This window comes from Streptomyces sp. NPDC002896 (assembly GCF_040295225.1).
Classification (GTDB): domain Bacteria; phylum Actinomycetota; class Actinomycetes; order Streptomycetales; family Streptomycetaceae; genus Streptomyces.
Map to the genome: position 1 here is coordinate 288010 of NZ_JBEOVA010000011.1, position 55508 is coordinate 343517.

The window sequence follows — 55508 nt, forward strand, 5'->3', positions numbered from 1 at the left end:
GGCGCACGCAAGAGAGCCGCACAGGAGTCGGCCGGCAAGCACCGCATCATGCACGAGGAGAGGCTCGCCGAGGCGAAGGAGCGCCTCGACGAGGCGGTGGAGGCCGTACGGGACGACGACGAGATCCGCATCGACCTGCCGTACACCGCGGTCCCGCCCGGCCGCACCGTGCTGACGCTGCGCGAGCTGGAGCTGAAGTACGGCGCGCGCGTGAGCGGCGCGTTCGAGCTGCGCGGCCCCGAGCGGATCGCGCTCATCGGCCGCAACGGCGCGGGAAAGACGACGCTGCTGCGCACGATCGCCGGAGAGCTGGAACCGGCGGCGGGCGACGCCAGGGCGCATGTGCCGCTGCGCTTTCTGCCCCAGCGGCTCGACGTGCTGGACGAGGAGCTCACCGTCGCCGAGAACGTGGCGCGCTTCGCCCCCGAGGCCACCAACAACCGGATCAGGGCGCGTCTGGCCCGCTTCCTGTTCAAGGGGGCGCGGGCCGACCAGCGGGCGGGGACCCTCTCGGGCGGAGAGCGCTTCCGGGCGGCACTCGCCGCGCTGCTGCTGGCCGAGCCCGCACCGCAGCTGCTCATGCTCGACGAGCCCACGAACAACCTGGACATGGCGAGCGTCCGGCAGCTGACGACGGCCCTGGAGTCGTACGAGGGAGCGCTGATCGTGGCCAGTCACGACCTGCCGTTCCTGGAGTCGATCGGCATTACCCGCGGGCTGCTGCTGGACGGAGAGCTACGGGAGATTACGGCGGAAGAGGCCGCCGGGTATCCCGAGCAGGCCGGGTATCCAGACCATCCCGACAAGAACGAGTGAGGTGCGGGTGCCGGGTTGCCTGCGGTGCGTCACCACGGTGGCATCTCGCCCGCAGGTCACCCTGCCTGCGCCTGCGCGCATGCCGGCGCGTCCGCGTCGATCGAGAGCGGGCTGCCCTCGGGGAGCAGGTAGGTCACGTAGAGGACGACCGGCTCCGTACCGAGATTGCGCCCGATGTGTACGTGGCCGGGGCCGGACGGTTCGATGAAAGCGGTCCCGGCGGGGCTCGACTCGACGGAGCAGTCGTCCATGGTGCGGGTCAGGGTGCCGGACTTGACGACGGCGATGAGCTGGCCGGGGTGGTAGTGCCATCCGGTGGATCCGCCCGGCTCGATCGTGATGGTGCGGACGACCACGTCCGCACGCCCCTTGGGGGGCTTGATCTTGAGCGTGCCCGCCGAGGTCCCGGTGGCCAGGATCGTTCCGGAGACGCCGCTGCCAGGGGTCGCGAGTGCGCTGGACGGCCCGACGGCCAGCGCGGCCACGCAACCCGTCGCGATACATGCCTTGCGGACACCACTACGCGTGCGTCTCATGATGACTCCCAACTCGTCGGCGCTTATGCGGATTTGAGTATCGGGGGTGGAGGCCGAGCTGTCAGGACCGCCTGGTCTTCGGAAGCGCGTTCGATCGGAACGGCGGGTGCGGCCGGTTGGAGGTCGCCACTCCAGCGGCGGATTGGGACTGTCGTCACCTGGGAAGCCGCTGCATGATGTGCCCGGACAGCCCCCGCGTCGGGCCCCGCCCGAGAACCGGCGCGCCCATTCCGATACGGAGAACCGCACGTGCCCAGCCAGAAGGCCCTCGTCCGCCGACCCAGCCCGCGCCTCGCGGAAGGGATCGTCACCCATATCGAGCGCGAGCCGGTCGACGCCGGGCTCGCGGTCGCGCAGTGGGAGGCGTACACGGAGGTGCTGCGGGCGCACGGCTGGGAGACCCTCGAGGTGGAGCCCGCCGACGACTGTCCGGACTCGGTCTTCGTCGAGGACACCGTGGTCGTCTTCCGCAACGTCGCTCTGATCACCCGTCCGGGCGCCGAGTCGCGCCGCGCGGAGACTGCCGGTGTGGAGGAGGCGGTGGCGCGGCTCGGCTGCTCGGTCAACTGGGTGTGGGAGCCGGGCACTCTGGACGGCGGTGACATCCTCAAGATCGGTGACACCGTGTACGTGGGGCGCGGCGGGCGCACCAACGGGGCCGGAGTGCAGCAACTGCGGGCGGTCTTCGAACCGCTCGGAGCGCGCGTCGTGGCCGTACCCGTGAGCAAGGTGCTCCATCTCAAGTCGGCCGTGACGGCGCTGCCCGACGGCACGGTTATCGGGCACGAGCCGCTCGTGGACAACCCGTCGCTGTTTCCGCGTTTCCTGCCGGTCCCGGAGGAGTCGGGGGCGCATGTGGTGCTGCTCGGCCGCGGGAAGCTGCTGATGGCCGCGAGCGCGCCGAAGACCGCGGAGCTGTTCGCGGATCTGGGATACGAACCGGTCCCGGTCGACATCAGCGAGTTCGAGAAACTCGAAGGCTGTGTGACATGTCTCTCGGTACGGCTCCGAGAGCTGTACCGCTGAGGTGTTACGGAAATCGGGGGCCTGTACTCGCTGCTCAAGCGGCACTTGGGGCGCCCATTCGAACCATTTGTGTACCCCCGCTGGCGGACGCTCTTTACGGAGCGCTTAACCTACGGGTTCGTAACCTACGGTTTCGTAGCCTACGACGCCGTAGGTACCGTCCCCCCAGTACCCCCGTCCCCCTGGAGCCCTCGTGACGATCACCGCCCCCCATCTCGGCAGCCCGGACACCTGGACCGACGCCCGGTTGCTGTATGCCCTGGAGGAAGTGGTCGAGAAGGAACTCAACCGCCACCTGACGGTGGCCAAGGACTGGATGCCGCACGAGTACGTGCCCTGGTCGGACGCCCGCAACTTCCCCGGTCTCTTCGAGGACGGCGAGGCCTGGGGCAAGGAGCAGTCGAAGGTCACCGAGATCGGCCGTATCGCCCTGGTCGTCAACCTCCTGACGGAGGACAACCTCCCCAGCTACCACCATGAGATCGCGTCGCTCTTCGGCCGCGACGGCGCCTGGGGCACCTGGGTGCACCGCTGGACCGCCGAGGAGGGCCGGCACGGCATCGTGATGCGCGACTACCTGCTCGCCTCGCGCGCCGTCGACCCGGACAAGCTGGAGCAGTTCCGCATGGCGCACATGAGCGAGGGGTTCGAGTCCGACAACCGGCACTCGATGCTGCACTCCGTCGCGTACGTCGCCTTCCAGGAGCTGGCCACGCGTATCTCGCACCGCAACACCGGCCACCAGTCCGGCGACCCGGTCTGCGACCGGATGCTGGCGCGCATCGCCACCGACGAGAACCTGCACATGGTCTTCTACCGCAACCTGCTGAAGGCCGCCTTCGAGCTCGCCCCCGACCTCACCATGCAGGCCGTGCGCGATGTCGTGGTCAACTTCCGTATGCCGGGCCACGGCATGCCCGGCTTCGAGCGCGCCGCCGCGCAGATGGCGATCGGCGAGGTCTACAACCTCCGCATCCACCACGACGACGTACTGCAGCCCGTCCTGCGCTTCCTGAAGGTCTTGGAGATCGACGGCCTCGGCCCCGAGGGCGTGCGCGCCCAGGAGGAGCTCGGTCTGTACATGGACGGACTCGACGGGGAGGCCCGGAAGTTCGACGAGAAGCTGGCGGCCCGCAAGGTCCGGATGGCGGCACGCGCGGCGGGCTGACGCAGGGGGGTGGCTTGATGCCGCGTGGATTGATGCCACGGATGGGCTGACGCCGCGCGCCCTTGGAGCCCGCGGGTCGCGGTCCCGCAATCGCGCGGGGCCGCGGACCGCCGCCCCGGGACGCCACCGCCTCGCCTTCAGCTGCCGCCTCGTCTTCAGCTGCGGCCTCGTCTTCAGCTGCCGCCTCTGATCCGGCGCAGACGCTGTCGCTCCTTCTCGGAGAGGCCGCCCCAGACGCCGAACCGTTCGTCGTTGTCGAGCGCGTACTCAAGGCACTCGGATCGGATCTCGCACAACCGGCAGATGCTTTTCGCCTCGCGTACGGAACTCCCGGGTTCGGGAAAGAAGAAGTCGCCTCCGGTCTGCGCGCACAGCGCCTGCTCCTGCCAGGCGAGGTCCTGTTGGCTGGTGTCGATCTGCATGCCGGCGATCGTGCCGGACACGGCGAAACAAGCGATCAACGATTCATCAACGCGCCCTGCTCCTGGGCTGTGGCGCAGGGCCGCGAGTCGCGGGGCCCGGTCGACGCGATCCTGGCCCAGCACTGGGTGCCCCCGCACGGCGGCGCGCCGGACCACTTCTGCGAGGCGCCACACGCCCGGCGCCACATGGCCTTCCGGCCCCGCACAGCCCCTCCTGCGCCCCGCTCAGCCGTGCGGGTGCGTGCTCTTGATCACGGCGAAGCGCGCGCCGTACGGATCCGTGAGCTTCGCGAGGCGGCCCACGCTCTCCATGTCCCTCGGCTCCATCCTCACCGTGCCGCCCAGCTCACGGGCCTTGGCGGCGCTCGCGTCAGCGTCGGCCACCTCGAAGTACGGCAGCCAGTACGCCCCGGCCTTGGACTCGATCGGGTCGGATTCCAGCGGCAGTACGCCCCCGAACATCCCCTCCTCGCCCGTATCGGCGGGATGGACCGTCGTGTACGTGCCGCCCGAGAACGGCACGTCGAAGGTCCCCCAGCCGAAGACCGAGCCGTAGAACTCGGTGGCCCCGGCGACATCCGGGGTGTAGAGCTCGGTCCAGCACAGAGTGCCCTGATCGCCGACCAGGTCCAGGCCCTTGTTGACGCCCGGCTGCCAGGACCCGAAGGCGACACCCGCGGGGTCGGCGAACATCGCCATGCGGCCCTGGTCGAAAACGTCCATCGGCTGCATCAGTACGATCCCGCCGCTCTGCTCCACGGCTTTTGCGGTGGCGTCGACATCGGGGCTCTGGAAATACAGGGTCCAGGACGGTGAGCCCTGGTCCTCGGTGATGGCCATGCCGCCCGCGACGGTCTTTCCGTGCAGCTGGAACATCCCGTACCCGCCGGCCTCCGGCCCTGCCGACTGGAACTCCCAGCCGAACAGGCCGCCGTAGAAGGCCTTGGCGCCCTCGATGTCGCGTGTGCCGACATCGAGCCAGTTCGGTGAGCCCGTGACGTAACGGGTGGTGAGCATGTCGCCCTCCTCGTGAGCAGTCCCGTCCCGTTGTCCTGCCTCCATGAGTCTTGCACCGCCCCCTGACAGCCGCCGCCCGGCCGGGCGGGGCCCCGAGGGTGTCACGGAACAGAATCCCGAGAGCGCTCTCAGTCACATGACGCAGGCGCCTACGCAGACGCCCGCCGGACGAGAGCCGTCGGCATGACGATGCTGGACGGTCCGGCCCTCACGCCGATCTCCTGCTCCGCGACACCGCACCGTTCCCGTCGAGGCCGCGCAGCAGGAGCCGCGCCATCAGCCGGCCCATCTCCTCTATCGGCTGACGGACCGTGGTGAGCGGAAGGTCGGACTGCTCCGCGACCAGCTGCATGTCGTCGAAGCCGACCAGGGCGACGTCCGGCACCCGGCGTCCGCGCTCGCGGAGCACCCGCAGGGCGCCCGCGGCCGACAGGTCGTTCGCGGCGAAGACGGCGTCCAGGTCCGGGCAGCGGTCGAGCAGTTCCCGCATCGCGTGCTCTCCGCCCGCGGGCGTGAAGTCGCCTCGGCGATCAGCCGCGGATCGGCGTCGACAAGCACGTCCCGGAAGCCGCCTACGAGGACGCGTCCTCGCGCCTGGCCCGGCTCGGCTGCACCCGCTTCGGCTCGCCCGGCACCTTGGGGTGGTCCGGCGGGTACGGCATGTCGCCGAGGCCCTGTTCGCGCTCCATGCGGTCGGCGAGTTCGAGCAGTGCGTCGAGGCGGTACGCGTGGTCGTCCATGTCCGCGTGCACGTCCCCGACTTCGGCGAAGCGCGCGGGCATCGTGGCCAGGTCGAAGTCCTGCGGCACGGCGTCGTCGATCTCGTCCCAGCGCAGGGGCGCGGAGACGGGTGCATTCGGACGGGGGCGGACCGAGTATGCGCACGCGATGGTCCGGTCGCGCGCCATCTGGTTGTAGTCCAGGAACACCTTCTCGCCGCGTTCCTCCTTCCACCAGGCCGTCGTCACCCGGCCGGGCATGCGCCGCTCGAGCTCGCGACCGCAGGCGATGGCGGCGCGCCGCACCTCGGTGAACGTCCAGCGCGGCTCGATCGGCACGAACACGTGCAGGCCCCTGCCGCCGGACGTCTTGGGCCAGCCGCGCAGACCGGACTCCTCCAGGACGGCGCGCAGTTCGTGGGCCGCGCGCACGGCGTCGGCGTAGTCGGTGCCCGGTTGCGGGTCGAGGTCGAGGCGGAGCTCGTCGGGGCGGTCGGTGTCGTCGCGCCGCACCGGCCAGGGGTGGAACGTGATGGTGCCGAGCTGGGCCGCCCACACGACGGCGGCGGGCTCCGTCGGGCAGATCTCGTCGGCGTACCGTCCGCTCGGGAAGGCGATACGGCTGGTGGGGATCCAGTCGGGGAGGTTCTTGGGAGCGCGTTTCTGGAAGAAGGACTCGCCGGTCACGCCGTCCGGATAGCGCTCCAGGGTGGTGGGGCGGTCGCGCAGCGCGCGCAGGATGCCGTCGGCGACGGCGATGTAGTACCGCGCCAGGTCCAGCTTGGTGAAGCCGCGCTCGGGGAAGAAGATCTTGTCCGGGCTGGACAGGCGTACCGTCCGCTGTCCCACCTCGAGCTCCACCGCATCTCCCATGGGAGCCACGGTAGGCGCCTGGGACATACCCCGCATACGCATGCGCCCGGAACGACACACCCTTATGCCGCGCGTACCGGAAGACACCGGGCACAACGACCCCGAACACAGCAGAATCGAACCATGGACCTGCCGGTGAAGCGTCCCGTCCTGCCGATGCTCGCCAAGCCCGTGGCGAAGATCCCTCCGGGCATGCACTACGAGGCGAAGTGGGACGGGTTCCGTGCGATCGTCTTCCGTGACGGGGACGAGATCGAGCTGGACAGCCGTACCGGCAAGCCGCTGACCCGCTACTTTCCCGAGCTCGTAGAGGCCATGCGGGACCGCCTGCCGGAGCGGTGCGTGATGGACGGCGAGATCGTGATCGCTCTCGGCGACCACCTCGACTTCGACGCGCTCACCGAGCGCATCCACCCGGCGCAGGCACCGGGCTGGTCGAGCGCCGGGACCACCTGGTGAGAGCGCTCTCCGGCGCCACGGCGCCCGTCCACCTCGCCCCGGCGACCACGGACATCGAGATCGCCCAGCGCTGGTTCGAGGAGTACGAGGGCGCGGGCCTCGACGGCGTCATCGCCAAGCCCCTGGACCTGCGCTACCGCCCCAACGAGCGCCTGATGTTCAAGATCAAGCACGAGCGGACCGCCGACTGCGTGGTCGCGGGATACCGCTTCCACAAGAGCGGCCCGGTGGTGGGTTCGCTGCTGCTCGGGCTGTACGACGACCAGGGCGCCCTCCAGCACGTCGGGGTCAGCGCCGCCTTTCCCATGAAGCAGCGCGCGCAGCTCGTCGAGGAGCTGGAACCGCTGCGCATGGAGTCCCCGGAGAGCCACCCATGGGCGGCCTGGGCGGACGAGGCCGCACACGAGACGGCCCGGCTGCCGGGCGCGCCCAGCCGCTGGTCGGGCAAGAAGGACCTGTCCTGGGTACCGGTGCGGCCGGAGCGGGTGTGCGAGGTGGCGTACGACCACATGGAGGCCGGGGCCCGGTTCCGGCACACGGCGCGGTTTCGCCGCTGGCGCCCGGACCGGACCCCCGAGAGCTGCACGTATGCGCAGTTGGAGGAGCCGGTCCGGTACGAGCTGTCGGAGATCCTCAAGCCCCGGAGCTGAGCGAACCCGGCGAGCCGGCGCAGCGGACCTCGAGCATGCCCCGCGCTCCCGGCCTCAGAGCGCGCGCAGCAGCCGGTCCGCGGTGCGCAGCGTCTGCCCGGCCACGTTCCTGCCGAGCGTGACGCCGGCCTCGTCCGCCGAACGCGTGTGGATGCCGGAGTAGATCCGGGCGTCGACGTTCTCGGCGGTGAGCTGGTGCCAGGTCGTGTAGGTGCGGGTCACGCCGGGCGCGGTGGAGCTGGTCAGCTCGAAGGGCGCGGTGCTCGGTCCGGCCAGCCCGTCGAGTACGCCCTCGGCCGCGCCCGAGTAGGTGTTGTGGCCGCTCGGGTAGTCCGGGTGCGCGGGCGTGGTGTGCAGCGGCGTCCAGTCCGGGTCCTGGTCGATCGAGCCGGTGCGTATCGCGGTGACGGGCCGCCAGCGCGTGTACGCGTACTTGCTGTCGGACGTCGCGATCTGGGTGTCGACGAGCGCGACGTGGAACAGTGCGACCAGCTCGGCCCGCGCCGCGTCCGAGCGCGGTGCCCGGTCCACCGCGACCCGCAGGGGTTCGGTGTACAGGGTGAGCGAGGAGCCCAGCCAGAAGTTGGCGGTCTCGGTCTGGTGGGCGGTGCGCTTGGTGCTGTCCAGGGAGCCGTAGGCGCGGACCTCGGCCAGGTCGGCCTTGTAGCGCCGTGAGTCGAGCGACGGCGGCGCGGGCAGCCGGTACTGGTCGGCGCTGGTCAGCACGAACGGCTTGGCGAGCCGGTTGCCGTACTGCGTGGCCGGCGCGTACGCCGGCGGCGTCGGCTGCCATTCGCCAGGCGCGGGGGCCGGCACCGTGTAGGGCGCGTTGACGGAGGCAGAGTCGAGGCCGTCGCCCTCGCGGGACTTCAGGGCCAGTTCGGCCTGGCGGCCTCCGGCGGCCACGCCCTTGTCCTCAGACAGCCCGTCCGGAATCGCGTCCAGCGTCTGCTTCAGCGCGGCGTCCAGCTGTTCGGTGCGGGACGGGGCGAGTGCGGCCAGCGCGTCGTGCACGGCCGAGGCGAGTGCCGCGTCCTGGTAATCGCCGCGGTCCACGCCGGACGGCACGGCACGGGTCGCGCGCGCCGCGGCGAGCCAGCTGATCGCCCAGGTCCGGCTGTTGGTGACCTGGGTCGAAGCGCCCGCCGCCGCGATGGTCTCCGCCGTGGTGTCGTACCAGTCGAGGGCGACGGACCCGGGTGCCGCGGCGGACCGTGTGGGCGTCGCGGCGGCGGACGGGACGGCCGTGGTCACCGCGAGCAGCGCGGTGGCGCCGAGGGCGACCAGGGCCGGGCGGGATCTGAGCGGATTCACGAACTCTCCTTGTCTTGAGGGTTTGTTGTGGTCGGCCTCACGGTGCAGTTCATGCCGGGTCATGCCGCGCTCTCCTCGGCCGCCGGGTCGAGACCCAGGCGGACCAGCAGTTCCTCGCGCAGCGCCGCGTACTCGGGGCTGCCGTGGCGGCGTGCCACGCCAAGCCCGACGGGGACGTCGGCGGCGAGGCGCCCCTCGTCCAGGACCACGACCCGGTCGGCGAGGACGATGGCCTCGTCGACGTCGTGCGTCACGAGCAGCACGGAGGGCCGATGCCGTTCGCACAGCCGCCTGAGCAGGGCGTGCATACGGATGCGGGTGAGCGCGTCGAGGGCGCCGAACGGCTCGTCGGCCAGGAGCAGTTCGGGTTCGCGGACCAGGGAGCGGGCGAGCGATACGCGCTGCTGTTCGCCCCCGGAGAGCTCCACTGGCCAGGCCTGCTCGCGGCCTTCGAGGCCCACCTCGGCCAGTGCGGCGCGTCCGCGGTCGAGGGCGTCGGGGCCGGTCAGTCCCAGCACCACGTTGTCGAGGACGCGTTTCCACGGCAGCAGCCGGGCGTCCTGGAAGACCACGGAGACCTCGGCCGGCGCGATGATCTCGCCGCTGCCGGTGACCTCGTGGTCGAGTCCGGCCAGTGCACGCAGCAGCGTGGACTTCCCCGAGCCGCTGCGGCCCAGCAGGGCCACGAACTCGCCCGCCTTGATGGTCAGTTCGAGATCTTCGAGGACCTTTCGGTCGCCGAAGGCACGTACGAGACCGTCGATGCGTACCACCCCAGGGGCACCCGGGGCCGTGCCGGTGCTCAGCCCGCCAGAGTGCGTCGCCATGACAGGGCCCTCCTCTCCACGAGCCGGACGAGTGCGTCCGAGACGAGACCCAGGAGGCCGTAGACGACGAGGCCGACGATGATGATGTCGGTCTGCCCGTAGGTGCGGGCGAGTTCCATCATGTAGCCGATGCCGCTGGTGGCGTTGACCTGCTCGACGACGACCAGCGCCAGCCAGGCGCCGGTGACGGCGAACCGCATGCCGAGCAGGAAGCCCGGCAGGGCGCCCGGCAGGACGACGTGGCGCAGGAACTGCGGGCGGGTGAGCCGCACCGTCTCGGCGAGCTCGGCGTAGCGGTTGTCGATGGTGCGCAGTCCGTTGTGGGTGTGGATGTAGACGGGTACGAACACGCCGAGCGCGATGGTGATGACCTTCATCGACTCGCCGATGCCGAACCAGAGGATCAGCAGCGGGATGAGGGCCAGCGACGGGATGGCCCGCTTGATCTGTACGGGGCCGTCGATGAGGCCTTCGCCGAGCCTGCTGAGCCCGGAGACGACGGCCAGGGCGAGCCCGGCGGCTACGCCGAACAGCAGTCCGAGCAGGGCGCGTTGGGCGGAGGTGGCGAGGTTCGACTGGAGGCGTCCGTCGGCGATGAGGTCCCCGGCCGTGGAGACCACGGTCCAGGGTGCGGAGAGGTTGCGGGGGTCGATGAGCCCGGCCGCCGAACCCGCCGCCCAGACGGCGAGCAGCAGCACGGGCCCGAGCGCCCAGCCGTAGGGGATGGGCCGGCCGGGGCCGAGACGGCGGCGGCGCGGACTGCCGGGAGCGGCGGCCGTGGACGCTGTCTCCGCGGCTGCCCCGGCGGTCTTCGTCAGTGTGGGTGCGTGCGTGCTCATGAGCCTGCCTCCCCATCGGACTCGATGGCGTCGGCCGCGACGGACTCGTAGCGCCGGTCGAAGAGCGTCTCAGCGTCGAAGCTCTTCTTCCCGGTCTCCTTCGCCAGCAGGTCGATGGTCTGCTGCTGACGGGCGATGGCCGAGGTCCAGTCGGCGGGGATGTCGGGGTGTCCGTTCTGCTTGACGAGGTACTCGCCGTCCTCGCGGGTCAGTCCCTGGTCCTTGACGTAGTAGCCCTCGATCCACTCGTCGGGGTGCTGGTCGATCCACACCTGTGCCCGCGCCCAGAACTTGACGAACTCCCTGATGGCAGCGGCCTTTTGCGGGTCGCTCACGGACTCGGTCGGCACCCACAAATGGCCGGGATCGTCGCGCAGCCCGTGCTGGATGGTCTTGCCGCCGTCCTTGCCGTACTTCGCGGCATAGCGCTTGATGTTGACGCCCCCGAGGGGTGCCGCGTCCACCTGGTGGCTGCCCAGCGCGGTCGGATAGACGTCACCGGTGCTGGGCAGTTCGACGAGCTGCACGTCGTCCTTGGTGAGCCCTGCCTTGGCGAGGATGCGCAGGACGAGGGCGCCCTGAGCCTGTCCGGGGCTGTAGGCGATCTTCTTGCCGCGCAGGTCCTTCAGGGTGTCGATGTCTGCGCCGGGGGCGATGCCGAGTTCGTACGTGGGGTGGTGGATCGGGTCCTTGCGGAATTTGGCGGCCACCAACTTCGTGTCGAGACCCGTCCAGTGAGCATGAATGGAAGGTATTTCCGCAGCCGAGCAGACGTCCAGCGAATGAGCCCGGAATGCCTCGGAGCACTGCGGTCCGCCGCTGAGATTGGCCCATTTCACCTTGAAGGGCAGCTTGTCTGCCTGACCGGAGAGTTTCAGGGCGACCTGGACCTCCGGCGACCCGATGGTGAGCGTCGTGCCGGGGTCCACCTTTTCGGGGATCTTGACGTCGGCGACATTCTTCGATTCGGCGGTCGACGCTTGTGTGCCGGCGCAGCCGGACAGCAGCAGCGGAGCGATCAGGGCAGCACTGAGCGCAACCCGAGTGCGTACGGACATGGGTGTGTTCCCCGGTTCTTCAGGACCTTCAGGGAGGTCTGCAAGACCTTCAAGCAAATCTGCAGGAGCCTCACGCAGAGGCTGCAGGAAATTTCACGAAGGCATGGAAAGGAAGCGCTGGAAGCGCTGGGAAATGCGGATTATGCGCACAGGAAAGAGCGTCCGCAGAGCAGCGGACTGGACCCGGCGAAGGTCAGCGACACAGAGCACCGGAGACGCGCATCAGATCGACAGCGCGCCGCTGTGTGAAGCGCTGAGATATCCACATGCCGCCGAAGTTATCCATGCCCCAAGAAACGGTCAAGAGCCCTACCTGGTTTGCGTCATGCCGCAATGCCGCCTTTGCGCTCCCGCCATACAGGCGTTACACCCGGCCGACCGGCGTCGGGGTATGTCCAGCAAGAAGGGGTATGTCCAACGCAGGAGAATCGAGGACGCGGACACGGGGGCGGACGTGAACGGTGGAGCGCTTGCACGCATACGTCGCGGAGTGACCGCCGTGGCGGTCCTGACCGCGCTGGCCGTTGGCTGCACGACGGGTGGCGGTTCGGACGACGGCTCGCGTCCCGGTGAGCGGGCATCCGCGTCCGAGAGTTCCGAGCCCGGCGGCAGCGGCCCCGTACTGGCAGTGAAGATCGACAACGTGCGTCCGGCGCGGCCGCAGACCGGCCTCGATGCGGCGGACGTCGTGTACGTCGAGCAGGTGGAGGGCGGCCTGAGCAGGCTGATGGCCGTGTACGCGACGCGGCTTCCGTCCGTCGTGGGGCCGGTGCGCAGTGCGCGCGAGACGGATCTGGAGCTGCTGCGGCAGTTCGACCGTCCGACGCTCGCCTACTCGGGGGCGCAGTCGAAGCTGCAGCCGCTGATCGACTCGGCGCCGCTGGTCGCCGTGCCTCCCGGCAAGGCCCCTTCGGGAGCCTACTTCCGCAGTCGGGACAGGGTCGCGCCGCACAACCTCTATCTGCGACCGGAGGCGCTGAAGACGGAGCCACAGGCGGGCGGGCTGGCGAGCACCGGGTTCCGGTTCGGTGCGGCACCGGAGGGCGGCAAGGCGACCACCGAGCGGAAGGTCCGCTTCCCTGCTGCCGGCTTCACCTTCACCTGGTCCGCGGAGCCGAAGAAGTGGCTGGTGACCATGGACGGCACCGCCGCTCGTACGGCTGAGGGGAAGCGGCTCGCCGCATCCACCGTCGTCGTCCAGTACGTCACCGTGCGGGACTCCCGGTTCCACGACCGCTGGGGCAATGTGTCCCCGTTCTCGGAGACGGTGGGCGGTGGAAAGGCGGTCGTACTGCGTGACGGGCGCGCCTACGACGCGCGCTGGGAGCGCCCTTCGGCAGAGGACGGGACGGAGTTCACCACGGCCGAGGGCAAGCCGATGACGTTCGCCCCCGGTCAGGTGTGGGTGGTGTTCGCGAAGGCGTGACCGGTCGCGCTCCCGCCGCCGGACCGGCACCCGCACCACCTTCGAGCGGCGCCCCTCAGGTCCCCTCGGCCTGCGCCACCAGCGGCTCCCCCGGATTGCGCAGCCCCTCCGCGGCGTCGGCGACGCGCCGGATCAGCTCGATGAAAGCGCTCTGCTCCTCGGCGGAGAGGGGTGCGAGGAACACCTGGTTCATACGGGCGGTGCGCAGCGCGATTTTGCGGTGCGTCCGCACGCCGTCCTCGGTCAGCCGCAGCAGAGAGCGCCGGCCGTCCTGCGGGTCGCGCACCTTGTCCAGCAGGCCGCGGCGGCCGAGCCGGCTGATGACCTCCGCGATGGTGGAGCGGTCCAGGTTCACGCGCGCGCCCACGGTGCGCTGGTCGAGTCCCGGCTCGGCTACGAGCGCGTTCATGACGGCGAACTGGGGCGAGGTGATCTCCTCGGACACCATCGAGTTCCACAGCAGGTAGTGCGCCTGCTGCAGCCGTCGGGCCAGGTGCCCGGGATGGGTGGTCAGGTCCACCGCGCCAGCCATATGTGTTCCTCCACCAGATCCGTCGTGGCAATCCGTTCGTGTACTGAACAATTCTCAGGGCAAACCCTGCCGCTGTCGAGCTCCCGAGCGCCATTTTGCAGGGGTCTTGACGGCTCACGGATCGGATGGCAGCGTGTGTGAAACCTCGCAGAAATAATCAGTGCCCTGACTAATCATGGCGAGTCAGGGCACGGGTGCCGGCAAGAGATGAGGCTTCACGGATGGACAAGGTGGTCGCCACAGCCGCTGCGGCCGTGGCCGACGTACCCGACGGCGCCACGCTCGCCGTCGGCGGGTTCGGCCTGAGCGGCGTGCCCAACGTACTGATCAAGGCGCTGTACGACCTCGGGGTCTCGGGCCTCGGCGTGGTGTCCAACAACTGCGGAGCGATGGACTCGGGTCTCGCGATCCTGCTGGCCGCGGGCCGCATCTCCCGGGTGACCGGCTCCTACATCGGCGCCAACAAGGAGTTCGCCCGCCAGTACCTGGGCGGCGAGCTCGAGGTCGAGATGATCCCGCAGGGCACGCTCGCGGAGCGGCTGCGGGCCGGCGGCTGCGGCATCCCCGCCTTCTACACCCCGGCGGGCGTGGGCACGCAGGTCGCGGACGGCGGTCTGCCCTGGCGCTACGACGGTCAGGGCGGCGTGGCGCTGGCCTCGCCGCCGAAGGAGGTCCGTGAGTTCGACGGCGTGGAGTACGTCCTCGAGCACGGCATCCGCACCGACTTCGCCCTGGTGCGGGCGGCCAAGGGCGACCGGCACGGGAACCTGGTGTTCAACAAGTCCACCCGTAACTTCAACCCGCTCGCGGCGATGGCGGGCAAGATCACCATCGCCGAGGTGGAGGAGCTGGTGGAGCCGGGCGAGATCGACCCGGACGAGGTGCATCTGCCGGGCATCTTCGTGCAGCGCGTGATCGCGCTGACGCCCGAGGAGGCGGCCGACAAGGGCATCGAGCGGCGCACGGTTTCCGCGCCTGCGGCACGAGAGACGGTGAGCGAGTAATGGCCTGGACCCGTGAGGAGATGGCCGCGCGTGCGGCGCGCGAGCTCGAGGACGGCCAGTACGTCAACCTCGGCATCGGACTGCCGACGCTGATCCCGAACTACCTCCCGGAGGGCGTGGAGGTGGTCCTGGAGTCGGAGAACGGCATCCTCGGCGTCGGCCCATACCCGACCGAGGACGAGGTCGACCCGGATCTGATCAACGCCGGCAAGGAGACCGTCACGGTCCTGCCCGGTGCCTCCTACTTCGACTCCTCGCTGTCCTTCGGCATGATCCGCGGCGGGCACATCGATGTCGCGGTGCTCGGCGCCATGCAGGTGTCCGCGGGCGGCGACCTCGCGAACTGGGCCATCCCCGGCAAGATGATCACGGGGATCGGCGGGGCGATGGACCTGGTGCACGGCGCCCGCAAGGTCATCGTGGTCATGACCCACACGGCCAAGGACGGCTCCCCGAAGATCGTCGACGAGTGCGACCTGCCGCTCACCGGCAAGGCGTGCGTCGGCCGCATCATCACCGACCTCGGGGTACTGGACGTGACAGAGGACGGCCTCCTGCTCGTTGAGAGCGCTCCCGGCGTGTCCACCGAGGAGATCGTCGCCAAGACCGCGGCCAAGGTCCGCATCCCCGAAGCGCTCACCGAAAGGGCCGAGTCATGAGCCTGCGGGACGTCTACATCGTCGACGCCGTCCGCACGCCGGTCGGCAAGTACAACGGCGGCCTGGCGAGCGTCCGCCCGGACGACCTGGCCGCCCACGCCATCCGTGAACTCCTCGCCCGCACACCCGAGTTGGACCCCTCCCGGATCGGAGACGTGTTCTTCGGCAACGCCAACGGCGCCGGCGAGGAGAACCGCAACGTGGCCCGCATGGCCGGACTGCTCGCGGGCCTGCCGACGTCGGTGCCGGGCGTGACCGTGAACCGGCTGTGCGCCTCCGGCCTCGAGGCCGTCATCCAAGCCGCACGGGCCATCGCGCTCGGCGACGCCTCCATTGCCCTGGCCGGCGGCGTCGAGTCGATGACCCGTGCTCCCTACGTCCTGCCCAAGAGCGACAAGCCCTTCCCGGCCGGACACACGGAGCTGTACTCGACCACCCTCGGCTGGCGCATGGTCAACCCGAAGATGGACCCGCAGTGGACCATCCCGCTGGGCGAGTCGGCCGAGCTCATCGCCGAGAAGCACAAGATCACCCGGGAGCAGCAGGACGAGTTCGCGCTCTCATCGCACCAGAAGGCCGCTGCCGCGCAGGCCGCGGGCCTCTTCGACGCCGAGATCGCTCCCGTGTCGATCCCGCAGCGCAAGGGCGAGCCGGTCGTCTTCGACCGCGACGAGTGCGTGCGTGAGAGCGCTTCCCTGGAGGCCATGGCCAAGCTGAAGCCGTCCTTCCGCAAGGAGAACGGCACGGTGACCGCCGGCAACGCCTCCCCGCTCAACGACGGTGCGGCGGCCCTGCTGCTCGTCGACGAGGAAGGGCTGAAGGCCACCGGCCGCGAGCCGCTGGCCCGGGTGAGCGCGAGCGGCGTCTCCGCGATCGATCCGCACTACTTCGGTCTCGCTCCCGTCGATGCGGTCAACCGTGCTCTCGCCAAGGCGGGCCGGTCCTTCGGCGACCTGACCACGCTCGAGCTGAACGAGGCGTTCGCCGCCCAGGTGCTGGGCTGTGTCGCCGAGTGGCCCGAGTTCGACCCCGCGATCCTCAACCCGCGCGGCGGCGCCATCGCCATCGGCCACCCGCTGGGGGCCTCCGGTGCCCGCCTCGCCGGGACCGTCGCGCACCAGCTGGCCGCCGCGGGCAGCGGCACCGGCGTCGCCACCCTCTGTATCGGCGTCGGGCAGGGCCTCGCCCTCGTCCTCGAACGCTGACCCCGTCCCCCCGTACGGCAGGAAGCCCAGGAAAAGCCCATGGCTCTCACTCAGTCGGACATCGACATCGAGGTCAACGACCTCCAGACCGCATACGACAAGGCGCGCGCCGCCGGTGCCCCGGCGCAGAACCACCCGCCGCGCGACTACGCCCCCTACCGCAGCTCCGTGCTGCGCCACCCCAAGCAGCCGCTGGTCGCCGTGAACGGCGGCGACCCGGAGACCGTCGAGCTGTCAGGACCGGTCTTCGGGCCCACCGACACCACCGACATCGACAACAACCTGACCATCCAGCACCAGGGCGAGCCGCTCGGTGAGCGCATCACCGTCTCCGGACGGCTGCTCGACCGCAACGGACGTCCGGTGCGCGGCCAGCTCGTCGAGATCTGGCAGGCCAACGCCTCCGGCCGGTACGCGCACCTGCGCGACCAGCACCCGGCGCCGCTCGACCCGAACTTCACCGGCGTCGGCCGCACCCTCACGGACGACGAGGGCCGGTACTCGTTCACCACGATCAAGCCGGGCGCCTACCCGTGGCGCAACCACACCAACGCATGGCGCCCCGCCCACATCCACTTCTCGCTGTTCGGCACCGCGTTCACGCAGCGCCTCGTGACGCAGATGTACTTCCCGAACGACCCGCTGTTCCAGTACGACCCGATCCTGCGGTCGGTGACGGACGAGTCCGCCCGCAACCGCCTGGTCGCGACGTACAACCACGACCTGTCGCAGCCCGAGTTCTCGCTCGGCTACGAATGGGACATCGTTCTCGACGGTCCCTCCGCCACCTGGATCGAGGAAGGCCGATAAACCCATGAGCGAGACGCTCCTCCCCACCCCCTCCCACACCGTCGGCCCGTTCTACGGCTACGCGCTGCCCTTCCCGGAGGGCGAGCAGGTCGCGCCGAAGGGCCACCCCGACACGATCGCCCTGCACGGGTACGTGCTGGACGGCGAGGGCAACCCCGTCCCGGACGCCATCCTCGAGTTCTGGCAGGCCGGCCCCGACGGTTCACTGAAGGGCGCACCCGGCTCGCTGCGGCGCGACCCGGTGACCGGCGGGTACCTGGGCCGCAACGGCATCGACTTCACCGGCTTCGGCCGCGTCGCCACGGACGCCGACGGCCACTACGCGCTGTACACGCTGCCGCCGGGCAACGCGGGCCTGCCGTACATCAGCGTGTGCGTGTTCGCGCGCGGCCTGCTGCACCACCTGTACACGCGGGCCTACCTGACCGAGGGCGCCGACCCGCTGCTGGACACGCTCTCAGCGGATCGCCGGGCCACGCTGGTCGCCGCCGAGGAGCCGAACCGGACGTACCGTTTCGACATCCGCCTTCAGGGCGAAGGCGAAACGGTCTTCCTGGAGTTCCAGTGACATCCGTCGATGTCGATCACGACGCCGGCCTGCTCGCCCCCGGGCGGGCAGGCTCCCCCGCTGAGAGCGGCACCAGCGACACCGCATTCCTTCAGGCGCTGCTCGACGCGGAGTCCGCGCTCACCCGCGCACAGGCGGCCACCGGGCTCGCCCCGGCCGAGGCCGCCGAGGCGGTGACCGCCGCGGCCGACGCCGCCCGCTTCGACGCCCGCGACATCGCCCTGCGCGCGCGGGGCGGCGGCAACCCGGTGATCCCGCTGGTCGGCGACCTCACCGCCGCCGTGCCCGCGGAGTACGCGCCGTATGTGCACCGAGGCGCGACCAGCCAGGACATCATGGACACCGCCATGATGCTGGTCGCCTCGCGGACGCTGGACCTGGTCCTGGCCGACCTGGCCCGCACCGAGCAGGCCCTGGCCCGGCTGGCCGCGGCCCATCGCGACACGGTGATGCCCGGCCGCACCCTCACCCAGCACGCCGTGCCGACCACGTTCGGCCTGAAGGCGGCGGGCTGGCGCTCGCTGGTGCTGGACGCACGGGACCGGGTCCGGGCTGTACGGGACGGGCTGTCTGCCCAACTCGGCGGGGCGGCGGGCACGTTGGCCGCCTTCTCCGCGTTCGGCGCTGCTCTTCCCGCCGTAGACGCCCTGGTCACCGCCTACGCCCGCGAACTCGGTCTCGCCGAGCCGAAGCTTCCCTGGCACACCCTCCGCACCCCGGTCGCCGATCTCGCGTCCGCGCTCGCCTTCACTGTGAGCGCTCTCGGCAAGCCGGCGGCCGACGTCCTCACCCTCTCCCGTACGGAGATCGGCGAGCTGTCGGAAGGGACCGGTGGTGGTTCCTCCGCGATGCCGCACAAGGCGAACCCGGTGCGCGCCACGCTGATCGCGGCCGCCGCCCGCCGCGCCCCGCACCTCGCCGCCACGCTGTACGGCTCGCTCGCCGCCGAGGACGAGCGCCCCGCGGGCGCCTGGCACGCCGAGTGGGAGCCGCTGCGCGAACTGCTCCGGCTGGCCGGCGGCGCCGCGCGCGATGCCGCCGAGCTCGCCGAGGGCCTCCAGGTGCACCCGGACACGATGCGCGAACACCTGGACCTGACCCACGGGCTGATCGTCTCCGAACGGCTGGCCGCCGAGCTCACCCCGCATCTGGGCCGGGCCCGCGCGAAAGCGCTGCTCACGGACGCCGCCAAGCGCACCCGCACCGAGGGGAGAGCGCTCTCGGACATCCTGGCCGAGGCACCGGACCTCGCCGGCCTGGACCTCGCCGAACTCACCGACCCCACCCGTTACACCGGCTCCGCCGGAGTCCTCACCGACCGTGCCCTGGAGCGACGTTGAACACCAAGCCCACCGGCAAGCTGCTGCACCACCGCACCGAGGGTCCGGCCACCGCTCCCCCGCTGATCCTCGGCCCCTCGCTCGGCACCTCGACCGCCCTGTGGGACGACGTCGCGCCCGAACTGGCCGTCACCCACCGGGTCATACGCTGGGACCTGCCCGGCCACGGCGGCTCCCCCGCCGACCTGATCGGCCCCGGCGCCACGGTCGCCGAGCTGGCCGAGCTCGTGCTCTCCCTCGCCGACTCGCTCGGCATCGACCGCTTCGCGTACGCCGGGGTCTCGCTCGGCGGGGCCGTCGGCCTGCACCTGGCCGTGCACCACCCGGAGCGCGTGACGAGCCTGGCCGTGATCTGCTCCTCCGCCCACTTCAACGGGCGGGCTCCCTGGGAGGAGCGTGCCGCACTCGTACGCCGCGAGGGGCTGGGAGCACTCGCAGACAACGCGCCTACCCGCTGGTTCACGCCCGGCTTCACGGTGCCCGCCCTGGTGGAGGACCACCGCAGCGCGGCCCCGGAGGCCTACGCGGCATGCTGCGACGCACTGGCCGCGTACGACATCCGGGACCAGCTGTCGTCGATCAGCGCGCCGACCCTGCTCATCGCCGGCCGCGAGGACCCTGCGACTCCGCCCGCCCATCTGCGCGAGATCGCCGACGCGGTGCCCGGCTCCACGCTCGTCGAGCTCCCCGGCGCCTCACACCTCGCCCCCGCGGAACGGCCCGAGGCCGTACTCACCGCCCTGCGCGCACACTTCAACGGCGATGCCGAGCGGGGCGTGCGCGTACGCCGCGAGGTCCTCGGCGACGCGCACGTGGACCGCGCCCAGTCGCGCACGACCGACTTCACGGCCCGCTTCCAGGACTTCATCTCGCGCTACGCATGGGGCGAAATCTGGACCGACCCCACCCTGGCGCGCCGCGAGCGCAGCATGATCACCATGACGGCGCTCGTCGCGCACGGCCACTACGACGAGCTGGCGATGCATGTGCGAGCGGCCCGACGCATCGGTCTGACCCCGGAGGAGATCGGCGCGGTTCTGCTGCAGACCGCCGTGTACTGCGGTGTCCCGGCGGCCAACTCGGCGTTCGCGGTGGCCCAGCGCGTACTGGCCGAGGAGGACGCGGCGGAGTCCTGACCGCGGTCCTGACGGACGAGGCAGGCGCACCGCACGGGACGTGACGAGGTCACAGCACCGGCGACGGCAGTGCGCCTGCGAGACATAGGCCCAGCAGGGTCACCGTGTGGCCGCGCTGGGCGACATCCGTGTGCCTAGGCTGGTGGATGTCTACCGTCCGGTCCTCTGCGTACGGAGCCGAGTTGTCCACAATCCTGATCACCGGTGCCACCTCCGGCCTCGGCCGCTACGTCGCCTTCGAACTCGTCCGCTCCGGCCATGTCGTCCTGGCCCACGGCCGCGACCGCGACCGCGCGGAGGCGCTCGTCGCGGAGCTCACGGCCGAGGGCGGCGAGGCGCACGGCCTCGTCGCCGATCTGGCCTCGCTGGCGCAGGTCCGCGAGCTGGGGGCGCGGGTCGCGGCCGACCACCCCGGCCTCGATGTGCTGATCAACAACGCCGGGATCGGCTTCGGCGCACCCGGCTCCGGACGCGAGGAGAGCGCCGACGGGCACGAGCTTCGGCTGGCCGTGAACTATCTGGCACCCGTCGCGCTCACCCGCGCGCTGCTTCCGGTACTGCGTGCGAACGCCCCGTCCCGGATCGTCAACGTCGGCTCGGCGGGCCAAGTGCCCCTGGAATTCGACGACTTCGAGTTTGCCGTGGGCTACAGCGGCGTCGACGCGTACCGCCGCAGCAAGCTTGCGCTGGCCGCCCATACGTTCGCGCTGGCCGAGGAGCTGGCGGGCAGCGGCGTGTCGGTGAACGTGCTGCACCCCGCCACGTTCATGGACACGGCCATGGTCCGGGACGGCGGCGTCAACCCCATCTCGACGGTCGCGGACGGCGCCGCGGGCGTGCTGGCCTTGGCCACGACGGACCTGGGGCTGGTCGACTCCGGCCGGTACTTCGACGGTACGAAGCCGTCGCGGGCACACGCGGAGGCGTACGACCGGGACGTGTGGAAGCGTCTCGAGGCGGCGACGAACCGGCTGCTCGGGACGGGCTGAGGCGGGCGGGGGCCCGCCCCCGGAGCTCGCCCCGTCAGTGCCCGGCGCCGGCTCGCCCCGCCAGTGGTCAGTGCAGGCCCCTCCCCGTGTCCAGCACGTCCTGGGCCCGGGCAGCCAGGCCGTCGGCGCCGCAGGCGCGGGCCAGGGTGAGGCCGCGGGTGAGTTCGGCGACCGAGCGGGCCGCTATGCCGTACTCGACGCGGGCCACGGCGTGTTCGTAGGCGCAGGGCGACGCTTCGAGGTGGGCGGCGGCCTTGGCGTACAGAGTGACGGACCGCTGTCCTTTCTCCAGGGCCGCGGCGCAGCGCAGTGCCTCGCCGATCGCGGTGTCCGTGCCGAACAGCTCGGCCTGGCGGCGGGCCTCGGCGGCGATGTCGGCCGCGCGCCCGGGGTCGTCCGCGGCGAGCGCCCGGACGAGGTCGCCCGCCCATGGCGCCATGATCGTGTTGTGTCCGCCGCGGGCGGCAGCCGCGTTCTCGGCCGCCTCCAGCTCGGTCACGCCCTCCTTGATACGTCCCGAGGCGATCAGCAGCCGGCCGCGTACGGAATGGGCCTCCGGCACGACGATCGCGGACGGGTAGGGCGGTGCGAAGCCGTAGCGGTCTGCGATCTCCTGGGCCTGGTCGACGTGGCCGCGGGCCAGCAGGGTGTCGATGAGCATGCAGGCCGCGTCCCAGTGCATGGGCAGGCCGCGCCCGACCCGGTCGGCGAGGCGCAGGCCCTCGCGCAGATACGCCTCGGCGTCCGTGAGCTTTCCGCGCCTGCGGTACACATAACCGACGCAGGCGTGTGCCAGGGCAAGGTGGCCGCCGCTCCACCCTGCGGTCTCGTAGGCGCGCAGTCCCTCGGTGAACAGGCTCTGGGAGCGGTCGATGCGGTCCGTGAACAGGTAGGAGACGCCGAGCATGAGGAGGAGTTCGAAGCCCCATTCGGTGTCGGTCCAGCCCAGACCGGGAGCGAGGCGTCCGTTGACCAGGGACCGGTCGCAGAGCTCGACGACCACCTCGGCGTTCTCGCCGCGCGCCATCGCGTCGAAGGCGCGCAGGATCAACAGGGCTCGTTCGGAGTTGTCACGCCCTGTGAGGGGTCCGGCCAGCTCGGCGAGGCTGCGGGAGCGGCCGGGCGAGTCCTGCTCGCCGGCGTGGATGCCTTCCCACAGGTAGTGCATGGCGATCAGCCGCATCCGCGCGGGCCCCGGTTCCAGGCGCGCGGCCTCGTCGTCGACGATGCGGACCGCCTCTTCCAGCTGGTCGTTGTGGACGAGCGCCTGCGAAAGGCGGCACACGGCGTCCACCCGCAGATGGCGTTCCAGGCCGGGCATGGCCAGCGCCTCGCGCAGGTGGCCGATGGTGGTGGCGGGCGAGGTGAGGAAGGTGGCGCAGCCCAGTTCGTAGAGCACGCGCGCGTGGACGTCCGGCAGCGGCGGCTCTCGCAGGGCCCGCTCGAGACAGCGGCGGGCGGCGTCCGGGGCGCCGACGGCAAGGTGTTCGCGGGCGGCTTCCCGCATCTGCTCGACGAGTTCCGGGTCGTCGTCCGGGTGTACTTCGAGGAGGTGCCGCGAGGCGGCGGCGGCGCCCCGGCCCGAGCGGGTGACGGCCCATGCGGCGCGGCCGTGCATCGCGGTACGGGTCGCGGGCGGGATGGACCGGTACACGGTGCTGGCGATCAGGGGGTGGACGAACTCCAGCAGTCCACTGCCGTTCTCGCCGTCGCCGCCGGTGAGGATGCGGGCGGCCCGCAGTACCTCCGCGCAGCGTTCGGCGTCGTCGTGCGCCATCACGGCGATCGAGGCCGCGAGTTCGAGTGAGATGCCGGTGCCGAGGATCGCGGCGGCCCGGGCGAAGAGAGTGGCGTCGGTGCCCAGGGCTTCGAGCCGGTCGACGAGGCCGCGGCCGCGGGCCGAGCGGTTGAGCTCGCGCAGCTCGGCGGCCGAGGCCTCGAGCGGCTCCAACTCGCTGTCCTGGACCTTCGCGAGCAGTTCCACCGTCTCGTACGGGTTGCCGCCCGTGACCGCCCAGACCTCGCGGCAGAACGGGGCGTCGGCGTGCTCGCCGAGTGTGGCGCGGGTGAGGCCCGCCGTCGCGTCGGGGGTGAGGGCGTGCAGGACGGTGCGGGGGCGGGCGGCGGCGCCGATCCGCTCGAGCTGGCGGGCGTTCTCGTCGGCGGTGTCGCGCTGCCGGTGGGCTACGACGACGAGTACGGGCAGGTCGTCGAGGCGCTCGGCGAACGCGGCGAGCCACTGGAGTGTCTCCTGGTCGGCCCAGTGTGCGTCGTCTATCAGCAGCACGAGCGGCCAGTGGAGGCGGGCGAGGCGGCGGGCCGCGACGACCAGGCCGTTCAACACGCCCTGCGGGTCGGCCTGTCGGCCCGTCGGCTGGGCGATGCCGAGGGCGGGACCGGCGATGTCGTACCAGTCGCCCAGGTAGTCGCGCACCTCCTCCTCGGTGAGGACGACAAGGGCGGGCTGCAGCAGCTGGCGCAGGACGTTGAAGGGGACGGAGGTGACGGTCTCGCCCCCGTGCGCGGACCACACGGTGCAGCGGCCTTCCGCCGTGCGGCCGATCTCGGTGAGCAACGCGGTCTTTCCGATGCCCGCTTCGCCGCTGTACACGAGGAGGCTGCCGGATGTGGCGCCGGAGCGGAGTGCGTCGACCGTCTGTGCGGCCTCGGCGAGTTCGGCGTCGCGCTCCCAGAGCGGGGCCGGCACGAACCGTCCAGACCGGCCCTGCGTCATTGGCTACCTCCTGAAACCCGCCGAGAAGCGTTGTTCACCGCTGAGTTGACGTTCGATCTCGAGCCTAGCCGGAGTGGCGCCGCCGAGGTGAGGGGTCGGGGCAGCTTCCGCCGCTTCGGTGCAAAGGTCTTGTCCTCTGGCGGCACCGAGACGCCGGCGACGGGCGGTTCGCTTTCGCACCATGAGGATCAGCGTGAGGGTCAGCATGGGGATCGGGGTTCTTTCTTCCGGCGATCGCCGCCCCTCTCATGGGGATTTCAGGCAGGGCTCATACTGTGGCGTCCATGACGCAGGTGACTCCTCCCGGCTGGTATCCCGACCCGGGACAGACAAGTGACGGTCCCCGCACCGAGCGGTGGTGGGACGGAAGTGTGTGGACGGACCAGACCCGTCCCGTGGGATCCGCCGGTACCTGGGGTCCCCCGGCGCCGCCGCCGGGTGCGCCGCCGTATCCGGCGTACCCCGCGTATCCGGCCAAGTCCCCGAGGCGCGGCCTGCGTACGGCCATCGCTGCCGTTGCGGCCCTCGCGGTGCTGGCGGGCATCGTCGGCGGCGTCTACGCCCTCACGGCCGACGACGGAGGGGGCGGTCGCGACCGCGCGGGCTCGGCACCGTCGGGTGCGCCGTCGGCGCCGGGCGGACCTGGCGGCGGGCGGGGCGGCGGTCCGGGCGGAGAGAGCGGCGCGCCGCAGGCGCCCGAGTCCGGCGGGCCGTCGGGCGCCCCTCAGACCGAGGACGGCTACGCGACCGACCTGGCGAGCGGCATCAGCCTTCCGGTTCCGGACGGCTGGACGGGCCAGTCCGGGATGGTCGGCGCCGAGTTGAAGACGGGGACGTACACCTGCCCGGGCGACACCTCCGAGTCGTGCTTGCGCGGCGGGGCGTTCTCGGCGCCGGCCAAGGCGCTGGAGATCAAGGCGACCACCGCGGAGGCGGCGGCCAAGGCCGACATCGAGAAGAACGCCGAGGACTCCTACGGCGGAAAGATCTACGGGAAGATCACCTCGCACGAGGAGCTGGCGTCGAAGGCGGTGACCGTGGCGGGCCAGAAGGGCTATCAGGTCCGCTGGAAGGTCGTCACGGCCAAGGGCGACGACGGCTATGTCGAGTCCCTGGTGTTCCCGTCGCCGTCCGCCAAGGACACGCTCGTCGTCGTCCGCTTCGGAATCGACGTCAGCGACAAGGCCCCGAAGCTGTCCGTGATCGACAAGATCACGAAGGGGATCAAGGCGGCCTCCGGGGGCGGCGGCAACGGGCAGAAGGTCTGACCCTGCCCGTTCGTACGCCCGGGGTCGACCCCGCCGTGCACGAGAGGCCGGGCGGGTCCCTCCCCGCTCTTGGAGGGACCCGCCCGGCCGGGGGTGCGCGCCGCCCCCGTCCCCACGGTGCGGCGCGGGCAGGCCGCCGCCCTGTCATCCAGGGGGTGGCGGCCTGACGTTCAGTTGTTCGGGGTCAGCCCGAGCGCGGGCAGCACGCAGGCCTCCAGGAAACGCATGAGGTACGGCGTGTCCGCGTCGCGCCCCTCCAGGAGCGGACGGGCGCGCAACACGCCCAGGAGCTGTGCGGTGACGAACTCCGCGGCCGGATGGCCCTCGGGGATCTCGCCGCGCTGCACGCCGCGCCGCACCATCTCCTCGATCATGCCGACCTCCGGCTCGACGACCGCCTCGCGCAGTGCCCGCCGCAGCTCCTCGTCCTGCAGGACGGCATGGCCGAGCGCCTGCATGAGCTGGGTGTCCCTGAAGGACCACTTGCCCGCATGCCGGACCACCTCGCGCAGGTCGCCGGCCAGGCTGCCGGTGTCGATGCCCGCGAGACTCGTACGGCTGCAGGTGCGCAGCGCGGCGGCGACCAGCTGGGGCTTGGTCTTCCACTGCCGGTAGAGCGTCGACTTGCTGCAACGGGTGCTGGCAGCGACGCCCTCCATGCTCAGGGAGTCGTATCCGTTCTCTCTGAGCTGCTGGAGCACGGCGTCGTAGAACTCCTGCTCGCGCTCCGGCGTGATCTTGGAGCGACGGGAAGAACTCACTGCATCTGCCGGCTGCGACGTCATGTCCCGCTCCTGGCTCTTCTCCTCGGGGGTGGTCTACCTCACCTTATCGATACTCCAGTGTACCGGTACGGCGGCGTATCGGTACACTCCCGTATCGATGAGCAATCGGGCTGTCCCCCCACAAGAGGGCACAGCCCTGCTCACGGCGTAGCAAAGGGAAAAGTCGCCAGTAAAGGGGCCGGCATGCCATCCCAGACCGAGCCTGCGGAAGCAGAACCGGAGCCCGAACCAAAGCCGCACCCGAGCCCGGGCCGGCCCGACCGAAGGCCGCAGTCGAGTGCGGGCCGGCCCCCGCTGGTCCGTGAACTGCTACTGGTCGCCGGTCTCTTCCTCGTCTACAAGTTCGGCAGGCAGCTGGCGAGCGGCCACACCGACGAGGCCTTCGACAACGCCCATCGAATATGGAGCCTCGAGCGGGCCCTGCATCTTCCGGGCGAGGGCGCCGTGCAGCAGCCCCTGCTGAACAGCGAGGCGCTCGTGCACCTCGCCAACACCTACTACGCCAGCGTGCACTTCCCGGCGACCGCGCTCTTCCTGGCCTGGCTGTATGCGAGGCGGCCGCGGCACTACGTGTGGAGCCGCCGCGTACTGGCCACGGTCACGGCGGCCGCACTCGTCCTGCACCTGACGTTTCCGCTCGCCCCGCCGCGCATGCTCGACACCGCGCATCTCGTGGACACCGCGCAGGTGTACGGACCGTCTGTCTACAGCGCGACGCCGGGGACCGACACCATGGCGAACCAGTTCGCCGCGATGCCGTCCCTGCACGTCGGCTGGGCCCTGATGATCGCCGTCGGCCTCATCGCCGCGACCCGGTCACGATGGCGGTGGCTGTGGCTGCTCCATCCGCTGCTCACCCTGCTCGTGGTGGTCGGGACGGCCAACCACTACTGGCTCGACGCGATCGCGGCCACGGTTCTGCTGGGCGTGGCTCTGGCAGTCGTGCGCATGCCTCATGCGGGAGACCTGCTCAGGCCACGCCGCTCGCTGGTGGTGGCGCACGGCGGGGCCGCCCCGGCCGGCGCCGGCTCCGTGGCCCGGGCGAGGGCCGGCCGATGAGCGCAACACTCGTCGCCCTGGTGCTGTCGCTGCTCTCCGCGGTCGCGTACGCCGTCGCCGCTGTGGCGCAGGAACGACTTGCCGCACGGACCCGGGAATCGGACGCCGGCTTGCTGCGGCTGCTGGGCAGCGGGGCGTGGTGGTGGTCGGTGGCGCTGAACGCCGCCGCGGCTCTGCTGCACGTGGTGGCCCTGAAGTACGGCCCGCTGACGCTCGTGCAGCCGCTGGGAGCGCTCACATTGGTCGCTGCCGTGCCGCTGGGCGCGCGGCTCGCCGGGCGGCGCGTCACCCGTGTCGAGTGGCGCGGCACGGGGCTCACCCTGCTCGGCCTGGGCGCCCTGCTGCTCACCACGTCGGGGCCGGCCCCCGACGACACCCTCTCGTCGGGCGAGGCGGTGGGCGTCGCGGCCGCGACGATGCTGCTGATCGCTGTGCTGTCGCGGCCCGGCACCCGTCCCGGGCTGCGGCACGCGTCCGCGTCCGGCGTCGCGTCGGGCGTCGCGTCAGCCCTCACGCAGACCGTGACCGTGGCGGTCACGGACCACTCGGGTCCCCTGCTCGACGCGCAGGTGATCGTGGTGGCGCTGCTGGTCGCGGCCTTCGCGGTGGGCGGACTGCTGCTCGCCCAGACCGCCTACCGGGGCGGCCTCGGCGCTCCCCTCGCCGTCGTCACCCTGGCCAACCCGATCGCCGCCGCCGTCATCGGCCTCACCCTGCTCGGAGAGCGCTTCCAGGGCGGCCTCTCCGGCCTGCTCCTCGCCCTTGCGGGGGCGGCGACGGCCGGCTGGGGCGTGGTGGTACTTGCGCAGCATGCCGTGGCGGGCGAGCCGGTGGGCTCAGCGGCACCGGTCGGCTCACCGGTGCCGGTGATCGCGCAGACGCCAGGCGGCCACGCTGACGCGGCCGCGGGTGCGGTCGGGGGCTACGGCTTGGACGAGGGCTACGCGCCGGCCGGGGACTACGCGTCGGCGGGCGACCGTGCCCTGGCCGGGGACCACAGCTCGGCTGGGGGCTACGCCCTGGACGGGGACTCTGGCCGGGCACGCCGCCCTGGCCGGGGACCACACGACGGACAGGGACCACGTCCCCGCCGCGGACTACGCGTCAGACAGAGGCTTCGCCTCCGCCGGGGACCACGCGAAGGACAGGAACCACGTCCCCGCCGGGGACCACGCGACGGACAAGGACTTCGCCTCGGCCGGTGACCGCGCCTCAGCCGGGGCCTACGCCCCGAACAGGGATGCCCCCTCGGACAAGGACCACGAGTCGGTCAAGAGCTACGTCATGGACGGAGACCCTGCCGGGACCGAGAGGATCTCCGTCGGCGTGGACCCCGCCTCCGACGAGGACCACACTCTGGACCCGACCCACGTGTCCCACGGGACCGCGTCGTCCCGTGGGACTCCCGCGCCGTACCGCACAGTGCCGGTCGGACGGGGTGGCCGATTCACGCGGGGCCGCTGCCGAACCGGGCGGCGGACCTGCCGCTCGGCGACCGGCCGCTGCACCGAAGACGGCCCGCACGGGGCCCATCGCACGGGCCCCGCGTCCGCTGGCCTGGGCATCGGCATCCTGAGCTACAGGATCACCCGGACCGCAAGCGGCCCGTTCTCCTCCCACAGTTCCACGGCCCCGATGCGCCCGGCCGCCCGCACGTCCCGGGCGACGCGCGCGAAGCGGTCGAGGTCAGAACGGGACGCCGTCACCACCGCCTTGGTGACCTCCGTACGCATCGACACCTGCGCCTCCGACTTGGCCTTGCGGATCGAGGCGATGACGTCCGAGGCCGTGTCGAGCAGCGACTCGTCCACGCCGTCGGCGAGTCCGCGCAGCCGGTCCGCGTCGGGCCAGGCGGCACGGTGCACGGATCCCTCGGCCCACCACGACCAGACCTCCTCCGTCACGAAGGGGAGGACGGGAGCGAACAGGCGCAGAAACGTGTCCAGTGCCGTCCGCAGCGCTGCGCGGGCCGACTCCGTACCGGCGGCGGCACCCTCGTCACCGTACGCACGGGCCTTGACGAGCTCGACGTAGTCGTCGCAGAATCGCCAGAAGTACTGCTCCGTGCGCTCCAGGGCGCGCGCGTAGTCGAACTCCTCGAAGGCCGCGGTGGCTTCCGCGACTGCTCCGGCGAGGCCCGCGAGCATCGCGCGGTCGAGCGGCTTGGTGACCGCGGCGCCGGCGGAGTGGCCGCCGTCATCCGGCTCCGGTCCAGCATCCGATTCCGGTCCGGCATCCGGATCCGCACCCGGTTCCCGTTCCGGCTCGGCGTCCCCGAAGCCGAGCACGAACTTGCCCACGTTGAGGATCTTCATCGCGAGCCGCCGGCCGATCTTCATCTGGCCGATGTCGAAGGCGGTGTCCGTGCCGGGCCGAGCGCTCGCGGCCCAGTAACGGACCGCGTCGGAGCCGTACTGCGCCAGCAGATCGGCCGGAGTGACCACATTGCCCTTGGACTTCGACATCTTCTTGCGGTCGGGGTCCAGGATCCAGCCCGAGATCGTGGCGTGCCGCCATGGCAGCGTGCCGTGTTCGGTGTGGGCGCGCACCACCGTGGAGAACAGCCAGGTCCGGATGATCTCGTGGGCCTGCGGCCGGACGTCCATCGGGAAGACCCGGCCGAACAGATCCGGGTCGGCCATCCACCGCCCGGCGATCTGAGGGGTCAGCGAGGACGTCGCCCAGGTGTCCATGACGTCCGGGTCGCCGATGAACCCGCCCGGTTCACCGCGCTGTTCCTCGCGGTATCCCGCGGGGGCCTCGGCACTCGGGTCGACCGGGAGCGCCACCGCGTCCGGGGCGATCGGCCGGTCGTGATCCGGCTGTCCGTCCGCGTCGAGCGGGTACCAGACGGGAATCGGCACCCCGAAGAACCGCTGCCGGCTGATCAGCCAGTCGCCGTTGAGCCCGCTGACCCAGTTCTCGTAGCGGGTACGCATGTGCGGCGGGTGCCACTCCAGCTCCTTGCCGCGTCGGAGCAGTTGATCGCGCAAGTCGTCGTCGCGTCCGCCGTTGCGCAGGTACCACTGGCGGGTGGTGACGATCTCGAGCGGTTTGTCGCCCTTCTCGAAGAACTTGACCGCGTGGGTGACCGGCCGCGGTTCGCCCTCCATCTCCCCACTGTCCCGCAGCAGGGCGACGATGCGCTCGCGTGCGGTGTGCGCGGTGGCCCCTGCCAGTTGCGCATACGCCTCGCGCGCCCCCGGCGATTCGACCCCGGCGGGCGGCTCGGCGACGAACCGGCCGTCCCAGCCGATCACCGGCCGCGTCGCGAGCCGCAGTTCACGCCACCACGTGACATCGGTCGTGTCGCCGAACGTGCAGACCATCGCGATACCGGATCCCTTGTCCGGCATCGCCAGACGGTGCGCGTGGACCGGCACCTCGACACCGAAGAGTGGCGTACGGACCGTCGTGCCGAACAGGCCCTTGTACCGCTCGTCGTCGGGATGGGCGACCAGCGCGACGCACGCGGGCAGCAGCTCAGGCCGCGTCGTCTCGATCATGATCCGCTCGCCGTCAGCGCCGTGAAAGGCCAGCCTGTGGTACGCGGCCGGCCGCTCCCGGTCCTCGAGTTCGGCCTGGGCGACCGCCGTACGGAACGTGACGTCCCACAGTGTGGGCGCCTCGGCGAGATACGCCTCGCCCCGCTCGAGGTTCCGCAGGAAGGCGAGCTGAGATGTGGCGCGCGCCTCGGCGTCGATCGTCCGGTACGGCCGCGACCAGTCGACCGACAGCCCGAGCCTCCGCCATGCCTGCTCGTACGCTTTCTCGTCCTCGGCGGTGAGCCGGTCGCACAGCTCGACGAAGTTGCGGCGCGAGACGGGGATCTGCTGCTTTCCGGGCTTCTCGGGTGGCGTGAAGTCCGCGTCGTACGGCAGCGACGGGTCGCAGCGGACGCCGTAGTAATTCTGGACGCGTCGCTCGCTGGGCAGGCCGTTGTCGTCCCAGCCCATCGGATAGAAGACTTCCTTGCCACGCATGCGCTGGAAGCGGGCGACCGTGTCGGTGTGCGTGTAGGAGAAGACATGCCCGATGTGCAGCGAACCGCTCGCGGTGAGCGGCGGGGTGTCGATGGAGAAGACCTCGTCACGGGTCTTGGAGCGGTCGAATACGAATACACCCAGCTCGTCCCATCGCCCGGACCATTTCTCTTCGAGCCCGTCGAGGACGGGCTTGTTGGGGGCGCCTGTACGGCGATGGGTGAAGGTCATGCCCCGACATGCTAAGACTTGATCCGCAATTCACCAAAGGGTGAGCTGCGGGTTGCAGCCGTGGCGGGGGCCGGGCGCTCCAGCGTGGTCACGCACGGGGCGTGTCTCATCTGGGGTTGCTTGGTCCCGCCGTTCGGCGGTTCGGTGAGCAGAGGTCCCGCGCTGTCGCGGGACTGCCACGCGACCAGCACCCCGAGGGGTGTTCTGGCACGGTGTGGTTGACTCACGCAGGGCTTCTTCCAGCCCTTCTCCGAAAGCGATCTGTGCGTGCTGGGACGCGATGGTGTCCAGGTACGCGGTCTTGGGGTCGTCCACGTCACGGAAGTGGACAAAGGCGGCCAGTGCGGCGGACACGAGGTCACGCTTGCCGACGAGGCCACAGGCGATGCACTTGTGTTCACGGTCCCGCAGCGACTTGGTGACGCGTTCCCCGCACAGGCAGTGCTGCGACAGGGCCGTTGACCACGTGGAAGCCCGAACCAGACGGCCGCCCGCCGCCCGGCATTCCCGGTCGAGTGCGGCGATGAGCATGCCGGGTGTGGTCTGAGAGAGGCGCTTGCCCCACAGCCGATACCAGGTGCGGATGTCGCAGTCCTCCACGACCAGCACGGGGCCATGGGCGGCGATGATCTGCCGGGCCACGGTACGGGCGCGGCGGCGCCGGTTCTCGGCGGCGCTGGCGGCGGTCTCGGCCTGACGGGCGCGCAACTCCCGGTAGTTGACCGACAGCCGGTCACGGCGGAACGCCTGCTTCGGCATCCCGTCCGATCGTGCGGCACGGGCACCACCCGGCACCGTGACCGCCTTGGGTGTCAGGCCCGCGTCGGCACGACGTTGGGCGCGCTTGGCCTGCCGCTCGGAAAGCCCGTACTGCGGGGCGTTCGTGGACCGGCGGGAACGCTCCAGCGCACGCGCACGACCCCGCCGTCTCTTCGCCTCCCGCTCCAGCCGCGCCTTTTCCTCATCGGTGAGCGTGATCTCCATGGAGGCCGGTGCGCCGTCGGTGGGGTCCAGGGATGCGGGGAGGGAGGCGACGGAGAGGTTGGAGACGTTGCCGTCCACTCCTCCGACCCGATCGAGCTGGGCAGCCTGCTCCCGCATCTCCCGTACGGCCGGGGAGGCATATCCGGGTCCAAGGATCATCAGGTGCGCCTCGTACACCCAGCCGCCCGGCGCGGACGCCTTGCGGCGGCGTACCAGGTCCACCTTGTGCCAGCGTCCGGGGTTGGCGAGGAAGTGTTCCACCCGCGCCCACTGACCCGGCCCCTGGGGGACTCGAACGGGCAGAACGAGGTCACCCCGGTTGCTGTCCGGGCCTCCGGCGAACACTACGGCGAGAGAGCCGGCGTGGTCCCACCACGTGGCCTTGCGCATGCCGGGCTTCCCCGACGCGGTGGTCTTGCCGGTGGGCACGGTGCCGGCTGGCGCGGTCGGGACCGGCATCCGGCGCGGCTGCGTCAGGGTGTGTTGGCCGCCGTCGGTGTAGGCCATGGCGTGGCCGTGGAGGGTGCCGACGAGGCGGAAGGTTTCCCACTTGCGTTCGGTGGTGTGGGAGCGGGCGCGGCCGGGGATGCGGGTGAAGTCGTGCCAGCGGCCCACCTTCGGGCGGCCGAAGCGCTTGCCCGTGGTGTCGGGGAACAGGTGCCGCTGCACGCCGTTCCACACCGCATCGGCCATGTGCATGGCCAGCGCCTTTGAGGCGTGGTGCTTAAGGTGGCCAGAGTTCTCCAAGTGCGCGTAGGCGCAGCGTTCCAGATCCTCACGGGATAGTCCGAGGCGCTGTCGTACGGCCTTCGCGCCCTGCTCGTCGCGCTCGTGCTTCGCGGCCCAGTACGCATCGACCTTGGCGCGGGCGTCACGCTGGACGGCCCGCTTGATCGACCACATGGAGCCGAACAGCTTCTCCAGCCGGTCAAGGTCAGCGGGGTCGGTGACGGCCAGCGGCAGCACCATCACGGACACGATCCCGTCGTCGGGCTTGGTCCACTTCGGGGCCTTGTTCTTCCCCCGGAACTTCCTTTGCGATTCGGCGCGCTGCATGACCGTCACCTCCCTTCAAAATTAGTTGACTTACGACATGATACAGGCTGAGTTCAGCTATGACGATCGAGGTAGAATGGCGTTTATGGCAGCCATGATTCCCGGATATGCAGACGCCCGACAGGCAGCGGAACGACTCAAGGTCACGGTCCAGCACGTCTACAACCTCAACAGCAACCGCGCCGACTTCCCGGCCCCCATCTATGTCGGGCGCACCCCGCTGTGGCCGGTTGACCGGCTGGATGCTTGGAGGGATGCCCACCCCAAGCCGGGGAAGCAGTAAGCCATCTGTCCCGGATTCGGGAAGTAATTGACCTAATACGTTGCTCTGTCCGTTCGTGTCGAAGATCAACGTCGCCAGCCTGCGGCCCCGTTCCCTGCTGCGCTGGACCGGACTCCCATCAAGGCGTTCCTCGTACTGGTCGCCCGCGTCGCCGCCCTCCTTCCGGAGCCAGGGCGTGGGCGTCCGTGGGTGCTCCTGCTGGACAACCGCGTCCAGTTGGCCGCCATCGCGTGGCGCACGAACCTGACCCACCGGCAGCTTGCCGACCTGTTTGCGGTCGGCGTCGCCACCGTCTCAACGTCGCCGGGATGCTAAAGAACCGACGCCTCGCGCGGAAGATCGCTGATGCCGGGTTCGGGGAGATCCGCCGCCAGCTCACTTACAAGGGCGAGCGCAACGCCACCCGCACCATCGTGGCCAACCGCTGGTATCACTCCCTCAAGACCTGCTCGAACTGCGGCGCGGTGAAAGCCAACCTACCGCTGTACGTCCGAGTCTTCGAGTGCGAGGCCTGCCCACTCGTGATGGACCGGGACGCAAACGCAGCACACAACCTCGCCGCCCTCGGAGCGGCCAGCACCACCGGTACCGGAGTGGCCGGAGACCTGGACACCACCTCGGTGTCGAAGCCTCGTGGAGCCGACCACAAGACCCGCACCACCCGACCCAACCGCAAGGCCGGGCCGGGGCGGCAGGTGGCGCAATCCCCGCCTCCCGCGGGAAGGAAACGAGAGACCGTACTCAGGACACCGAAGCGCAACTCGCGCTCTGGTGACACCGTGACGGACCATCCGGGCAGAAACGTCCGGATTGTTGAGATCCGAGCAACGGCTATTCCGTGATGATCGCCGGGTCGCTCACGCCCGGCTCGCCCGTCTCGACGTGACCGGCGAAGCGGCGCACGAAGGCGTCGTCCGCGTCGGACCGGACAGTCAGGTCGTACCAGCGCCGGCTGCCCCGCAGATCAACCGTGTGCGTCACGTGGGCACCGGCCGGCACCTTGAAGGCCTCCGGACGACCGCCGTACGCGTTGGTGAGGGTCAGGGTGACGGCAGTGGTGCCCGCGTTCTCGAAGGCGAGCTTCACGTTGCCGGTTGCGGCGTCGTGGCGCGCCGTCACCTCGGGTCCCGTCGTCTTCACGGAGCCCTTGAAGGTGCGCAGGAAGCCGTTCGGGCCGAACACGGACAGGTCGTAGGCGCCCTTCGAGGAGGCGGTGTCCCAGGTGTCCGTGACGGTCTTGCCCGCCTCGGTCGTGTACATCCACGGGCCGTACGGGCCGGTACCGGACGTGACGTGGAAGGCGGCACCGGCGCGGCGTCCGCCGCTGAAGGTGAGCGTGAACGTGCCCTTGGACGCGGCCGCCTTGCCGTCGGCGAACGGCGCGTAACGCAGCGGACGGGCGGGACGCAGGCCTCGCTCCTGCCTGGGCAGTACGGGGTTCGCGGGCGGCTGCGGTACGTAGTCGGGGTGCCGGTCGCGGTCCTGTGGCTGGTAGCCGTCGGTGTCCGGGAGCGAGACGGTCCGGGTGTCCTTCCGGTCGAAGTCGAAGGCCGAGGTGAGGTCGCCGCAGACGGTCCGCCGCCAGGGCGAGATGTTGGGCTCGTGCACGCCGAAGCGGCGCTCCATGAAGCGGATGATCGAGGTGTGGTCGAGGGTCTCCGAGCAGACGTAGCCGCCCTTGCTCCAGGGGGAGACGACGAGCATCGGGACGCGCTGGCCGAGGCCGTAGGGGCCGGCCACGTAGCCGTTGCCCCCCTTGTAGAGCTCGAGGCTGACGTCCACGGTGGACTTGCCCTGGTCGTCCGACGGCGGCGGGCAGGGCGGTACGAGGTGGTCGAAGAACCCGTCGTTCTCGTCGTAGGTGATGAAGAGGGCGGTCTTGCTCCACACCTCGGGGTTGGATGTGAGCGCTTCCAGGACCTGGGCGATGTACCAGGCGCCGTAGTTGGCGGGCCAGTTGGGGTGCTCTGAGAACGCTTCCGGGGCGGCGATCCAGGAGATCTGGGGCAGCTTGCCCGCCTTGACGTCGGCCCTGAGCTGGTCGAAGAAGCCCTCGCCCTTGCGCGCGTCGGTGCCGGTGCGGGCCTTTTCGTAGAGCGGGTCGCCGGGGGCGGCGTTGCGGTAGTTGTTGAAGTACAGCAGCGAGTTGTCGCCGTAGTTGCCCCGGTAGGCGTCCGGGATCCAGCCCCAGGAGCCGGCGGCGTCCAGGCCGTCGCCGACGTCCTGGTAGATCTTCCAGGAGATCCCGGCCTTCTCCAGCCGCTCGGGGTACGTGGTCCAGCCGTAGCCGAGCTCGTCGTTGGCGAGGACGGGGCCGCCGCCGACGCCGTCGTTGCCGGTGTAACCCGTCCACATGTAGTAGCGGTTCGGGTCGGTGTTGCCGATGAACGAGCAGTGGTAGGCGTCGCAGACCGTGAAGGTGTCGGCGAGCGCGTAGTGGAACGGGATGTCCTTGCGGGTCAGGTGCGCCATCGTGGTGGCCGTCTTCGCGGGGACCCACTGGTCGTACTTGCCGTCGTTCCAGGCCTTGTGGCCGCCCGCCCAGTCGTGGTTGAGGTCCTCGATGAAGGCCATCCCGGCGTCGTCGACGTCCGGGCGGAACGGCAGCACGTCCTTCTTGCCGTCAGACTGGTGCCACACCGACTTGCCGCTGGGCAGCGTCACCGGGTGCGGGTCACCGAAGCCGCGTACACCCCTCATGGCACCGAAGTAGTGGTCGAAGGACCGGTTTTCCTGCATCAGCACGACGATGTGCTCGACATCGTCGATCGTTCCGGTGCGCCGCTGCGCCGGGATCTCCGCGGCCTTGGCGATGCTGTTCGAGAGAGCGGTGAAGGCCGCGGTCCCGCCGGCCAGTTGGATGAAGCGGCGCCGATCGAGTTGAGGCATGGCTGGGTGACCTCTTGTCCGGGAAGACGAGCGCAGGGGGTGGAATGCAACGCAAGTGACAGGAGTCTTCCAAGCCCGGCGAACGTCCCGGAAGGCTTTCGTGGCGCGCGCGTGAAGGTCGGGGGTCGGCGATGCGAACTGGGTGGCGGGCGCCGCCGCACGGACCTTCGGCTCCAGCAAAAAGGCCCGGGCGGGCTGAATCATTCAGCCCGCCCGGTATTTCAGCCCCCGGCTATTCCGGCTCGCCTGGCATTTCAGCCCGTCCGGCGCTTGAGGACGAGCCCGGAGGGCGATCAAACGGGGCCCGTGTGGGGCGGAGCCCTCAGTTCGCGAGGGAGCCGGCCGCCGGCCCGGCGCCTGTGATCGGCGCTACCGGCGTGTCGACGGTAGGAACGAGTCGGGCACCCTCGGGCCCGTACGCGCCGCGCGGCTCCGGGAACGCGAACAAGAGCCCGAGGTACAGCACGGCCGCGACGGCGAGCGCCAGCGGCAAGCTGATGTCGACACCGCCCGCGAGGTCGCCGAACGGGCCGACGAACTGGCCGGGGATGTTGGTGAAGAGGATGCCGATCAGCGCGGCGACCCACCACGCGGTCATGCCGCGCCAGTTCCAGCCGTGGGCGAACCAGTACCGGCCACCGCGCTGACGGCGGTTGAAGACCTGGAGCGCGTCGGGGTCGTACCAGCCGCGCCGCACGAAGAAGCCGAGCATCATGACGACCATCCACGGCGTGGTGCAGGTGATGATCATCGTGGCGAAGGTCGAGATCGACTGGACGACGTCGAGCGCGAAGCGGCCGACGAAGATGAAGGCGATGGCGAGGGTGCCGACCAGGACCGTCGCCTGCACCCGGGACAGCCGGGTGAAGACGCTGGAGAAGTCGAGGCCGGTGCCGTAGAGCGCGGTGGTGCCCGTGGACATGCCGCCGATCAGGGCGAGCAGGCAGATGGGGAGGAAGTACCAGCCGGGCGAGATGGCGAGCAGGCCGCCGACGAAGTCGGGTGCGGCCGGGTCGACGTAGTCGGGGGCCTTGGCGGCGATGATGCTCGCGGTCGCGAGGCCGAAGCAGAACGGCAGGAGCGTAGCGATCTGGGAGAGGAACGCGGCGCCCATGACGCGGCGGCGCGGCGTGGCGGCCGGGATGTACCGGGACCAGTCACCAAGGAACGCGCCGAACGAGACCGGGTTGGACAGCACGATCAGCGTGGCGCCGATGAAGGACGGCCAGAACAGCGCCTTCGTCGCGGCATCGGCGCCCGCCCCGTAGATACCGGCGTACGACGGGTCGAAGTCACCGGCGAAGGCGAAGATGCCGACCAGGAACAGCACGGTCGCGGCGAGGACGGCGACCTTGTTGACCAGCAGCATGAAGCGGAAGCCGTAGATGCACACCACGAGGACGAGCACGGCGAACAGCGCGTAGGCGACCGCGTACGACAGGTTCGAGCGCTCCAGTCCGAACAGTCGGTGAGCGCCGCCCACCAGCGCGTCACCGGAGCTCCACACCGAGATGGAGAAGAAGGCGACGGCGGTGAGGAGGGAGAGAAACGAGCCGACGACCCGGCCGTGGACGCCGAGGTGCGCGGAGGAGGAGACGGCGTTGTTGGTGCCGTTGACCGGCCCGAAGACCGCCATCGGGCACAGGATCAGCGCCCCGATGGCGACGCCGAGCAGGACGGCCATGAGCCCCTGCTGGAAGGAAAGCCCGAAGAGGACCGGGAAGGCGCCGAGGACGCAGGTGGCGAAGGTGTTGGCGCCGCCGAACGCCAGGCGGAAGAGATCGAGGGGTGAGGCGGTGCGGTCCGCGTCGGGGATGCGCTCTACGCCATGGGTCTCGACCTCGGTGACGGACGGTGCCGCGGCGGCGGACGGTGGTGGCGCGACGGGGGACGGTGACGTCGCCACGGAGGGCGGCTGATCGGCCATCGGGACTCCTGCGAAGGGCTTGGCGGTGCGGATCGGGGCGGCCGAATCGGGGGTGCGATCCAGGGCACGCATCCGTGCAGAGCGCACGGAGATTGCGAGGCAGATTACGGCTGACCTGCACCCGTCACCAGTGGCCGTTCCATCCATCGCCTGGGGCATGGAGTGGACACTTCATCCATACGGCTCCTCCATGCGACTCATCCATAGTGCACGCAGCAGAAACGCCCGTCCCGCCGGCGGTGGGCCGGCAGGACGGGCGTCGGGCGGTGCTCACTGCATGTGGTGGGGCTCAGGCGTAGAACCGCGACACGCTCTGCAGCACGCATGCGGGCTTCGTACCGCCCTCGATCTCGATCGTGCCGTCGACGGTGACCTGCACCCCGCCCGCGATCTCGTCGACCTCGGCGAGCCGCGCGACCAGGCGGATCCGCGAGCCGGCCGGCACGGGCGAGGGGAAGCGGACCTTGTTCAGTCCGTAGTTGACCTTGGTGGTGACGCCCTCGACCTCGAGCAGCTCGGTGAAGAGCGGGATGAAGAGCGACAGCGTCAGATAGCCATGGGCGATCGGGCCGCCGAAGGGACCTTCCTTGGCACGCTCGGGGTCGGTGTGGATCCACTGGTGGTCGCCGGTGGCGTCGGCGAAGCCGTTGATGCGCTCCTGCGAGACCGTGATCCACTCGCTGGTGCCGAGTTCGCCGCCCGCGAGCTTCTTCAGTTCGTCCAGGCCGCTGACGGTGATGCTCATGAAGATTTCCTTTCGGTGGTGCCGGACTGCGGGGTGCCGGACTGCGGGTCCGCCCCGAAACGGGCGCGGACGCGGGCTTTGAGGAGCTTCCCCGAGGCGGTGCGCGGCAGGGTCTCGGCCACCACGACGGACTTGGGGATCTTGTATTTGGCGAGGCGTCCGCCGAGGAACGCGATCACCTCGTCGGGGTCGAGCCGGGCGCCCTCGTCGGCCACGACCACGGCCCTGGGGACCTCGCCCCACTTCTCGTCGGGTACGCCGATGACCGCGCACTCCACGATGGCGGGATGGGTGAGCAGCACGTCCTCGACCTCGGCCGGGTAAACGTTCTCGCCGCCGGAGATGATCATGTCCTTGAGGCGGTCGACGATGGTGACGAAGCCGTCCTCGTCGACCCGTGCGATGTCGCCGCTGCGGAACCAGCCGTCGATGAAGGCCGCCGCCGTCTCTTCCGGAAGGCCCCAGTAGCCGGGCATCACGTTGGGTCCGCGCACCACGATCTCGCCGGGTTCGCCGACGGCGACGGGCTTCAGATCGGGCCCGGTCACGCGTACGTCGGTGAAGAAGTGCGGGACGCCGGCCGAGCCCGCCTTGCTCACCGCGTGCTCGGCGGCGAGGAAGAGCGTGCCGGGCGCGGCCTCCGTCATGCCGTAGCCCTGCTGGAAGTTGAGGCCGCGGCTCTGGTAGGTCGCGATGAGTGGGGTGGGGACGGGGGCGCCGCCGCAGGTGAGCTGCCGTACGGAGGACAGGTCGGCGTCGGCCCAGCGGGGCTGGCGGGCGATCTGGTCGAACATCGCGGGCACCCCGAACATGAAGGTGATCCGGTGCCGTTCGATCAGATCGAGGGTGCCCGCCGGGTCGAACGCGCCGACCAGGACGCAGGTGCCGCCCTTGAGCAGCACGGGCAGCGTGAGCATGTTCAGGCCGGCCGTGTGGAAGAGGGGTGCGGAGACGAGAGCGACCTCGTCTGCGGCCAGGTCCTGGTCGATGAGGACGTTGATCGCGTTCCAGGTGAGATTGCCGTGGGTGAGCATCGCGCCCTTGGCACGGCCGGTGGTCCCCGAGGTGTACATGATCATGCAGATGTCGTCGGGGGCGACGGGCTCGTCGATCGGGTCGGCGGGAGCGGCGGCCAGCGCCTGCTCATAGGGGTCGCCGATCTCGATGCGGTGCTTGACGGCCGGACCCGCCCCGTCCTCTCCGCCCCCGCCGCCGTTGTCAGTGGGGTCGTACAGACTTGGGTCGTGGATGAGGGTGCGCGCTCCCGAGTCGGCCAGCTGGTAGCCGATCTCGGGTGCGGCGAGGCGGGTGTTGAGCGGGACGAAGACGGCGCCGAGGAGACCGGTGGCGAAGAGGGTCTCCAGGAAGGAGGGGTGGTTGGGGCCGAGATAGGCGACGCGGTCGCCGCGCCGGATGCCGGCCGCGCGCAGGGCGTGGGCGAGCCTGTTGGTGCGCTGGTGCAACTCGGCGTAGCTGAAGGTCTGCTGCTGGTGGATCAGGGCGGTGCGATGGGGGGTCTTGCGGGCACGGCGCCCGGGCCACGACCCGATTCCCTCGTTGCGCATGGGGTGGTGCCCCCTTTCACGTGCCGGTCGAACGTGACGTACCTGATGGTGCCGACGTGCCGGAGGGCGTGTCCGTCGCGGTGAGCCCGAGGAGCCGTGCGGCGTTCTCCTTGAGGATCTTCGGTCGTACCTCGTCCTTGATGGGCAGCTTGTCGAAGTCGGCGAGCCAGCGGTCGGGGGTGAGGACGGGGTAGTCGGAGCCGAAGAGGACCTTGTCCTTCAGCAGGGAGTTGGCGTACTGGACGAGCTGCGGCGGGAAGTACTTCGGCGACCAGCCGGACAGATCGATGTGGACGCCCGGCTTGTGCGTGGCCACGGCGAGGGCCTCGTCCTGCCAGGGGAAGGAGGGATGAGCGAGGATGATCTTCAGATGGGGGAAGTCGGCGGCGACGTCGTCGACGTGCAGCGGGTTGGAGTACTTCAGGCGAATACCGCCGCCGCCCGGGACGCCCGCGCCGATCCCGGTCTGGCCGGTGTGGAACAGCGCGATGGTGCCGGTCTCCTCGATGACCTCGTACAGCGCGTAGGCGATCTCCCGGTCGTTGGGGAAGAAGCCCTGGATGCTGGGGTGGAACTTGAAGCCCTTCACCCCGTACTCCTCGACGAGGCGGCGGGCCTGCTTGACGCCGGCCTTGCCGCGGAAGGGGTCGATGGAGGCGAACGGGATCAGCACGTCCGGGTTGGCGGCTGCGGCCTCCGCGACCTCCTCGTTGGGCACCGGCTCGGTGCCGGTGGCGTGCTCGGCGTCGACGGTGAAGATGACGGCGGCCATCTTTCGCTCGCGGTAGTACGCGGCGGTCTCCTCCAGGGTCGGCTTCCGCTTTCCCTCGACCTTGAAGTAGGCGCTCGAGGCGTCGTGCAGCTCGTCGTCCAGCGAGGCCTTCCCCTTGGAGGAGACCTCGGCGTGGGTGTGGACGTCGATCGCGACGAGCTCGTCGACGTTCATGGCGGTCACGGCACTCATGCGCGTCCCTCGCGGCGGTGAGGATGTGCGGCGGTCCTGGCGTTCGGAGCGGTCTTGGCGTTGTGGGCGGTGGCGGCTCTCATGTCCCTTACGCCTCCGGGATCTTCGGCGCCGGGATGCCGACGGTCTGCGGCTCGCTGCCGACCGAGGTGTGCCAGACGTCGGCGATCGTCTCGGGGCTCCAGCCGCCGTCGGCGTAGGCGACGGAGGTCTCCTGCGGGTGCGACCACAGGGCGAGCTTGTCGCCGCCGATGCCGATGCACTGGCCGGTCACGTCCGCGGCGGCCGCCGAGGCGAGGAACGGGATGAGGGCGGCGCAGTCCTCGGCCGTGCCGAAGCCCTCGCCCTTGCGCAGGAAGTCCGGGAGCGCCTCGCCGTTCCGCATGGCCTCGACGTAGGGGGCGAAGACCGGGATGGTCTCGGTCATCGCGGTGGCCGCCACCGGGACGATCGCGTTGACCGTGATGCCGGCGCGGGCGAGCTCCATGGACCAGGTGCGGGTCATGGCGGCGATCCCTGCCTTGGCGGCCGCGTAGTTGGTCTGCCCGAAGTTGCCGCGCTGTCCGGCGGGCGAGCCGACCAGGATCAGTCTGCCGCCCTCGCCCTGCTCGCGCATGCGCACGGCGGCGGCGCGGGCGCAGGTGAAGGTGCCCTTCAGATGGACGCCGACGACCGTGTCGAAGTCGTCGTCGGTCATCTTCCACAGCACCTTGTCGCGCAGCACGCCGGCGTTGGTGACCAGGATGTCCAGCCGGCCGAACTCGGCGACGGCGCGGGCGACCAGCCGGTCGGCGGCCTCGGTCGTGCCCACCGCGACGGCCTCGGCCACGGCCCGGCCGCCGGCCTCCTCGATGGACTTGACGGCCTTCTCGGCGACGGCCTCGTCGACGTCGTTGACGACGACGGAGGCGCCGGCGGCGGCGAGGGCTTGTGCGTAGGCGAGGCCGAGACCGCGGCCGCTGCCGGTGACCACGGCGACTTTGCCGGTGAGATCGATGGAGGACACGAAGGTCAGTCCCTTCATCAGGGGCGCGAGTGATCGATTGCGCGGAGGAAAGAGGGGGCGGCGGACGAGGGGAGCTCCGTCGCCGAGATCGAAGCTAAGGACAATAATTGTCGACGTCAATAGTTGTTGCCGTTGCGGATGTGCGAGATGCTGGGTCCGCACCGACCGCACACCGCCCCGCCCGGGGCCCTTGACCAGGGAGTCCGCCATCTCCGGGAAGCGCCTCGCCGCCAACTCCTCGCCCGCCACGACCAGGGCTGCCCGTTCCTCCCCGGCCGCGGAAGCATCCACCACCACGGCCCGCGGTAGGGGGCCCATAGACGCCCAGGAGCCATGGATGCGCGGTCTGCACGCGGACACCGGCTATCTCCTCTACCGGCTGGGCCTGCGCTCCGGGCAGCTCTTCAACGGCTTCCTCCAGGAGTCGGGCCTGCGCCTGCGCCACTACGCGCTGCTGCGCCTCCTGGCCACCACCGACGGTGCACTCCAGCGGGAACTCAGCGCCCGGCTCGGCTACGACCCGAGCGCGATCGTCGGCCTCGTCGACGACCTCGAACGCGCCGGGTTCGTGGAGCGCCGCCCCTCCCCCGACGACCGCCGCAGCCGCATCGTCGTCCTCACCGACGACGGCCGGGCGTTCCTGCGCGACACCGACGAGGCCGGCCTGCGCGTCACGAACGACCTCGTCCAGCCCCTCGACCCGGCCGAGCGGGAGACCCTGCACGCCCTCCTGCTACGCATAGCGGAACCGGGCCTCGCCTGAGCACGGCAGCGAACGCCCAGATGAGCCCGCGCTCCGCGCCCGACCGGCTGCTTGCGGTCCTCGGCGCCTTCGACCACGCCCACCCGGCGCTGTCCCTGACGGACATCAGCCGCCGCGCCGGGCTGACGCTCACCACCGCGCACCGGCTCGTCGGCGCGCTCACCGGCTGGGGCGCCCTGGAGCGCGATCCGTCCGGCCTCTACCACGTCGGGCTGCGGCTGTGGGAGATCGCGGCGCTGGCACCGCGCGGGCTGGCCCTGCGCCAGGTGGCGCTGCCCTTCCTGGAGGACCTCTACGAAGCGACCCACGAGAACGTGCAGTTGGCGGTGCGCGACGGCGCCGACGTCGTCTACATCGAATGGATCTCCGGCCGTTCGGCGGTCGGGGTCCGTATCAAGGTGGGCGCCCGCTGGCCCCTGCACGCCACCGGCGTCGGCCTGGCGCTGCTCGCCAACACCGACCCGGAGTTCCAGGCGGCGTACTGCGCCGAGCCGCTCGCCGCGTTCACCCCCCACACCATCACCGACCCGGCCCGGCTGCGCCGCATCCTGGCCGAGGTCCGGCGCACGGGCTGCGCCGTGAGCACCCGTCAGGTCACCGACGACGCCGTGTCCGTGGCCGCACCCGTGCGGGGCCCGGACGGCACGGTCGTCGCGGCCGTCTCGGTCGTCGTGCCCGTGCGGGACGCCCAGGTCCCCGCGCTGATCCCGTCCGTGCGGCTGGCGGCACGCGGCATCTCCCGGGCGCTGGGCTGGCACCCGGAACGCCCGGAGGCACACGCCCCACGCGACCGCACATAGCGCCGGCCGCCCGTGGCGTACGCCGCAGGACCCTGCCGCACCGCTGTGGTCAGCCGAGCTCGGCCAAGCGGCGTGCCGCCGGTGCGCAGTAGCTCTCGATCCAGCCGGCCGGCTCGGCGACCGGCGGCATCACGATGACCGTCTCGATACCGAGCTTGGCGTACCCGGCCATGTCCTCGGCGAACGCGTCGACGTCGCCGTCTCCGTCACCGTCCCGGAACGCGTCCCCGAGGTAGACCATGGTCTTGCGGATGCGGGAGTAGTCGCGCCCGGCCTCGTCGCAGTGCCCGCGCAGCACGTCGAGCTTGTGCGCGACCTCGGCGTGGGACGAGCCGAAGAGATTGCAGGCGTCGGCGTACCGGGCGACCAGCCGGAGCGTCTTCTTCTCGCCCCCTCCGCCGATCATGATCTCGGGGTGGGGAGCGCTCACAGGCGGCGGCGTGCACCTGGTCTCGGCGAGCTTATAGTACGTCCCCTCGAACGGGCCGTTGTCGTCCTGGTCCCACATCTGCAGGCAGATGCGCAGGGTCTCCTCGAGCCGCTCGAAGCGCTCGGCGAGCGGCGGGAACGGCACGCCCAGGCCCTGGTGCTCGCGCTCGTACCACGCGGCACCGATGCCGAGGGTCGCCCGGCCGCCGGAGAGGATGTCGAGCGTGGTGGCGATCTTCGCCAGCAGGCCGGGGTGGCGGTACGTCGTCCCGGTGACGAGCGCGCCGAGCCGCACCGTCGACGTGTGGGCCGCCAGGTGGCCCAGCGTCGTGTAGCACTCGAGCATGGCGGCCTCGGCGCCGCCGTTGTGCTCCATCTGGAAGTAGTGGTCCATCACCGACAGCCAGCTCACGCCCGCCGCCTCGGCGGCCGCGCCGGCCGCGGCCAGCTCGGGGCCGAGAGCGGCGGGCCCCCGGGGGTGGTCGAACTTGGTGATGTGTACGCCTAGTCGCACCGTGGTCTCCCGTCCGCGCCGTCCGTCCACGTCGTCGTCGTGGACAACCACGACGGTAGGTCTTGGAGTGCGCTTCACCGCAAGCCCGTTGGGCAGCCGGAACACCTGTCCCGCCGTTCCGCCCGATTCCCCTCGCGCTCCTCTTACCTTCCTGCCCCCTTCCTCTTCCGTCTGACGGAAGCGTTGTTGCCGCCGCAGGCGCCCGTCACGAATCTGATGGCACACACCACGGCACCAAGGGGCAAGGACGCCCCGCTTCTCAGGGACGGGATGCCATGACAGCCATGACCGCATTCGCCAGGAACCAGTGGTACGTCGCCGCCTACGCGCACGAGGTGGGACGCGAACTGCTCGGACGTACGATCCTCGGCGAGCCCCTCGTCTTCTACCGCACCGAGGAGGACGGGACGCCCGTCGCCCTGCACGACCGGTGCGTGCACCGCCGCTTCCCGCTGTCGGAGAGCCCGACCCGCCTCGACGGTGACCGGATCGTGTGCGGCTACCACGGCTTCACGTACGACACGACGGGCACCTGTGTGTACGTGCCCGGCCAGAAGCGCATCCCGCGGACGGCGCGCGTCGCCTCGTATCCGGTGGTCGAGCAGGACGCGCTGATCTGGGTGTGGATCGGCGACCCGGCGCTGGCCGACCCTCAGGCCATCCCGCGGGCCAAGCACCTCGACTCCCCCGGCTGGGTCACCGTCCGCGGCATGGAGCCCATCGACTGCGACTACGGCCTGCTGGTCGACAACCTCCTCGACCTCTCCCACGAGACGTATCTGCACGGCGGTTACATCGGCACCCCCGAGGTCGCCGAGACGCCGATCACCACCGAGGTCGACGAGGGCGCGGGCATCGTGCGCGTGAGCCGGCACATGGACGACGCCGAGTGCCCGCCGTTCTACGCCCGCTCCACCGGCATCGAGGGCCGCATCACCCGCTGGCAGGACATCGAGTACCACGCGCCGTGCCTGTATCTGCTGCACAGCCGTATCGCCCCGGTCGGCGTGCTGCCGGAGCCGGACGGCAGCGACCCGAACGGCTTCCACACCGAGATCACGTACGCCATCACGCCGTCCGCCGACGGCAAGGTGTACGACTTCTGGATGGTCTCGCGCGACTGGGCGACGGACAACGACGAGGTCACCGAGTTCCTGCGGGGCAACAACCACACGGTCGTCATGCAGGACGTGGACGCGCTCAACCTGCTGCAGAAGACCCTGGACGCCGAGCCCGCCGGCTACCAGGAGCTCAGCATCAACATCGACACCGGCGGTCTCGCCGCCCGCCGCATCCTCGCCCGGCTGGTCGAGGAGGGCGCGAAGCCGATGGAGAAGGTCCAGTGACCTCACCGACCGGCGAGATCTACCGCATCGACTGGCTGCCGGGCACGGACGTCCTGCACGGCACCTGTCACTGCGGCCGCGAGCACACCGCGCAGGACCCGATCGAGATGTGGGAGTGGATGCTCGCCCACCCCCAGGGACACGAGCCGCAAGGAACCAGCTCATGAGCGCCTACGAAGCCGAACTCGTCGTCGACCGCCGGGAGTCCGCGGCCGACGGCGTGCTCGCCCTCACCCTCCGCCACCCGCTGGGCGAACAGCTCCCGGTGTGGGAGCCGGGCGCGCACATCGACGTACTGCTCGGCCCCGGCCTGGAGCGGCAGTACTCGCTGTGCGGGGACCCGGCGGACCGGAGCGTCTGGCGGATCGCCGTCCTGCGCGAACCCGACGGGCGCGGTGGTTCCGCGTATGTCCACGGTGAGTTGGGGCAGGGCGACAAGGCCCGCGTGCGCGGCCCGCGCAACCACTTCGCACTCGAAGCCGCCCCGCGCTACCGCTTCATCGCGGGCGGCATCGGCATCACCCCGATTCTGCCGATGCTGGCCGCGGCCGAGGCGGCGGGCGCTGAGTGGACGCTGCTGTACGGCGGCCGGACGCGCGGTTCCATGGCTTTCACCGATGAGTTGGGCGCGTACGGGGACAGGGTCACGATCGCTCCGCAGGACGAGGCGGGGCTGCTGGATCTCGCCACCGTCCTGGATGACGTTCCCGAGGGCACCCTCGTCTACTGCTGCGGTCCCGGGGCGCTGCTGGACGCGGTCGAGGAGCGGTGCCCGGGCGGGCTGCTGCACATCGAGCGGTTCCAGCCGAAGGAGCAGGAGACGGGCCCGGACACCTCCTTCGAGGTAGAGCTGTCCCGCTCGGGGAAGACGGTGACCGTGCCCGAGGGCGTCTCGGTGCTTGACGCCGTGCGGTCGGCGGGTGTCGAGGTGCTCTACTCCTGTGCGGAGGGCACCTGCGGCACGTGCGAGACCGATGTCCTCGAGGGGACACCGGACCACCGGGACTCGGTGCTCACGGACGAGGAGCGCGAGGCGGGCGAGACGCTGATGATCTGCGTGTCGCGCTGCCAGGGACCGCGTCTGGTCCTCGACCTCTGAACCGTTCTCCGGCGCCTTCGGCCTGCCGGAGCGAGGGCGCCACCACGTGCAGGTCGGCCTCGATACGGGCGACCGTGGCGAGCAGGTGGGGCAGCAGGTCCCGGCGTACGGACTCGACCGAGTTCCTGCTCGCGTGGACCGGGATGTTGACGGCCGCGACGACGTCGCCGTCCCGGTCCCGCACCGGGGCGGCCACGGAGCGGAGGCCTTCCTCCAGCTCCTGGTCGACGATGGCGTATCCCTTGCGGCGTACCCGCCGTAGCTCGGCGCGCAGCAGGTCGGTGGAGACGATGGTGCGGGCGGTCAGCGGGCGCAGTTCCGCGCGGGCGAGGCGCGCGTCGCTCTCCTCGTCCGGCAGATACGCGAGCATCACCCGGCCCACAGATGTCACATGGGCCGGAATACGGGTGCCGACCGTGATCGTCGCGGTCATGATGCGGCTGGTGGGCACCCGCGCGACGTACACGATGTCGTCGCCGTCGAGCACGCACAGCGAGGACGACTCGCGCACCTGCGCGACGAGCTGCTCCAGATGCGGTTCGGCGATGTCCGGGAGCGAGAAGCTGGAGAGATAGGCGTAGCCGAGCTCCAGCACGCGAGGGCTGAGCCGGAACAGCCGGCCGTCGGTGCGTACGTACCCCAGGTCTGAGAGCGTCAGCAGAAAGCGGCGCGCTGCCGCGCGCGTGAGGCCGCAGGCGCGTGCTACTTCGCTGAGGGTCAGTTCGGGATGGGCTGCGTCGAAGGCGCGGATGACAGCCAGTCCCCGTTCGAAGGACTGCACGAAGTGCGGTTCCCGTACTCCGGCGCTCATGCTTGCCTCCCGGAAGCGGACGAACGTGCGCAATGCGCACGCTAGGAGCACGCTCGGCGCGTGTCAACGGACGTGACAGCGCCGACCCTCTCCCTGCCTCCAACTCTCCAGCTCTCAAAGGGAGTCGGTAGTTTCCGCACGGCCATTGACCCTCGCCTGTGCGCGCTCTACGTTCTCGCTGAGCACTACTGTGCGACCTGCGCACACCCGTCGGAGTACCGTCCCAACTGGTCCCACTAGGGAGATTCATGCGTCGTCTGCTCATCGGCCTCGCCGCCGGGGCGTTCCTGGTCGCCACGACGGCCTGCGGCTCATCCGAGTCCCCCGGCTCGTCCGAGTCTCCCGGGTCCGGGAAGGCATCGGGGAGCGGTTCCACCACCGTGAAGGTCGGTGTCATCCCGATCGTCGACGTCGCGCCCCTCTACCTCGGCCAGGAGAAGGGCTTCTACAGCAAGCGCGGCATCAAGCTGGAGCTCACCCTCGCCCAGGGCGGTGCGGCGATCGTGCCGGGCGTGGTCAGCGGCCAGTTCCAGTTCGGGTTCTCCAACATGACCTCGCTGATGATCGCCCAGACGAACAACGTGCCCGTGAAGGCGATCGCCAACGGCGTCGCCTCGACGGGCGTGGAGGGCAAGGACTTCGGCGCGATCACCGTGAAGAAGGACAGCACCCTCAAGACGGCGAAGGCCCTGGAGGGCAAGAAGGTCGCCGTCAACACGCTGAAGAACATCAACGAGACAGCGGTGCGCGAGTCGGTGCGCAAGGCCGGCGGCGACCCGGACAAGGTGAAGTTCGTCGAGCTCGCCTTCGACCAGATGCCCGCCGCCCTCGACAAGGGCCAGATCGACGCCGCCATGGTGGTGGAGCCCGCGCTCGCCACCATCAAGGGCCAGGGCGGCAGCGAGATCGCCTCCTCCCTGGTCGACGTCGCCAAGGGCCTCACCGTCGCGATGTACTTCACGTCGACGCAGTACACGCAGCAGAACCCGGAGCTGGTGAAGAAGTTCCAGGAGGCCACCGCGGAGTCCCTCGCCTACGCGAACGAACACCCCGACGAGGTCCGCGAGATCGTCACCACGTACACGAAGATCCCGGCGGCGACGCTGGAGAAGGTGACCCTGCCGACGTGGCCGGCCGAGCCGAACCGCGCCTCGATCGAGGCACTCGCCGCACTCGGCGAGAAGGACGGCCTCTTCAAGTCCAAGCCGGACCTGGACAAACTGCTGCCGTGAAGGAGAGGCAACTCAGCGACGCCGGGCCAGGACCGGGCCCGGGACCGGGACCGGCGCCAGGATTGGAACCCGGCGCCGGCCTGACGAAGGACGAGCGGCCCGGCGGCCCGCGACCGGGGCTGACGAACGCCGTTCTCGGTGTGGCCGGGCTCGCGGCCTTCCTCGCACTGTGCGAGGCGGTGCCGCGGCTCGGCATCATCTCCGCGGACTACTTCCCGCCGACCAGCCGCATAGCCGACGCCCTCGCCGCCGAGCTGGGCGACTCGGCGTTCTGGACGGCGCTCGGGGACACGCTCACCGGGTGGGGCCTGGGGCTCGCGATCGCGGTGACGACCGGAATCCTGGCGGGAGTGCTCGTCTCGGTCGTCCCGTACCTCCGCGAGGCCATCGCCTCCACCGTCGAGTTTTTGCGCCCGATCCCGTCGGTCGCCCTGATCCCGCTCGCCGTCCTCCTCTTCGGCACCGAACTCCGCTCGGTCCTCCTGCTGGTGGTGTACGCCTCCTTCTGGCAGGTCCTGATCCAGACGCTGTACGGCGTCCAGGACGTCGACCCGGTCGCCGAGGAGACGGCCCGCAGTTACGGCCTCGGCACCTGGGCGCGGGTCCGTCACGTGCTGTGGCCCACCGCCCTGCCGTATGTCATGACGGGTGTCCGCCTCGCCGCCGCGGTCGCCCTCATCCTGGCGGTGACCGCCGAACTCGTCATCGGCGCACCCGGGTTGGGCTCGCGCATCGCCGTAGCCCAGACCTCGGGGGCGGTGCCCGAGATGTACGCCCTGGTAGTGGTCACCGGCCTGCTCGGGCTGCTGATCAACGTGGGCGCGCGGGCGGTGGAGCGCCGGGCGCTCGCCTGGCACCAGTCGGTGCGCGGGGAGGTGGCGGTGTGAAGCACCTGGCGCTCCGCCTGTTCTTCGTCGTCGCGCTGCCCGCGCTGCTGGTGGCCGGCTGGTGGTTCGCGTCGGACGACAGCACCGACGTGTACTGGCCGCCGCTGCGGACGATCCTCACCGCGTTCCCGGACGTATGGACGGCCCAACGGCTGCGTGACGACGTACTGCCCAGCGTGCTGCGGCTGTCGGCCGGCTATGCGTCGGCGGCCGTGGCCGGCATCGCACTCGGCACGGTCATCGGCTCGTATCGCCGGGTACGGGCCGTGTGCGAGCCGGTTCTGGAGTTCCTGCGCGCTGTGCCGCCGCCCGTCCTCGTGCCGGTCATCATGCTCTTCGCGGGCATCGGCGACACCATGAAGATCGCCGTGATCGCGAGCGGCTGCATATGGCCGGTCCTGCTCAACACGGTCGAAGGCGTCCGGGCGGTGGACTCCGTGATGTCCGAGACGGCACGCTCGTACGGCATCACGGGCTTCGCACGGCTTCGCCATGTGGTGCTCCGCTCGGCGAGCCCCCAGATCTTCGCGGGTCTGCGACAAGCGCTGTCGATCGGCATCATCCTGATGGTCATCAGCGAGATGTTCGCCGCCAGCAACGGCCTCGGCTTCACGATCGTCCAGTTCCAGCGCGGCTTCGCCATCCCCGACATGTGGACGGGGATTCTGCTGCTCGGCCTGCTGGGCGTACTGCTGTCTCTCCTGTTCCAGCTGGTCGAGCGGCGGGCGCTCGGCTGGTACCGCGGTCTGCGCGCGTCGTCCCGGCGGTCGCAGTGAACGTTTCGGAGTCCCCTGCCCATTCCCCTGCGGACAACCCTGCGCAGTCCCTTGCGAAGTCCCTTGCGAAAGGACGCTCCATGCACCCCCTGCTCGCCGTGTCCGGCCTGCAGAAGGTCTACGAAGGGTCCGGGCGCCGGGTGGAGGCGGTCCGGGATCTGACCTTCACCGTCGAGCCGGGCGAACTCGTCTGCCTCGTCGGCCCGTCCGGATGCGGCAAGACCACGCTGCTGAAGTGTGTGGCCGGTCTGCTCACGCCCACGGGAGGCGAGGTCCTCCTCGAGGGCCGCCGGGTGAGCGGGCCTCCGCCCGGCATGGCCGTCGTGTTCCAGGAGTACGGCCGCAGCCTCTTCCCCTGGATGCGGGTACGGGACAACGTCGAGCTGCCGCTGAAGCAGAAGAGTTCGCTCAGCAGGGCGCGACGCCGCGAACTCGTCGCGGAGGCCCTGGAGTCCGTCGGCCTCGCGGACGCTGCCGGCGCCTATCCGTGGCAACTCTCGGGCGGTATGCAGCAGCGCGTCGCCATCGCCCGTGCCCTCGCGTACGAGCCCGATGTGCTGCTCATGGACGAGCCGTTCGCCGCGGTGGACGCCCAGACCCGCGCGGATCTGGAGGACCTGGTGCGGCGGCTGTGGCGGGAGCGGGGAATGACGATCCTGTTCGTGACCCACGACATCGACGAGGCCGTCTATCTCGGGGAGCGGGTGCTGGTCCTTTCGGCGTCCCCGACCGTCGTACAAGAGCAGCTGAAGATCGATCTGCCGCCTGAGCGGGACCAGTTGCACACGCGTGTCGCCCCACGCTTCGCGGAGCTGCGCACGCATGTGTACGAGCAGATCCAGGCGGCGAAGCGCGGCTCCTAGGCCGAGCCCCAGGTGGCGTAGGGAAGCACTGCGGCAGCCACCGGTTCAGATCCTGCTGGCGGACGCCGTGTCCGACGACAGTCGCTGGGCGACGTAGATCGGGATGACGGACAGCAGCACCAGAAGTGCGGCGACGACGTTGACGACCGGGGCCTGCTGAGGGCGCGTCATGTTGTTGAAGATCCAGATGGGGAGGGTCTGGACGCCGGGTCCCGCGGTGAAGGTGGTCACCACGATCTCGTCGAAGGAGAGCGCGAACGCCAGCAGGCCGCCGGCCAGCAGCGCCGACCGCACCAGCGGGAACGTGACGTCGACGAAGGCGCGGAAGGTGTGCGCGCCGAGGTCCATGGCGGCTTCCTCGTAGCTGCCGGGCAGGCGACGCAGCCGGGCCGCGACGTTGTTGAAGACGACCACGATGCAGAAGGTGGCGTGGCCGACGACGACCGTGAACAGGCCGAGTCCGACCCCGAGCGGCTCGAGGACCGTGCTGAAAGCGGAGTTGAGAGCGATTCCAGTGACGATGCCGGGCAGCGCGATGGGCAGCACGACTGCGAACGAGATCGCCTCGCGGCCGAAGAAGGCGTGTCGCTGCACGGCGAAGGCGATGAGTGTGCCGAGCGCCAGCGCGATGGCCGTGGCAGCGAGCCCGGCCTCCACGGAGGTCCACAGGGCCGCCCGGGCACCGTCGTTCCGCCACGCGGCGGACCACCAGTCCAGGGTGAGGCCCGGTGGCGGCCAGCTGGAACTTCGGTCGGGGTTGAGGGAGTTCACCAGCACGAGCAGCAGCGGAAGGTAGATGACCGCGAATCCAAGCCCGGCGGCGATGCGCAGCGCGATGCGTGCGGAGCGGGAGAGGTGCATGGTGTGGGCTCCTCCTCGAGGGCCGCTGGTCGAAGACTTCAGTGGCGTTGGAGGCGTCAGAGGCTTCTCAGCGCCCCGGTGCGGCGCACCGCCAGCAGATACAGCACGATGACGAGAACCGGGACGGTCCCGATCGCCGCCGCCAGCGGGAGGTTCAGCGTCACGTTGGAGTACACGAGGTTGCCGATCAGCTGGGTCTTGCCGCCGACGATCTGCACCGTGATGTAGTCGCCGAGGCTGAGCGAGAACGTGAACACCGATCCGGCGGCGACCGACGGCAGGACCAGGGGCAGCACGACGGAGCGGAAGGTCCGCCCGGCGCGGGCACCGAGATCTGCGGAGGCGTCGAGAAGGCCGTCGGGAAGCTGCTCGAGCCCCGCGTGGATCGGCAGGATCATGTACGGCAGCCAGAGGTAGGTGAGGACGAGGACGGTGGCGGTCAGTCCGTAGCCGGGTCCGTCGAGGCCGAGGGGCTTCAGCGCCCAGTCGAGCGGCCCGCCCTCGGAGAGGATGAGCCGCCAGGCGTACACCTTCACCAGATAGCTCGCCCACAGCGGCGTCAGGATCGCGACGACCAACAGCGGCCGCCACTTCGGCCGTGCGACACGCGCCGTGTAGAAGGCGACCGGGAATGCGATCACCGCGCACAGGGCCGTGACCGCGAGCGCGACGCCGACGCTGCGCAACGCCACCTGCCGGTAGAGGGGTTCGGTCAACAGCGCCTCGAAGTTGTCGGTGGACCACACCTTCACGACCTGAGAGGTGAAGGAGTTCGTGGTCCAGAAGGCCGACAGGAACAGCGCGGCGAGCGAGCCGAGATAGGCGAGGACGAGCCACAGCAGCGGCGCGGTGAGGAGCAGGGACAGCCGCAGCCGGGGTCGGCGGTGCAGGGTCCCTGCGAGCCGCCGGACGGGCCCGGCGGCTGCGACGGCATCGGTCATGGTTCAGCCCTTGCTCTCATACGAGGAGGTCAGCCCTCGGTCTCTTCACCGGCCCGCATCAGCCCTTGATCTCGTTCCAGGCCTGCACCCACTTCGCGTACGGCACACACTTGGCGTCCGTGCGGCCGTCGAGGCACTGCTCGATGGGCGTGGTCCAGTAGTGGACGTTCTTCCAGTACGCCTCGTCGGTGGCGTGGAACGTCGCGCAGTGGTTCTTGTCGGCGGTCTCCGCGCAGGCCTTCTCGTTGGACGGGGCCTCACCGAAGTACTCGGCGACCTGCGCGTTCACCTTGGGGGAGATGATCCAGTCGAACCACTTGTACGCGCAGTTGGGGTGCTTGGCCTTGGCGGCGAGCATCCAGGTGTCGGACCAGCCGGTGGCACCCTCCTTGGGCAGTACGGCCTTGACCTTGGCTCCCTCGGCCTGGGCGAGGTTGACGATCACCTGCCAGCTGGTGCCGACGACGGAGTCACCGCTCTTGAACGCGGAGATCTCCTTGAGGTAGTCGCTCCAGTACTCGCCGATGTTCGCGTTCTGCTGTTTCAGCAGGTCAACGGCGGCGTCGAACTGCTTCTGGTCGAGGGCGTACGGATTCTTGATGCCGAGGTCCGGTTGGGTGGCCTTCAGGTACAGCGCGGCGTCGGCGATGTAGATCGGCGAGTCGTACGCGGTGACCTTTCCCTTGTGCGCGGACGCCTTGTCGAAGACAGCGGACCAGGAGTCGGGCGCGGGCTTGACCTGTTCCGTGTTGTACATGAGGAGGTTGGCGCCGCGGCCGTGCGGGATGCCGTAGGAGACGCCGTCCACCGAGTTCCAGTCCTGGTTTTTCAGGCCCTTGAAGACGTCGGCGTAGTTGGGGACGAGCTTGGTGTTGACGGGCGCCGCGTCACCGGAGGCGATGAGGCGCAGCGAGGCGTCGCCTGATGCGGACACCGCGTCGTAATCGCCGGTCTTCATGAGGCTGACCATCTCGTCGGATGTCGCGGCGGTCTTGGTGTTGACCTGACAGCCCGTCTGCTTCTCGAAGTCGGTGACCCAGTCGACTTTCGGATCGTTGGATCCGTCCTCGACGTAGCCGGCCCAGGCGATCAGATTGACCTGGCCTTCCGTCTTGCCGAGCTTCGACTGTGCCTTGAGATCCGGCGGGTTGAGCCCCGAGGAGGACGCGGAGTCGCCCGAGTCCGAGGAGCCGCAGGCGGTGACCAGGAGCAGCGCGCCGATGGCGGCGGCTGCCTTGAGGGATCGGTTCAGGCGCACGAAGCACTCCCTGTCTATGGGGGGTTGGAGCGGGACGGTACGTGCGGATGGTGCGG

The 55508-nt window shown here is 70.4% G+C and carries 51 protein-coding genes and 3 pseudogenes (1 of these 54 running past the window's edge); 28 read left to right on the forward strand and 26 right to left on the reverse strand.

Translation table 11 applies throughout. The annotated features are described in order from the left end of the window. Positions 1-816: the end of an ABC-F family ATP-binding cassette domain-containing protein gene (locus ABT009_RS22860; protein ID WP_351298043.1), read on the forward strand. The gene continues 855 nt to the left of window position 1, outside the view; 816 of the gene's 1671 nt are visible here — the last part of the coding sequence; its start codon lies off the left edge, out of view; its stop codon occupies positions 814-816. Between the two features lie 56 nt (positions 817-872). Here the strand turns inward: ABT009_RS22860 and ABT009_RS22865 are convergent, their stop codons facing one another. Then, positions 873-1352, reverse strand: a complete 480-nt coding sequence (locus ABT009_RS22865) for a cupin domain-containing protein (protein WP_351297782.1) — start codon at positions 1350-1352, stop codon at positions 873-875. 249 nt (positions 1353-1601) lie between these two features. Between ABT009_RS22865 and ddaH the strand changes: the two genes are divergently transcribed. Together ddaH and ABT009_RS22875 are read left to right on the forward strand one after the other, a co-directional pair. Next, complete coding sequence (gene ddaH / locus ABT009_RS22870) at positions 1602-2378, forward strand: dimethylargininase (protein ID WP_351297785.1); 777 nt, start codon at positions 1602-1604, stop codon at positions 2376-2378. 193 nt (positions 2379-2571) lie between these two features. After that, the gene (locus ABT009_RS22875) at positions 2572-3546 is read left to right on the forward strand and encodes an acyl-ACP desaturase (protein WP_351297788.1); all 975 of its coding nucleotides are present in this window, start codon (positions 2572-2574) and stop codon (positions 3544-3546) included. Between the two features lie 173 nt (positions 3547-3719). On the opposite strand, the gene ABT009_RS22880 is transcribed toward ABT009_RS22875, so the two are convergent. The 4 genes and pseudogenes from ABT009_RS22880 to ligD all read right to left on the reverse strand — a co-directional run bounded on the left by ABT009_RS22880 (position 3720) and on the right by ligD (position 6577). Then, complete coding sequence (locus ABT009_RS22880; protein ID WP_351297791.1) at positions 3720-3968, reverse strand: WhiB family transcriptional regulator; 249 nt, start codon at positions 3966-3968, stop codon at positions 3720-3722. Between the two features lie 225 nt (positions 3969-4193). Continuing rightward, positions 4194-4985: a VOC family protein gene (locus tag ABT009_RS22885; protein ID WP_351297794.1), complete on the reverse strand. Its 792-nt coding sequence runs from the start codon at positions 4983-4985 to the stop codon at positions 4194-4196. 149 nt (positions 4986-5134) lie between these two features. After that, positions 5135-5555, reverse strand: a pseudogene (locus ABT009_RS22890) (LacI family DNA-binding transcriptional regulator); the annotation flags it as partial. Between the two features lie 2 nt (positions 5556-5557). Next, positions 5558-6577: a non-homologous end-joining DNA ligase gene (ligD, locus tag ABT009_RS22895; RefSeq protein WP_351297797.1), complete on the reverse strand. Its 1020-nt coding sequence runs from the start codon at positions 6575-6577 to the stop codon at positions 5558-5560. 123 nt (positions 6578-6700) lie between these two features. Between ligD and ABT009_RS22900 the strand changes: the two are divergent. Beyond that, positions 6701-7686: pseudogene (locus tag ABT009_RS22900) on the forward strand (ATP-dependent DNA ligase). A gap of 54 nt (positions 7687-7740) precedes the next feature. Here ABT009_RS22900 and ABT009_RS22905 read toward each other — a convergent pair. From ABT009_RS22905 to ABT009_RS22925, 5 genes are all read right to left on the reverse strand, one after another. Next, entirely contained in the window at positions 7741-9000 is a 1260-nt protein-coding gene (locus ABT009_RS22905; protein ID WP_351297799.1) for a vanadium-dependent haloperoxidase, read from the reverse strand. Positions 9001-9059: 59 nt separating this feature from the next. Continuing rightward, entirely contained in the window at positions 9060-9827 is a 768-nt protein-coding gene (locus ABT009_RS22910) for an ABC transporter ATP-binding protein (RefSeq protein ID WP_351297801.1), read from the reverse strand. Continuing rightward, positions 9803-10666 carry an ABC transporter permease gene (locus tag ABT009_RS22915; RefSeq protein ID WP_351297803.1) on the reverse strand — a complete coding sequence of 288 codons (864 nt, stop codon included), beginning with the start codon at positions 10664-10666 and terminating at the stop codon, positions 9803-9805. The genes ABT009_RS22910 and ABT009_RS22915 overlap by 25 nt, the downstream gene beginning before the upstream one ends. Beyond that, on the reverse strand, positions 10663-11724 hold the full coding sequence (locus ABT009_RS22920; protein WP_351297806.1) for an ABC transporter substrate-binding protein: 1062 nt from the start codon (positions 11722-11724) through the stop codon (positions 10663-10665). Before ABT009_RS22920 ends, ABT009_RS22915 begins: the two co-directional genes overlap by 4 nt. Before the next feature lie 193 nt (positions 11725-11917). Further along, on the reverse strand, positions 11918-12010 hold the full coding sequence (locus ABT009_RS22925) for a putative leader peptide (protein ID WP_351297809.1): 93 nt from the start codon (positions 12008-12010) through the stop codon (positions 11918-11920). 213 nt (positions 12011-12223) lie between these two features. Here ABT009_RS22925 and ABT009_RS22930 point away from each other — a divergent pair, with 213 nt between their 5' ends. Next, entirely contained in the window at positions 12224-13150 is a 927-nt protein-coding gene (locus tag ABT009_RS22930; RefSeq protein WP_351297811.1) for a DUF3048 domain-containing protein, read from the forward strand. A 55-nt stretch (positions 13151-13205) separates the two neighbouring features. On the opposite strand, the gene ABT009_RS22935 is transcribed toward ABT009_RS22930, so the two are convergent. After that, positions 13206-13682 (reverse strand): MarR family winged helix-turn-helix transcriptional regulator, encoded by a 477-nt coding sequence (locus tag ABT009_RS22935; RefSeq protein WP_351297814.1) that lies wholly within the window; start codon positions 13680-13682, stop codon positions 13206-13208. A 221-nt stretch (positions 13683-13903) separates the two neighbouring features. On the opposite strand from ABT009_RS22935, the gene ABT009_RS22940 reads away from it, so the two are divergent. The 8 genes from ABT009_RS22940 (at position 13904) to ABT009_RS22975 (ending at position 21393) form a co-directional block, all read left to right on the forward strand. After that, on the forward strand, positions 13904-14686 hold the full coding sequence (locus ABT009_RS22940) for a CoA transferase subunit A (protein WP_351297816.1): 783 nt from the start codon (positions 13904-13906) through the stop codon (positions 14684-14686). Further along, a complete protein-coding gene (locus ABT009_RS22945) occupies positions 14686-15345 on the forward strand; it encodes a CoA transferase subunit B (protein ID WP_351297819.1) in 660 nt (219 codons plus the stop codon). The genes ABT009_RS22940 and ABT009_RS22945 overlap by 1 nt, the downstream gene beginning before the upstream one ends. A 2-nt stretch (positions 15346-15347) precedes the next feature. Further along, complete coding sequence (locus tag ABT009_RS22950) at positions 15348-16550, forward strand: thiolase family protein (protein ID WP_351298046.1); 1203 nt, start codon at positions 15348-15350, stop codon at positions 16548-16550. A gap of 39 nt (positions 16551-16589) precedes the next feature. Then, positions 16590-17360, forward strand: coding sequence for a protocatechuate 3,4-dioxygenase subunit beta (pcaH, locus tag ABT009_RS22955; RefSeq protein WP_351297821.1), 771 nt, complete (start codon positions 16590-16592; stop codon positions 17358-17360). Between the two features lie 4 nt (positions 17361-17364). Next, positions 17365-17928 carry a protocatechuate 3,4-dioxygenase subunit alpha gene (gene pcaG / locus ABT009_RS22960; RefSeq protein ID WP_351297824.1) on the forward strand — a complete coding sequence of 188 codons (564 nt, stop codon included), beginning with the start codon at positions 17365-17367 and terminating at the stop codon, positions 17926-17928. After that, on the forward strand, positions 17925-19268 hold the full coding sequence (pcaB, locus tag ABT009_RS22965) for a 3-carboxy-cis,cis-muconate cycloisomerase (protein WP_351297826.1): 1344 nt from the start codon (positions 17925-17927) through the stop codon (positions 19266-19268). The genes pcaG and pcaB overlap by 4 nt, the downstream gene beginning before the upstream one ends. Next, a complete protein-coding gene (pcaDC, locus tag ABT009_RS22970) occupies positions 19265-20404 on the forward strand; it encodes a bifunctional 3-oxoadipate enol-lactonase/4-carboxymuconolactone decarboxylase PcaDC (protein ID WP_351297829.1) in 1140 nt (379 codons plus the stop codon). Before pcaB ends, pcaDC begins: the two co-directional genes overlap by 4 nt. A 182-nt stretch (positions 20405-20586) precedes the next feature. Continuing rightward, entirely contained in the window at positions 20587-21393 is an 807-nt protein-coding gene (locus tag ABT009_RS22975; protein ID WP_351297832.1) for an SDR family NAD(P)-dependent oxidoreductase, read from the forward strand. 67 nt (positions 21394-21460) lie between these two features. Here the strand turns inward: ABT009_RS22975 and ABT009_RS22980 are convergent, their stop codons facing one another. Continuing rightward, entirely contained in the window at positions 21461-24127 is a 2667-nt protein-coding gene (locus ABT009_RS22980; protein WP_351297835.1) for an ATP-binding protein, read from the reverse strand. 284 nt (positions 24128-24411) lie between these two features. Here ABT009_RS22980 and ABT009_RS22985 point away from each other — a divergent pair, with 284 nt between their 5' ends. Continuing rightward, positions 24412-25395 (forward strand): DUF2510 domain-containing protein, encoded by a 984-nt coding sequence (locus ABT009_RS22985; RefSeq protein ID WP_351297838.1) that lies wholly within the window; start codon positions 24412-24414, stop codon positions 25393-25395. 170 nt (positions 25396-25565) lie between these two features. Here the strand turns inward: ABT009_RS22985 and ABT009_RS22990 are convergent, their stop codons facing one another. Further along, positions 25566-26180: a TetR/AcrR family transcriptional regulator gene (locus ABT009_RS22990; RefSeq protein WP_351297840.1), complete on the reverse strand. Its 615-nt coding sequence runs from the start codon at positions 26178-26180 to the stop codon at positions 25566-25568. A gap of 183 nt (positions 26181-26363) precedes the next feature. Here ABT009_RS22990 and ABT009_RS22995 point away from each other — a divergent pair, with 183 nt between their 5' ends. Next, positions 26364-27239, forward strand: a complete 876-nt coding sequence (locus ABT009_RS22995) for a phosphatase PAP2 family protein (RefSeq protein WP_351297843.1) — start codon at positions 26364-26366, stop codon at positions 27237-27239. Beyond that, the gene (locus tag ABT009_RS23000) at positions 27236-28444 is read left to right on the forward strand and encodes a DMT family transporter (RefSeq protein WP_351297846.1); all 1209 of its coding nucleotides are present in this window, start codon (positions 27236-27238) and stop codon (positions 28442-28444) included. The genes ABT009_RS22995 and ABT009_RS23000 overlap by 4 nt, the downstream gene beginning before the upstream one ends. A 372-nt stretch (positions 28445-28816) precedes the next feature. On the opposite strand, the gene valS is transcribed toward ABT009_RS23000, so the two are convergent. Beyond that, positions 28817-31453 (reverse strand): valine--tRNA ligase, encoded by a 2637-nt coding sequence (gene valS, locus ABT009_RS23005; RefSeq protein WP_351297849.1) that lies wholly within the window; start codon positions 31451-31453, stop codon positions 28817-28819. Positions 31454-31483: 30 nt separating this feature from the next. Beyond that, entirely contained in the window at positions 31484-33493 is a 2010-nt protein-coding gene (locus ABT009_RS23010) for a zinc ribbon domain-containing protein (RefSeq protein ID WP_351297852.1), read from the reverse strand. An 85-nt stretch (positions 33494-33578) separates the two neighbouring features. Here ABT009_RS23010 and ABT009_RS23015 point away from each other — a divergent pair, with 85 nt between their 5' ends. The 3 genes and pseudogenes from ABT009_RS23015 to ABT009_RS23025 all read left to right on the forward strand — a co-directional run bounded on the left by ABT009_RS23015 (position 33579) and on the right by ABT009_RS23025 (position 34618). After that, on the forward strand, positions 33579-33776 hold the full coding sequence (locus ABT009_RS23015) for a helix-turn-helix transcriptional regulator (protein WP_351297855.1): 198 nt from the start codon (positions 33579-33581) through the stop codon (positions 33774-33776). 174 nt (positions 33777-33950) lie between these two features. Beyond that, positions 33951-34055: pseudogene (locus ABT009_RS23020) on the forward strand (IS5/IS1182 family transposase); the annotation flags it as partial. A gap of 29 nt (positions 34056-34084) precedes the next feature. After that, the gene (locus tag ABT009_RS23025) at positions 34085-34618 is read left to right on the forward strand and encodes a zinc ribbon domain-containing protein (protein WP_351297858.1); all 534 of its coding nucleotides are present in this window, start codon (positions 34085-34087) and stop codon (positions 34616-34618) included. Here the strand turns inward: ABT009_RS23025 and ABT009_RS23030 are convergent. The 6 genes from ABT009_RS23030 to ABT009_RS23055 form a co-directional block, all read right to left on the reverse strand. Next, entirely contained in the window at positions 34608-36665 is a 2058-nt protein-coding gene (locus tag ABT009_RS23030; RefSeq protein ID WP_351297861.1) for a phosphocholine-specific phospholipase C, read from the reverse strand. The two genes, ABT009_RS23025 and ABT009_RS23030, sit on opposite strands and share 11 nt — an antisense overlap. 322 nt (positions 36666-36987) lie before the next feature. Next, entirely contained in the window at positions 36988-38592 is a 1605-nt protein-coding gene (locus ABT009_RS23035) for a purine-cytosine permease family protein (RefSeq protein WP_351297864.1), read from the reverse strand. Positions 38593-38881: 289 nt separating this feature from the next. Continuing rightward, the gene (locus ABT009_RS23040; RefSeq protein ID WP_351297867.1) at positions 38882-39337 is read right to left on the reverse strand and encodes a MaoC family dehydratase; all 456 of its coding nucleotides are present in this window, start codon (positions 39335-39337) and stop codon (positions 38882-38884) included. Continuing rightward, the gene (locus ABT009_RS23045) at positions 39334-40902 is read right to left on the reverse strand and encodes an acyl-CoA synthetase (protein ID WP_351297870.1); all 1569 of its coding nucleotides are present in this window, start codon (positions 40900-40902) and stop codon (positions 39334-39336) included. Before ABT009_RS23045 ends, ABT009_RS23040 begins: the two co-directional genes overlap by 4 nt. A 16-nt stretch (positions 40903-40918) precedes the next feature. Next, on the reverse strand, positions 40919-41848 hold the full coding sequence (locus ABT009_RS23050) for an amidohydrolase family protein (protein ID WP_351298049.1): 930 nt from the start codon (positions 41846-41848) through the stop codon (positions 40919-40921). Positions 41849-41954: 106 nt separating this feature from the next. Next, complete coding sequence (locus tag ABT009_RS23055; protein WP_351297873.1) at positions 41955-42872, reverse strand: SDR family NAD(P)-dependent oxidoreductase; 918 nt, start codon at positions 42870-42872, stop codon at positions 41955-41957. Between the two features lie 337 nt (positions 42873-43209). On the opposite strand from ABT009_RS23055, the gene ABT009_RS23060 reads away from it, so the two are divergent. Together ABT009_RS23060 and ABT009_RS23065 are read left to right on the forward strand one after the other, a co-directional pair. Beyond that, entirely contained in the window at positions 43210-43635 is a 426-nt protein-coding gene (locus tag ABT009_RS23060; RefSeq protein WP_351297876.1) for a MarR family winged helix-turn-helix transcriptional regulator, read from the forward strand. Positions 43636-43655: 20 nt separating this feature from the next. Beyond that, entirely contained in the window at positions 43656-44435 is a 780-nt protein-coding gene (locus ABT009_RS23065) for an IclR family transcriptional regulator (RefSeq protein ID WP_351297879.1), read from the forward strand. Positions 44436-44484: 49 nt separating this feature from the next. On the opposite strand, the gene ABT009_RS23070 is transcribed toward ABT009_RS23065, so the two are convergent. After that, positions 44485-45378, reverse strand: coding sequence for an LLM class F420-dependent oxidoreductase (locus ABT009_RS23070; protein WP_351298051.1), 894 nt, complete (start codon positions 45376-45378; stop codon positions 44485-44487). A gap of 275 nt (positions 45379-45653) precedes the next feature. On the opposite strand from ABT009_RS23070, the gene ABT009_RS23075 reads away from it, so the two are divergent. From ABT009_RS23075 to ABT009_RS23085, 3 genes are read left to right on the forward strand one after another with little or no spacing between them, the layout of a single operon-like run. Next, positions 45654-46724, forward strand: a complete 1071-nt coding sequence (locus ABT009_RS23075; RefSeq protein ID WP_351297882.1) for an aromatic ring-hydroxylating dioxygenase subunit alpha — start codon at positions 45654-45656, stop codon at positions 46722-46724. After that, the gene (locus tag ABT009_RS23080) at positions 46721-46891 is read left to right on the forward strand and encodes a hypothetical protein (RefSeq protein WP_351297885.1); all 171 of its coding nucleotides are present in this window, start codon (positions 46721-46723) and stop codon (positions 46889-46891) included. Before ABT009_RS23075 ends, ABT009_RS23080 begins: the two co-directional genes overlap by 4 nt. Next, positions 46888-47823 (forward strand): PDR/VanB family oxidoreductase, encoded by a 936-nt coding sequence (locus ABT009_RS23085; RefSeq protein ID WP_351297888.1) that lies wholly within the window; start codon positions 46888-46890, stop codon positions 47821-47823. The genes ABT009_RS23080 and ABT009_RS23085 overlap by 4 nt, the downstream gene beginning before the upstream one ends. On the opposite strand, the gene ABT009_RS23090 is transcribed toward ABT009_RS23085, so the two are convergent. Beyond that, positions 47738-48634, reverse strand: coding sequence for an IclR family transcriptional regulator domain-containing protein (locus tag ABT009_RS23090; protein WP_351297891.1), 897 nt, complete (start codon positions 48632-48634; stop codon positions 47738-47740). The genes ABT009_RS23085 and ABT009_RS23090 overlap by 86 nt on opposite strands. Before the next feature lie 248 nt (positions 48635-48882). Here ABT009_RS23090 and ABT009_RS23095 point away from each other — a divergent pair, with 248 nt between their 5' ends. The 4 genes from ABT009_RS23095 (at position 48883) to ABT009_RS23110 (ending at position 52392) form a co-directional block, all read left to right on the forward strand. Further along, the gene (locus tag ABT009_RS23095) at positions 48883-49866 is read left to right on the forward strand and encodes an ABC transporter substrate-binding protein (RefSeq protein ID WP_351297894.1); all 984 of its coding nucleotides are present in this window, start codon (positions 48883-48885) and stop codon (positions 49864-49866) included. Positions 49867-49985: 119 nt separating this feature from the next. Beyond that, on the forward strand, positions 49986-50753 hold the full coding sequence (locus ABT009_RS23100) for an ABC transporter permease (RefSeq protein WP_351298054.1): 768 nt from the start codon (positions 49986-49988) through the stop codon (positions 50751-50753). Beyond that, positions 50750-51529, forward strand: coding sequence for an ABC transporter permease (locus ABT009_RS23105; RefSeq protein WP_351297897.1), 780 nt, complete (start codon positions 50750-50752; stop codon positions 51527-51529). The genes ABT009_RS23100 and ABT009_RS23105 overlap by 4 nt, the downstream gene beginning before the upstream one ends. 80 nt (positions 51530-51609) lie before the next feature. Further along, the gene (locus ABT009_RS23110; protein WP_351297900.1) at positions 51610-52392 is read left to right on the forward strand and encodes an ABC transporter ATP-binding protein; all 783 of its coding nucleotides are present in this window, start codon (positions 51610-51612) and stop codon (positions 52390-52392) included. A 45-nt stretch (positions 52393-52437) separates the two neighbouring features. Here ABT009_RS23110 and ABT009_RS23115 read toward each other — a convergent pair whose 3' ends face one another. Genes ABT009_RS23115 through ABT009_RS23125 form a run of 3 tightly spaced genes read right to left on the reverse strand, consistent with a single transcriptional unit; the run spans position 52438 to position 55452 of the window. After that, entirely contained in the window at positions 52438-53253 is an 816-nt protein-coding gene (locus ABT009_RS23115; RefSeq protein WP_351297903.1) for an ABC transporter permease, read from the reverse strand. Between the two features lie 56 nt (positions 53254-53309). Beyond that, the gene (locus ABT009_RS23120) at positions 53310-54194 is read right to left on the reverse strand and encodes an ABC transporter permease (RefSeq protein ID WP_351297906.1); all 885 of its coding nucleotides are present in this window, start codon (positions 54192-54194) and stop codon (positions 53310-53312) included. 58 nt (positions 54195-54252) lie between these two features. Then, a complete protein-coding gene (locus ABT009_RS23125) occupies positions 54253-55452 on the reverse strand; it encodes an ABC transporter substrate-binding protein (protein WP_351297909.1) in 1200 nt (399 codons plus the stop codon). Positions 55453-55508 lie beyond the last annotated feature (56 nt).

What these genes read in the sequence shown, in the direction of transcription:
- ABT009_RS23030 (WP_351297861.1), bottom strand. Translation starts at nt 36,665, where the DNA reads ATGCCTCAACTCGATCGGCGCCGCTTCATCCAACTGGCCGGCGGGACC.
- ABT009_RS22940 (WP_351297816.1), top strand. Translation starts at nt 13,904, where the DNA reads ATGGACAAGGTGGTCGCCACAGCCGCTGCGGCCGTGGCCGACGTACCC.
- ABT009_RS22995 (WP_351297843.1), top strand. Translation starts at nt 26,364, where the DNA reads ATGCCATCCCAGACCGAGCCTGCGGAAGCAGAACCGGAGCCCGAACCA.
- ABT009_RS23040 (WP_351297867.1), bottom strand. Translation starts at nt 39,337, where the DNA reads ATGAGCATCACCGTCAGCGGCCTGGACGAACTGAAGAAGCTCGCGGGC.
- ABT009_RS23085 (WP_351297888.1), top strand. Translation starts at nt 46,888, where the DNA reads ATGAGCGCCTACGAAGCCGAACTCGTCGTCGACCGCCGGGAGTCCGCG.
- ABT009_RS23065 (WP_351297879.1), top strand. Translation starts at nt 43,656, where the DNA reads ATGAGCCCGCGCTCCGCGCCCGACCGGCTGCTTGCGGTCCTCGGCGCC.
- ABT009_RS23075 (WP_351297882.1), top strand. Translation starts at nt 45,654, where the DNA reads ATGACAGCCATGACCGCATTCGCCAGGAACCAGTGGTACGTCGCCGCC.
- ABT009_RS23095 (WP_351297894.1), top strand. Translation starts at nt 48,883, where the DNA reads ATGCGTCGTCTGCTCATCGGCCTCGCCGCCGGGGCGTTCCTGGTCGCC.
- ABT009_RS22925 (WP_351297809.1), bottom strand. Translation starts at nt 12,010, where the DNA reads ATGGATAACTTCGGCGGCATGTGGATATCTCAGCGCTTCACACAGCGG.
- ABT009_RS23060 (WP_351297876.1), top strand. Translation starts at nt 43,210, where the DNA reads ATGCGCGGTCTGCACGCGGACACCGGCTATCTCCTCTACCGGCTGGGC.
- ABT009_RS22910 (WP_351297801.1), bottom strand. Translation starts at nt 9,827, where the DNA reads ATGGCGACGCACTCTGGCGGGCTGAGCACCGGCACGGCCCCGGGTGCC.
- ABT009_RS23115 (WP_351297903.1), bottom strand. Translation starts at nt 53,253, where the DNA reads ATGCACCTCTCCCGCTCCGCACGCATCGCGCTGCGCATCGCCGCCGGG.
- ABT009_RS22985 (WP_351297838.1), top strand. Translation starts at nt 24,412, where the DNA reads ATGACGCAGGTGACTCCTCCCGGCTGGTATCCCGACCCGGGACAGACA.
- ABT009_RS22865 (WP_351297782.1), bottom strand. Translation starts at nt 1,352, where the DNA reads ATGAGACGCACGCGTAGTGGTGTCCGCAAGGCATGTATCGCGACGGGT.
- ABT009_RS23120 (WP_351297906.1), bottom strand. Translation starts at nt 54,194, where the DNA reads ATGACCGATGCCGTCGCAGCCGCCGGGCCCGTCCGGCGGCTCGCAGGG.
- ABT009_RS22945 (WP_351297819.1), top strand. Translation starts at nt 14,686, where the DNA reads ATGGCCTGGACCCGTGAGGAGATGGCCGCGCGTGCGGCGCGCGAGCTC.
- ligD (WP_351297797.1), bottom strand. Translation starts at nt 6,577, where the DNA reads ATGGGAGATGCGGTGGAGCTCGAGGTGGGACAGCGGACGGTACGCCTG.
- ABT009_RS22935 (WP_351297814.1), bottom strand. Translation starts at nt 13,682, where the DNA reads ATGGCTGGCGCGGTGGACCTGACCACCCATCCCGGGCACCTGGCCCGA.
- pcaG (WP_351297824.1), top strand. Translation starts at nt 17,365, where the DNA reads ATGAGCGAGACGCTCCTCCCCACCCCCTCCCACACCGTCGGCCCGTTC.
- ABT009_RS22990 (WP_351297840.1), bottom strand. Translation starts at nt 26,180, where the DNA reads ATGACGTCGCAGCCGGCAGATGCAGTGAGTTCTTCCCGTCGCTCCAAG.
- valS (WP_351297849.1), bottom strand. Translation starts at nt 31,453, where the DNA reads ATGACCTTCACCCATCGCCGTACAGGCGCCCCCAACAAGCCCGTCCTC.
- ABT009_RS23110 (WP_351297900.1), top strand. Translation starts at nt 51,610, where the DNA reads ATGCACCCCCTGCTCGCCGTGTCCGGCCTGCAGAAGGTCTACGAAGGG.
- ABT009_RS23010 (WP_351297852.1), bottom strand. Translation starts at nt 33,493, where the DNA reads ATGCAGCGCGCCGAATCGCAAAGGAAGTTCCGGGGGAAGAACAAGGCC.
- ABT009_RS23050 (WP_351298049.1), bottom strand. Translation starts at nt 41,848, where the DNA reads ATGAACGTCGACGAGCTCGTCGCGATCGACGTCCACACCCACGCCGAG.
- ABT009_RS23090 (WP_351297891.1), bottom strand. Translation starts at nt 48,634, where the DNA reads ATGAGCGCCGGAGTACGGGAACCGCACTTCGTGCAGTCCTTCGAACGG.
- ABT009_RS23025 (WP_351297858.1), top strand. Translation starts at nt 34,085, where the DNA reads ATGCTAAAGAACCGACGCCTCGCGCGGAAGATCGCTGATGCCGGGTTC.
- ABT009_RS22880 (WP_351297791.1), bottom strand. Translation starts at nt 3,968, where the DNA reads ATGCAGATCGACACCAGCCAACAGGACCTCGCCTGGCAGGAGCAGGCG.
- ABT009_RS22920 (WP_351297806.1), bottom strand. Translation starts at nt 11,724, where the DNA reads ATGTCCGTACGCACTCGGGTTGCGCTCAGTGCTGCCCTGATCGCTCCG.
- ABT009_RS22885 (WP_351297794.1), bottom strand. Translation starts at nt 4,985, where the DNA reads ATGCTCACCACCCGTTACGTCACGGGCTCACCGAACTGGCTCGATGTC.
- ABT009_RS23045 (WP_351297870.1), bottom strand. Translation starts at nt 40,902, where the DNA reads ATGCGCAACGAGGGAATCGGGTCGTGGCCCGGGCGCCGTGCCCGCAAG.
- ABT009_RS23015 (WP_351297855.1), top strand. Translation starts at nt 33,579, where the DNA reads ATGGCAGCCATGATTCCCGGATATGCAGACGCCCGACAGGCAGCGGAA.
- ABT009_RS23000 (WP_351297846.1), top strand. Translation starts at nt 27,236, where the DNA reads ATGAGCGCAACACTCGTCGCCCTGGTGCTGTCGCTGCTCTCCGCGGTC.
- pcaH (WP_351297821.1), top strand. Translation starts at nt 16,590, where the DNA reads ATGGCTCTCACTCAGTCGGACATCGACATCGAGGTCAACGACCTCCAG.
- ABT009_RS22915 (WP_351297803.1), bottom strand. Translation starts at nt 10,666, where the DNA reads ATGAGCACGCACGCACCCACACTGACGAAGACCGCCGGGGCAGCCGCG.
- ABT009_RS22980 (WP_351297835.1), bottom strand. Translation starts at nt 24,127, where the DNA reads ATGACGCAGGGCCGGTCTGGACGGTTCGTGCCGGCCCCGCTCTGGGAG.
- ABT009_RS23035 (WP_351297864.1), bottom strand. Translation starts at nt 38,592, where the DNA reads ATGGCCGATCAGCCGCCCTCCGTGGCGACGTCACCGTCCCCCGTCGCG.